This is a genomic window from Planctobacterium sp. AWM4_229 (assembly GCF_056160305.1).
In genome coordinates, this window is record NZ_JBSWWX010000003.1 from 287,577 (window position 1) to 345,247 (window position 57,671).

Consider the following 57,671-nt stretch of genomic DNA (forward strand, 5'->3'; position numbering starts at 1 on the left):
ACATCCTCTCATAACAGGCTTCAAAGTACGGGGAGTTACACCACCAGACGACTGTCGTTGGTGAGTGACCATACGTGATCCGCAATACGCGCAGTTTGTTCTGCCGCATAGCCATTTTCTTGCGCTGTCACCGCCAGTTCTTCGAGATTGTTAGACATTTCCGCCGCTGCAAGTTGCTGCTGTTGAGAAGCTCCCGCTATAGTTTGAATGTCACAGGCTATCTGCGAAGAACGTTGGTTGATATTGTTCAATAGAGATTCAATGTTGCTTGCTTCTGCAACCGTGTCTTCAATTCTTTCGACCACTTGGGTCATACCCTCTGAGAGAACAAATGACTGCTTTTTTACATTCTGAATATGCTCGTTAATTTGATGTGCTGATTGGCTGGTTTTGTCAGCCAGAGTTCTTACTTCACTGGCAACTACCGCAAAGCCTTTGCCGTGCTCTCCCGCGCGGGCAGCTTCAATTGCCGCGTTAAGTGCCAACAGATTCGTTTGTGCTGAAACTTCGCCAATTAAGTCCGTTATTGAAGACACTCCTTGCGTCAGCTCTTCCAAGGTCTTTAATTGCAAAAATGATTGTTTTGACAAGTTGGCTACTTGCTCAATATGAGATCGAACTTCGCTGACGGAATGGACACCAGAATGACTTAACTCGTTAGTGGATTGCACGCTGGAACGAATATCTGCAATGTTGCGACTGACCTCGTTCAAGGTCTGTTCCACTTCAGCAATACCCGCCGCCAGGCTGCTGGTAGCTTGCGATTGCTGTAAAATATTAGTGGCTAATTGAGTTGAGTGATTGTTCAGCTCCTGGGTGGAGTGAGAAATTTCTGAAACCGAATCTTCGCTTACTGAAATTCTTCTTGCAGGAATATTTAATATGGCGAGTAATCTGGATTTAAATTGCTGTTCTGACTGTACATTTACCGTGTCGCTTGGTTTGCTATTAAAAGCCAAATGCAAGAATTCCAAGGTCTCGTGCAGTATCTTCTGGTATCTTGCCAGTAAATATAAATTCACCAATGCTTGTAGCACAATTAGTGCTAATAATCCCGGTGCCCAGTGGATCTGACTCGCCAGTAAAAGTGCCAGTAATACGCAAGTCAGGGTGAAATATAGGTAAAACTTTGAATCTACCCGTGATGTAAGTAGTGATGCGTGATCCCGTTGCATACAAATTCCTCTATATCCTGTAAAAGCCTGATAAATAGCAAAGCCAGTCCAGGTGGCTTCACGTTGAGCGGCTTTTTAACTCCTGTCAGTATCTTCAAAATGGATGCCATAACCGCACATTCGCTAAAAGGCTAATAGATTCATAGTGATAACGAACTTTAACAGGATTAAAAGTGGCCCGTTTGATACCCGAAATTCACTGTTACAGTGCAATTGCCCAAAAAAGCTTCAGGAGCCTGGGGAGGAAGAGTTGTCATTTGAATTGATAAATATTCTCAAGGGGGTTGATAAAAGCGTTGTTAACTGCTGCGTCATCCGCACCTTCACTATACAGAGCAAAGCTTTGTTCAGGCTGCAAAAAATTTACTTTAAACCAATTACAAACTGCGTTTTTTTCCAGTTTGGCAATGGTGCTGTTGAGTTGTTTTTCATGGTTAAAATCTACTTTTTCCCGTCCAATCGCTCCCCAATAACGTTGACACTTCACAGAAAAATTGATGCTTTTTTGCTTAATTTGTCGCTCAAGGTTTCTGCGATATTTATGCCATTGCTGGAGGTCAATCTGACACAACCACTGATAAAACGCCTGTAAGCTGTTTAGGGTTTCCACATATAGCTGCCAGGCACTAGCGTTCGGCGACTGGATGTACAGTACCGTTCCGGGGTGCTCATTAAATGGCATGTAACCCGTTCCCACCTGGTAACCCAATTGTTTTTGGTTGCGCATGCGATCAAAGTAATAACCTGCCAGCATACTTTCCACCAACATCATTTGTGCTCGAGATAAAAGGGACTTATCAGTGGTTTGAAGATACAGCACCAAAGCAGAGTCAGGGTGCTTACAGGGAAAACAGAAGCTTCGTTCATTGATATCATTCAAGTACACCAGTTGTCTTTCTGTTTGGCGAGTCACCTGGCTTTGTGCCATTTCGTCTAGTTGCTCAACAAATCCTTTCAGCTCTGCAGGCGCCCAGTCACCATAAATCAGACTTTCAAGGTAACAACTTTTAAAAAACGCATCATGTCTGGCTTGTATATCACTCAATTCGGTTTCTTCCACCACGCTGGCCAGGTCTTCAGGTAACCAAGAGGCTGGAACAAAAATAGCTTGCAGTGCAGTAAAGAGACGGTTGAGTGGTTTGTTTTGGCTGCTGCTGTGTAAACTATTTAAATATTCAGCCTTGTGCAATTCAAAATCAGGGCAAGGCTGAGGAGTTGCGTAAACCTTTTGCAAAAGCTGCGTTACCAGCGCCAGCTGTTTATCGGCAAAACCGCTGGTATGTAAGCCAATACCGTTTTGATGGGCATAAAAATGAAAATGTAATCCAGCCAATTGCGCTTGATAAAAATTTTGATGAAAATTTGCCTCCAGGGTGCTGGCATATAATTTTCGATGCGCCACCTGCTTAATGTCGTTAACAACAGTGCTTTTGTGCCAGGAAAAAAAGCATTCGCCTTTGTGCTGTGACTCTCGGTTCTCGCTTCCGAACCAGAAATTGTTAAATGCTGTCTCAGCCTTCTGAGGAAGTTCTTCACAGACCTTATCCCGAGCCTTTATTTCGGGAATGTAAGGGTTTTTCTGGGGAAGTTGAATCTGGCTTTGAAATTCCCTTAGTTGCTCAGGCGATGAGACATGTAGAGATAAGGCCTCATTATTGTATGGAACCTTATACCACTTGCTTAAGTGTTCGCCTTTGTGTGAGTTTGAAATAGAAATCACGCGCAATCGCTCTTGACACAGGTTGCCCAAAAACTGATGGAGCTTGCTTTGCTGGAACTCACCTAATAAGTAGTCACCGGTGAGTAACTCCTCGGTGGGGTAGCGATTTAGGTTTTTTACCAGTTGCTGCACTAAATCAAGAGGATTGAGCGCTCCTTTGTGCTCAAATGCCAGCTTGTTTAATTGCACCTTTTCTTCATAGTGGCGCAAGATGTCTGGCGATTCTTTAATGAGTTGTGCATAAAAAAACACACTGTTGATGATATCATTAATGTGGGCAAGGCCAGTGTCAGACAACTCGATATACAAGTTGAAATCACTGAACCCTGAGCCCTTTAATCCCGGACCAGCAATGACTTGTGTCGCCCATTTTTGCGCTTTCCAATAGCGCATTAAGCTGCCTTCACCCTCATAACCAAATAAATGGCTGACGATGGTTTCTACATCGGCAGCCTGCGCTAACTCCGGCGTTTGATGAAATATCAGCATGAGTCGGTTATGGGCACGTTGAGTATGTATTCGTATATCTCTGTTAAGTTGAGTATCGGTATAAAGATGGCGTAGTTCAGCAGCAGGACGATATTGCGTACCCGTTGGAAAACCGTTTAATCGTTCGCTGATATTAGTGATACTCTGTGCTTGCTTTGAGTTGGTCAAAACACAAACTGAGATTTGCTCCGCCACAAAATGCTCTTGCCAGTATGCTTTGAGTCGTTGTGCTATTTCTTCAGTAGTGAAACCGCCAAATATCTCTTTATTACCTACAGCAAAGTGGTGGAAGGGGTGAGCTGGATTACAAGTTTCTTTTTGTACTTCCATGACTCGACGTTGTTCTTCACTAATTTTATTGTGGAACTCGGCGTCAATGGTTTTGATTTCTTTTTCGATTCCGATAGGGCTAAACAATGGAGCCATAAGCATATCGAAAAAGATATCCAAGGCCTGGGCAAAGTATTTGTGGTGGACTTTGAAATAGAAAGTGGTTGTCTCAGAAGAAGTCCAGGCGTTAATTTTGCCTTGATGCTCATCGAGAAAATGCAGCAAATAGTTGTCGGTAGGGTATTTCTCGCTACCTGTAAACAGAACGTGCTCCAGAAGGTGGGCTAACCCCGGACAATCAACAGGATCACAAAAACTGCCAGAGGACACTGAAAATGCCAACGCGCACCATGGTCCATCCTCATCCAAAACATGCAATAACTTTATACCCTTGTCTGTTTTGTGAAGCTGGTATTGAAGTGTATCCGACGGTGATTTAATCAAAGGTGAAGACCATGTGTTCAAACTGCTCTGGAATGGAAATTGTTGCTAAAGCATAGCCATATATTCGTAGAATTACAGTGCTTTTTTGTTATTATGCGTTGCTAAACACACAAAAAATCAATAATTAAATTATGCAGTTATTTTTGATGCGTCACGGCGAAGCAGAAAATAGTTTTAGCAATGATGCACAACGCAGTTTGACTACACAGGGTTTTATTGAGAGTCAAAAAGCCGGTGTGTGGCTCAATGATACTGCTAATCATATTGATTATGCCTTAGTCAGCCCTTTCAAGCGCGCCAGGCAAACTTATGAAATGGTGCAGTCCATTACAACGGTTGCTCATACTGAGTTTTGCGAGGACATTATTCCTTCTGGTAATGTGAACCTTGTTCATGATTACATTCAAGTACTTGCTCAGGAGCAAAACCTGAACTCCCTTTTAGTGGTGAGTCACATGCCTCTTGTTAGCTATTTGGTCGACAGCTTTTGCGGGCAATTGCGCTCAGTTCTGTTTACCACAGCCTCCATTGCCAGGCTCGATTATGACGTCGAAGCGAATAAAGCCGCCTTTGGGGAGTTATATTTACCCGAAAGCTGAGGCTTTTCTGGTATTTTTCTGGTAAAACTGGGATATTGTCGTATATTGCATTTAGCCACAGAAGTTTTTGCAAAAAACACTGTAGAAAAATCGCCAGTCAACCGATATAGAATTCGGGAGGATTGAGGAAATGTCAGGTAATAGTTTACCTGCGCAATTACAGAAGGTGTTACAAAGCCATCTGGCGCAGAAAGATATTGCTTACGACGACGAGTTGCAAGGCATCATTAACAGGCTTTCAGCATTAAATGAGTCTGTTGAAGAAGTGAAAAGTAAGATACTCGAAAATCGTAAAGCAAAACAAACCACTTCTTAAAGCGGGGCTATGCTGCGGAGCTGCCTTTATTGGCAACAAACCGCCTTTGCCTCGGCTTTATAAAACGCTGTGATTCACAGTGCATCAATCTTAGCAATCAGAAGTCGTAGATATTCAGGAGTCGTCTTGTTCCGATGGGGAAATGTAAAACTCTGGCATCACGCGAATGGTTTTAATTTTATTGTCTTCGATGTCAACAATTTCAACCGGGTAACCCGCCAACCTGAAACTCAGGTGAGTTTGTGGTATGTCTTCCAGGTACTCAATAATCAGGCCGTTTAATGTCTTAGGCCCATCAATTGGCAAATTCCAGTCCATTTCACGATTCACATCTCGTATGTTGCTGCTGGCATCCACCAGAAAAGAACCATCTTGTTGTAGACGTGCTTTGTCAGTTTTTTCTTCAATAATACTGGTAGTAAAGTCGCCGACAATCTCTTCCAGAATATCTTCAAGCGTCACCAAACCTTGAATATCCCCATATTCATCTACCACAAGTCCTATGCGCTCTTTGGCTGCCTGGAAATTGTAGAGCAGGGTATGTAGCGGTGTTTTTTCGGGGGTGAAGTGAATTTCTCGAACCGCTCTTAATAATGATGCCTTTGAAAACTCATCCTTGGATAACAAGCGCAACGCATCTCTGACGTGAATAAACCCGACCGCATCATCTATATTGTCTCGAAACAACAATACCCTCGTGTGTTGGGCATGAGTAAGCTGCTTTTGAATGATTTTCCAGTCATTGTTGATGTCGATTCCAAAAATATCATTACGCGGGATCATGATGTCTTCCGCCGTAACTTTTTCAAGATCCAATATTCCCATTAACATGTCCTGGTGCTGTTTGGGGATCATAACGCTGGATTCATGTACAACGGTGCGTAATTCTTCTTTACTTAACGAGTGATTTTCGACTTCATCCGGATTGACCCGAAACAGGCGCAAAATACCATTGGTTATGGTGTTTAGCGCGATAACTAAAGGGTAAAACAGCTTCAACAAGGGAGAGAGGATCACTGAACTTGGAAAGGCAATACGTTCAGGATAGAGTGCCGCCAGGGTTTTTGGCGTTACTTCAGCGAATATTAATAGGACGATGGTTAAACCAATGGTGTTAATCGTGGAGGCGACGGCGAGTCCATAATCTCCAAACCACCGCAAACACAGGATGGCGGCGACAGTTGAGGCGCCGATATTAACCAGATTATTGCCGATGAGTATGAGCCCTATCAGGCGGTCAGGGGTGTCTAATAATCTCTCAACTCTTTTGGCTCCCTTGTGCCCCTCACTATTGAGGTGTTTCAAGCGATATCGGTTAATCGACATCATGCCTGTTTCAGAGCTAGAAAAATATGCAGAGAGAACAATGAGTACGCCTAAGATAATTAACAGCGTACTGGTTGATATATCGTCCAACTAGTCAATCCTATGTAGTGTGACAGATGCAAATTTAGGGGTTAATAAACTCGACTTCAAGTCTTATTGCCGCTTTTTAAGGATAATTGTCACCCAATAAAGAACTCTTTGACGATACGGCTACCGAAATAAGCAAGGGTTAACAGGATTACGCCAGTTGTGGTAAAGCTAATTAGCGTGCTATCTCGAAGCCCTTTTCGTTTGTGTAAAACAATCATACTGACATACATAAACCAGGCAATTGTGGTGAGCAGGGTTTTATGTACCTGTCTTTGTTCGAACATGTCTTCGAGAAAGAAAAAACCGCTTGCCAATGAGAGGGTTAGCAAGACCGTTCCCAAGTTGATCAGTCGAAACAGATTTTGTTCCACTTGCATCAATGGTGGCAATGAAGAGTGTAAAATCGCGCTGTTTTTTTGTTTAAGCTTTTTGTTTATGTAGGACAATTGCAAAGCGTAAAGAAAGGCGATGCTAAGACAGCCATAGGCGAGCAATGCAAGGCTGATGTGGGCGAGCAGTGAAGGATGCAATTCAATGTGCATAATCACAGAGCCGGGAGTAATGGTGGCTAGCAATACCATGATTGCTGAAAAGCTTGTCACCAAAGGTAGTAAAAATGTTTGCTGGTTGCGTAGGGATAGTAGAAGGATAACCGAAGTTATCAGTAACGCAGTGATAGAGCCGACGTTCATAATACTGAGGTTTTGCCCATCGCCAGTCACGACACTGTGCATCAACGCAGCGAAATGCAGTAACACCGCCATGCTGGCCGCACCTAAGGATACCTTCACCATAGGGCCTTCTTTATGGAACCAGCGGGTAGTGACGGATAACGTGGCCACCAGGTAAAGTAAGATACAAATTAGATTGAGGGCTATCAATATTTTAACGTTTCACCATGAGTTATTCTGGCAGTATAAATAACCCGATTGTCTTAAACTAGTCTTTGCTTAATATTACAGTTAAAAAATAACGGGTACTCATTGGCTTAAGCTATGGGTATAATCGGGTCAACTAACATTGAAATAGATGATAAGGCAAAAGCATGTTCGATAATTTGACCGAACGATTAGGTCAGACGCTTAAAAATATTTCTGGAAAAGGCAGACTTACCGAAGACAACATTAAAGACACTATGCGCGAAGTGCGCATGGCGCTGCTTGAGGCAGATGTCGCTCTTCCCGTAGTACGAGAGTTTGTTGCAAAAGTAAAAGAACATGCGCTGGGTGAGGAAGTAGGTAAAAGCCTTAATCCGGGGCAGGCCTTTATCAAGGTAGTGCAAAAGCAGCTTGAGGCTGTTATGGGCGAGGCTAACGAAGAGCTGAACCTTGCCGCCACACCTCCTGCAGTGGTACTTATGGCGGGTTTGCAAGGTGCGGGTAAAACCACAACCGTTGCCAAACTGGCGAAGTATTTAATCGAACGCCAGAAGAAAAAAGTATTAACGGTTAGTGCTGACGTTTATCGACCCGCGGCCATTAAGCAATTGGAAACGCTCTCCAGCGAAGTTAAAGCTGAATTCTTTCCTTCATCTGTAGATCAAAAACCGATTGATATTGTCAACGCGGCGCTGGATCACGCCCGCAAAGCTTTCGTAGACGTGGTATTGGTGGATACCGCAGGTCGACTTGCCGTAGATGAAGATATGATGCTGGAAATTAAGCAACTTCACAGCGCCATCAATCCTGTTGAGACTCTGTTCGTGGTTGACTCAATGACAGGTCAAGATGCAGCTAATACGGCAAAAGCGTTTGATGAAGCTTTACCGCTTACGGGGGTTGTTTTAACTAAAACCGACGGTGATGCCAGAGGTGGTGCAGCACTGTCAGTACGACACATTACAGGTAAGCCGATTAAATTCCTTGGGATCGGTGAAAAAACCGATGCTCTGGAGCCTTTCCACCCGGAACGCGTAGCATCGCGAATTTTGGGCATGGGCGACGTGCTTTCGCTAATTGAGGAAGTTGAACGCAAAGTCGACAAGGACAAGGCCGCTAAACTCGCCAAAAAAGTGCAAAAGGGCAAAGGCTTTGATCTGCAGGACTTCAAAGAGCAGTTGGAACAGATGCGCAATATGGGCGGTATGATGTCGCTTATGGATAAACTACCCGGAATGGGCGGCATGACTGCGCAAATAAAAGATCAGGCTGGCGATAAGCAGTTTAACCAAATGGAAGCGATTATTAATTCCATGACTCCGGGGGAGCGGGCTCGACCTGACATCATCAAAGGTTCACGTAAAAAGCGAATTGCAGCCGGTTCTGGGACACAGATTCAGGATGTGAACCGCTTACTCAAACAATTCACACAAATGCAGAAAATGATGAAGAAGATGTCAGGTGGTGGCATGAAGAAAATGATGCGCAACATGCAGGGCATGATGCCGCCGGGCGGGCCAGGTGGTATGTTCCCGCCCAGATAAGTTAACCAAGGTCATTGCCAGTTACAAAAACTGACAATTTTTTCAGATATTTAAAGTCGGGCTTTGTTAAAGTTTAAGGTAATAAGAATTCTGAGGAACACCAATTGAAAAACAATAAAGAGCACAAAGGGATTTTTTTAGCAATTGGCAGTTTGGGGTTTATCGTTTGCTTGTTTCTTCTAATTGCTTCAGCCCTGTCTATCTTTAAGATAAGCAAAATGATCACGCTCACCTGTGCGCTGATATCATTAGTGATATTTCACGAAGGTTTGGCCGAACAGGTGCAAAAGCGTATTAAACGATTAGCCAAATATGAGTTTCAGCAACTTTGGCGTTCATTAGAGATGGCGCGTCAAAAATGGTGCACCGCTCGAGCTTGATTTCAAAAGTTATAAAAGGCCTCTTGCCAACGAGAGGGCCTTTTTTTTGGAACATTAGACAATCATTGGCATGCTTGATAGAACACTCCTTGCAGCAAGTAAAGGCCTTCCATTGAATGCTTCACCTAAAAGTGCTTCAGTAACTTTGAAAAAGACAGAGACATTGTGTTTTAAGAGTTTTGACCCTGCTTTATGTGGTGAATTACAATCCTGGTTCCATACTCCTGAGCAGATTGTCTTTTGGAGTGGTTTTAAGTTTGTCTTTACAGACGATGCCAATCAATTCAGAGCGCAACTTAAACTGGCGCAAATTCCCGCTTATGCTTTAATCTCCGAGGGTGAAAACCAATTGCTGGGATTTGGCCAAATGATGTTCGACAACGGGCGATGTCATTTTGTTCGTGTGGCAACTAATCCAACCCGGCGAGGGCAGGGCTATGGTAAAAAGTTACTTGCCTGTCTAATGGCACAGGGGCAGCGCAAATTTAGTCCGCAATTTTTTTCCTTGTTTGTGAACAAGTCTAATCAAGTGGCTGTTAACCTATATCAGACAATGGGCTTCAAGCACACCCAATACCCGGGACCCATGCCAAATACTGAGACCTGGTATCTGGAAAAGCCTGCAAGCAAAATATAGAGTTAAACAACAAATTTGGAAAAAATTGTGTAACCAGGAAAATTTGTGCAAGGAATTTGCATAAGTCCTTTGAACACTATTGCGGTGCCATCTTTTTGGCGGGCACCTGGCCTTTATTTCTAAACAATAAAAGAGTAAATACATGGATCTGAAGCATTGGTTATTAGTACCACTGACAGCGTCGCTTATTGCGTGTGGTTCTAGTGATAGCGACGATGAAAATACGGAAACCGTAAGTATTACCGTTTCTGGCGGCGCAACGGTAAATGAGCAAACCGAAGTCACTTTAGGGGGCTCTACCACGCTCAGTGATATCAGTAGTTATAGCTGGTCTGTTAGTGATGCTGATTATACTATCGAGCATGAAGATAGCGCCGCGGTCGCAGCGACATTAACGACACCTGAGGTACGCACAAGCAGTGAACAGGTCACTCTGACATTAACAGTGACTACAGCCGATAATACAACTGCAAGTGGCACTTTCACATTAACAGTGGATCCGGTAAATATTGATCCTGTGGCCGCTGTTAGTATTTCACAAGATAGTCGATTTGATGAAAACACCTACGGCGGTGAATTGTCTGTTACTTTTACAGGCAGCGGAACTGACGAAGATCCCATTGATGCGGACAACCCTATCAGTGGCTATGAGTGGCAGCAAACCGGAGGCACAGATGTGTTAACCGGACTGGATGTGAGCACTAGTACCTTAACTATTACTACACCGGCGCTTACCACATCAGAAACACTGACATTTGAACTTATCGTAACAGACAATGAAGGTGGCACGGATTCCGAGTCGTTTGAAATTGTGGTGCTAGATGTGACTCAGACTCATCCTATTGCAGAAGCGGGTGACCCCATCACAATAATGGAAGGTGAACGTTTCTTGCTTTCAGGTTCAGCTACGTCTTTAAGTGAAGACGCAGAGCCGTTTTTATATGAGTGGACAAATAACTCAAGCGATCTAGCCGAGTTTGCTGATGCTTCAGACGAAACCACTTATGCCGATGCCCCCGCAGTAACCGAAGACACACAAATCACCATTGATTTGAGAGTGGTTGATCAGTTTAACAATGAAGATAATGATCAGGTTGTTGTTACCGTAAGAGAAATGCCAGCTACCTATGTAAATGACACAGGTGTTATCGCTAATGTGTCTAATACCGGATTGATCAATGGCTCCAGCCACGACTTTCCCGGACAAGATGCGGATGTTGGGCGTGACAGAATGCACGAATCTGATGTACTGGAAAAAGCCGGAGCCGGTGATGAGGGCTTCGATTTTACCAAGCTGGATGAATTTGGTGATGAAATTGACGCCACTGAAACCCAATGGAGCTGTGTCCGTGACAATGTGACCGGGTTAATTTGGGAGCTGAAAACCGACGACGCGGGTTTGCATGACGTTGACAATACTTACTCTTGGGTAGAGAGCACTACATCAGACGACGAAGATCAGAATGACGGCGCTTCCTGTACCCTCACTAACTGCAATACGGCAGCTTTTGTAGAAGCGGTTAACGCTGAAGGCTTGTGTGGCTTTTTTGATTGGCGCCTGCCAACTCACAACGAGCTGAAATCTATTCTGCATTTTGGTGAAACCAACAATACTTTTATTGATAGCGATTATTTCCCTTTCAATAATCCCGATACAACAACAGAAACCTGGTACTGGACCCTAATTCAAAACGTGGATGGAGCCAGTGGAGAGGTGCTACAAAATAGTTGGGCCATTGATTTTAGTTCCGGTAACGATAACTTCCTGCTGAAGTCCACTGAAAATCACGTGCGTTTAGTGCGCGCTGGTCGCTAACAAGGAGAGAAAGATGAACTTTAAAAAACTGCTCATAGCCACATTGTTTGCCTTTACCTGTTCGGCGCAGGCACAAACCTGTTTTTCAGGTTTGACGGAAACGGCACCAGAGTCAAATTTTACCGACAATGAAGATGGTACGGTAACCGACAGCTCCACAGGTCTTATGTGGATGCGTTGCAGCATTGGACAAACCTGGAATGAAACTGATGCTACCTGCACAGGCGATGCGACCGCAATGACCTGGCAAGAAGCACTGCAAATGGCCTACGGTTATTCCTATGCTGGACATAATGATTGGCGCTTACCCAATGTGAAGCAGCTCATCAGTATTACAGAAAAAACCTGTGTGCGTCCCTCCATTAATGAGACCATTTTTCCGGAAACTACTTCGGACGATTATTGGAGCAGCACGCCATCCATCAATGATTACACGATGTCTTGGGTGGTGGCTTTCTTTAACAGCAGTAATTCGTTGAAAGAAAAAGACGCGTTTGTATATTCACGTCTGGTACGCATTGCTGACTAAATGAGAGCAAGTGCAATTAAAAAAGGCCCGTTATCGGGCCTTTTTTAGTTTTTGTGAAGCAAACTACATAAGTCCGGTTACTCTTGTTAGAATATCGAGGTCTTGGTTTCTGTTAAAGAGTTTCAGTTTTTGATTTCCAGAACAATTTCGATTTTTTTATGCTTTTTATGGGTTCCTAAGGTCTTCGCTCATGCACCTGATGTGACGGAAAAGCCGGTCGATTTAACTTTTAGTGCTAGCTCTCACGAGGCAATACAGCTAGTCATTGCGCCTTTAGTAGAGGAGATATATGGGAAACTCGGATACTCAATTGAGATACTAACACTTCCCGAAGAGCGTTCGCTAAGATTGCTGCAAAATGGTGATATCGACGGGGATATCGCCAGAATGCTGGAAGTAACCAAGAAAAACCCTGAACTGGTTCCGATATGGGAGTTAGGCCGTGCAGAGCTTGTGATGATCTGTCAACCAGGACTACAGTGTGATAAGAAGGCCTTACAACAAAGCAATAAGATACTTGGAAGTGTTGAAGGTAATACTTATTTTTACAACATTTTAACTGACACAAGGGTTCGGCAAGTTGAATTTAATACCTATCCGCAATTGACCAAAGCCTTCCATTTAAAGCGAGTGGATTATTATTTTGATGTAATTAATAACGCGCTTGGTGAAGGCAGCAAGTTACAGGGGCTAAATAGTGTGCAATTGCAGCAGTTTAGCGGCTTTCATATTTTGAATAAAAAGCATCAGGATAAAATTCCGGAAATCCAACTGGCTTTCGAACAGTTTTGGGATGTAATGTTAGAAAACAAACTAAAGCAAAGGTTAGCCGCCAGTAATAGAATCGGCGACTAAAGAAGTTTAACGCTTCTTCCTACCTTTATTAAAAGGTTGGTCACTGCTAAAGCGGGTTAATGCTTTTTGTGGGCGACCTCTACCTTTTGCATGAGCTTTGTTAACGGATTTGCGTTCATAGTCTTTTTGCGCTTTACCCTTTAACTCACCTTTGCGCTCCAGCGGTACCAGGTGCTTGGGGCCATTACCAATCAGATGCGCTTTGCCCATCTTCTTCAGTGCTTCACGCAGCATCGGCCAATTGGCCGGGTCGTGGTAACGCAAGAAGGCTCTATGCAAGCGACGATGACGCTCACCTTTGGCAATACTGACGCCCTCGCTTTTTTTGGTCACCTTGTGAATAGGGTTCTTTTCCGTGTGGTACATGGTTGTGGCATTCGCCATAGGCGAGGGATAAAAATTTTGTACCTGGTCTAGTTTGAAATTATTTTCTTTCAGCCACAACGCCAGATTCAGCATATCGATATCCCGCGTACCTGGGTGAGCTGAAATAAAGTAGGGAATGAGGTATTGCTCTTTACCGGCCTCTTTGGAGAACTTATCAAATAGTTCTTTAAAGCGGTAATAGGTGCTCATCCCCGGTTTCATCATTTTGCTGAGCGGGCTTTCTTCGGTGTGCTCCGGTGCAATTTTCAGATAACCACCAACGTGATGAGTGACTAACTCTTTTACATAGTTGGGATCTTCAATGGCCAGGTCATAGCGCACGCCTGATGCAATGAGTACTTTTTTGATGCCCTTCACATCGCGAACTTTGCGATACAGCTCAACCGTTGGTGTTTGATCTGTATCCATGTGGCCACAGATATCGGGCCAGACGCAAGATAAGCGGCGACAGGTTTGCTCGGCTTTAGCACTTTTACAGCGCAGTTTATACATATTAGCAGTGGGGCCGCCTAAATCTGAGATTACGCCGGTAAAGCCGGGTACTTTGTCTCGAATTTGCTCCACTTCGCGCACAATGGACTCTTCTGAGCGGCTTTGAATAATTCGCCCTTCATGTTCGGTTATAGAACAAAAGGTGCAGCCACCAAAGCAGCCACGCATGATGTTTACCGAGGTTTTGATCATATCGTAGGCGGGGATTTTTTCCTTGCCATAACTGGGGTGGGGTACACGTGCGTAGGGTAAGTCGAATACCGCATCCATTTCTTCAGTTTCCAGCGGATACGCGGGAGGGTTGATCCAGATACTTCTGTCCCCATGGCGTTGCATTAGCGCTCGTGCGCAACCTGGATTGGTTTCCTGGTGCAAGATACGGGAAGTATGAGCGTAATGGGTTTTTTCGTCCCTTACCACCTCAAAGGCCGGAAGTTTTACGTAGGTTTTATCCCATGGCTTGCGGCGTGTTGCACGGGGATTATAGGGTTGTACGCTAATAGGTTGGGCACTATTTTGCTGGGCATCCGCTTCTTTTTGGGTGCTACAGTTCTCTTCCCATTCCTGATATGGGCTGGGGATGGGATCAATTTTTCCAATTTTATCGACACTAGTGGAATCTACCCCTAGCCAACCGGGCAATGCTTGTTTTACGATTATTGCAGTACCGCGTACATCTTGCATTGCGTTGATATCTTCTCCACTGGCAAGCCGGTGGGCGATTTCTAGCAGTGGTCTCTCAGCGTTACCAAACATCAACATATCGGCTTTGGAGTCAAACAAAACGGAGCGTCTTACCTTGTCAGACCAATAGTCATAATGGGCAATACGGCGCAAACTGGCTTCAATACCACCAATGATGACTGGCTTTTTATAGGCTTCTTTACAGCGCTGAGTATACACTGTCACGGCTCGGTCGGGCCGCTTACCGTGCACGTTGCCCGGTGTGTAAGCATCATCGTGGCGTAACTTTCGGTCGGCTGTATAGTGGTTGATCATGGAGTCCATGTTGCCGGCGGTCACACCAAAAAACAGGTTGGGTTCGCCCAATGCCATAAAGGCATCTTTGGATGTCCAATCGGGCTGGGCGATGATACCGACGCGAAAACCTTGAGCCTCCAATGTGCGGCCGATAACCGCCATACCAAAGCTGGGGTGATCCACATAAGCATCACCGGTTACCAGGATGATGTCGCAACTATCCCAACCCAATTGCTCCATTTCATGCCTTGTCATAGGCAGGAAAGGAGCAGGGTCAAAACAAGACGCCCAGAATTTTGGAAAAGAAAACAAGCCCCGTTCAGCTTTCATGCGCTCAACAGGTTTTTTGACAACCGCCATACATACTCACTTCAATAATAACGGCGGTAGTTTATCAAAATTTTGTGAGGGAATATTCAGGTTTATTCGAGCATCGTTGCCGAAATTTAAAATGGCTGTAAAAATAATAAGTTATCAATATTAACAGTAATCATATTTAAAGGGATTTGTCGTTGAAAAAGCTCCTCACCCTGGTACTTGTGCTGGTAGCACTGCATTTTATTACTCGCTACAGCCTTGGGTTTTCCATTTATCGTTTTGGTGATGCATTGGATGTGTCTGCCAGTTTGGGCGCAAAAATAGCCTGTTCGGCCCGTTATGTTTCCGGGTTTGATGAATCGCTGATAGTAGAAGACCTGGCTTCTTATTCTCCGGCCACTCGATTGTTGGAAATTACTTATGATGATGCGCAAAAGCGCGTTACCGCAGACATGCTGGGACTTGCCAGTTATGCCGCACAATATCGCGATGGCCTTGGTTGTGCGTTAGAAATTGGTGATACGACGCCGCTTGATGCTTTGCAGGTGAAAAAAGTCCATGCTGAAGCCGCTCCCTGGCCGCAAGGCAATCAAGTCAGTTCGATAGAGGATATATATCAGCGCTTAACTGACCAGATTCTGCGCCAGGACAATCACACCGGATTGCAGACCCGCGCCTTATTGGTGGTGAAAGACGGACAGGTGGTGGCAGAGTCTTATGCTGAAGGAGTTGACAACCAGACTCAACTGCTCGGCTGGTCGATGGGGAAAAGCCTGACAGCCATCATGCTAGGTCGCATGCAGGCACTGGGACTGGTGGATTTACAGCAAAAAGCTGGATTTGCACCATGGCAATATGATGCTCGACAGGAAATAACCCTTGAGCAGCTCTTAACCATGTCATCGGGCCTGAAGTTTGACGAAACCTATGCCCCGGGTAGTGACTCTACTCGCATGTTATTCACTGCGCATAGCGCCTCAGATATCGCCTTAACGGCAACACCTGATAAATCACCGGGTAGTCATTTTTCCTACTCTTCGGGTACGACTAATATTTTAATGCGTTGGATGCGAGATGAGCTAGGCGGCAATCAGGCACTAATAGATTTTTTCCACAAGGAGGTCTTACAGCCTTTAACCATGGCGGATACTACCTTCGAAGTGGATCCCAGTGGCTTGTATGTTGGCAGCTCTTATATATTTTCCACAGCGCGAGACTGGGCGAAGCTGGGGCTTTTGATGCTGCAAAACGGGGCCTGGCAAGGACAACAACTTTTGCTAAAAGGTTGGGTGAGTGCGGCTCAGAAGCCGATCGCTGCGGAGAATTATCAAAAATACGGTTATCAGTTTTGGTTGAATCAGGGCGGCGGAGATATTCGCTGGAGTAAGATACCGCCCGATGCTTACATGATGATGGGCAACCGCAAACAAGTGGTGATGATTGTCCCTTCAAAACAACTGGTGCTGGTTCGTTTGGGCTGGACTTCCGGAAGTTATCTCACGGAAGAGAATTTCGCACGCTTAATAGCATTGTAAATCCCCGTTATTTCAATAATTAACTTGCAATCAAGCCCAAAATCCGTACAATTCGCGAGCCTTTTTTCCGGCATTTGCCTGACTCAGGTCCGGTGACTAATGGAACGAAGGTAAAGTTGACGTTAACGTTAGTAGCTTCTGCTTTGCGTTGATAAGGCAGAACTAATAACGATTTTGAGGCAATTATGGTAACTATTCGTTTACAACGTGGTGGCGCTAAAAAAGCCCCCTTTTATCAAGTAGTAGTGGCTGATAGCCGAATGAAGCGCGATGGTCGTTTCATCGAAAACATCGGTTTCTTCAACCCTACTGCACGTGGTCAAGAAGAAAGACTACGTTTAGACCTTGACCGTGTTGAGCACTGGGTAGGTCTGGGCGCTGGTTTATCTGACCGCGTATCTCGTTTGGTTAAAGACGCGCGTAAAGCGACAGCTTAATCTGCGAATAGTGTAGGGCGTTATGGCATCTGAAACGGTTACATTAGGCAAAGTTGGCGCACCTTACGGTGTGAAAGGTTGGTTTAAAGTAACATCCTACACAGAAGAGTTAGATGGAATATTCGATTATTCCCCTTGGTTGTTGTTGCAAGGTGGGGAAGTAAAGGAATACACAGTGGAACACTGGAAGCACCATAACAAAAGTTTGGTGGCTAAACTGGAAGGTGTTGATGACCGGGATGCGGCGGAAGCCATTAAAAATCTGGAAATCAGTGTCGATTCAGCAGTGTTACCGCAATTGGACGAAGACGAATTTTATTGGCGCGAGCTGATTGGCATGACCGTGGTGAACACCAAAGGTTATGACTTCGGCAAAATCGAACAGATGTTCGAAACCGGTGCTAATGATGTCATGGTGGTGAAAGCCAACGTGAAAGATGCTTTTGGCCAGAAACAACGCATGATCCCCTATCTGTATGAACAAGTTGTTCTGGATGTGGATCGTGAGGCAAGAACTGTCACAGTTGACTGGGACCCGGGTTTTTGATGAATGAACAGCATTGGTTTGGATTCGTTACACTGTTTCCAGACATGTTCAACGCATTTTTAACACAAGGGGTTATCGGCAGAGCTGTCAAAAGCGGGCGCATACACGCACAGTGTTTTAACCCGCGCGACTATACGCATGACAAACATCGTACAGTTGACGACAGACCTTACGGTGGCGGACCCGGCATGCTGATGATGGTGCAGCCATTAACAGATGCGATTAACGCTGCGCAAGCAGCAGCAGGAGGCGATGCCAAGGTAATATACCTTTCGCCTCAGGGTAGTACCCTGAATCAGCAAAAAGCGAAGCAGTTAGTGCAGAGCAATAAGCTGATTTTGGTGGCAGGTCGGTATGAAGGTATCGACGAGCGAGTGATTCAGTCCATGGTGGATGAAGAGATCTCTTTAGGTGACTTCGTCTTAAGTGGTGGTGAGATCCCGGCAATGGCCTTAGTGGACAGTGTCGCAAGACTTATCCCGGGTGTGTTAGGGCATGAACTTTCAGCAGAGTGTGATTCATTTGAAGACGGTTTGCTGGATTGTCCCCATTACACCAGACCAGAGGTATTGAATGGCGAGCAGGTGCCAGCGGTACTGCTAAGTGGCAATCATGAAAAGATAAGACGGTGGCGTCTAAAGCAGTCTCTTGGGAGAACCTGGCAAAGACGTCCCGATATGTTTAAAAAACTGGCTCTGACTGAGGAGCAAGGCTCACTCCTTAAGGAGTTCCAACAAGAAGTCTTGCAGCAAGATGACAGTTATACCAGTAAGCGAGGAAAAGATGAGTAAAATCAGTCAAGATATCATCAAGCGCATCGAGCAAGAACAGCTGAAAACAGACGTTCCTGCTTTTGGCCCGGGTGACACAGTTGTTGTTCAGGTTCGCGTAAAAGAAGGTGATAAAGAGCGTCTTCAGGCTTATGAAGGTGTTGTAATTGCTAAGAAAAACCGTGGTTTACATTCTTCATTCACCGTTCGTAAGATCTCTAGCGGTGAAGGTGTTGAGCGTGTATTCCAGACTCACAGTAAGCAAGTTGATAGCATTGAAGTGAAACGCCGTGGTGCGGTTCGTCGTGCTAAGTTGTACTACTTGCGTGGTCGTACTGGTAAGGCTGCTCGTATCAAAGAGAAGCTTAACTAAGCAAACTGTGAATCAGCAGAACCTAACATTTCTGCTTAAACCAATAATGTTATCGTCAACTTCGAAAAAGCCCGCATCCGCGGGCTTTTTTGTATTTGTCTGCCCCTATTTCCTCAGCTTCAAATTATTTTCAGTTAACAAATAGATACATCCGTTAAGATTTCCTTCCACTGCTGGTTACAAATTGTAAATAAATTGCAGCGGTAATTTTTCTAAACTCAATACTGTTTATCTCAAAGAACCGCTAAATCAGCGAGATTGGTGAGATATAAAACTACCAGTGGTCGATTTTTTTGACTCTTTGGGTGTTTAAATTTTCCGCAATATTGCATTTGTTCGAACCCTTTGACAAAAATTGATACCTTTCGCCTTATTTACTTACCGCTTCAGTGTGTTATAAGTTCCATCGCAGCTAACGCTGTGCAATAAAATATCCGCTATTTGCCTCTGAGAAGGCTTACGCGAAAATAAAAAGGAAACAACATGACACACAACAAGAACGTCAAATTAACCTTGGCGGCTGTGGCTGTATCTGCCGCATTCGCTAGCACCGGGGTACAAGCCCAGGAGCAAGACAGCATTGAGAAAATCTCGGTAACGGGTTCTCACATTCGTCGCACAGATATGGAAGGGCCATCACCCGTTGCCAGTATTGATGCCGAGCAAATTGCCAATACCGGTGTAACAGACCTAATCGGACTATTTTCCAAGTTGCCTATTTCCGGCCAGGGCACATTCTCAACACAAGGCAATAGCAGTGACGATACTGCTAACGGTGGCTCCAGTGTTTCCTTGCGTGGTTTGGGCGCCGATTCTACCTTGATCCTGGTTAACGGACGCCGCGTGTCAGTATCACCGTTCGCTAAAGGTATAGATACTGCGTTTGTGGACATCAATAACATTCCACTGGCGGCCATCAAGCGCGTAGATATTCTCAAAGATGGTGCTTCAGCGACTTATGGCTCTGATGCTATTGCTGGGGTAATCAACATCATTTTAAAAGATGATTTTGATGGTTTTGAAATTTCAGCCAAATACGGTGACACTGCCGATGGCGGTGGTGAAGAACAAAACGTCAGTGTCGTATTCGGTACTTCCAGTGACAAAGCCAGTCACACCTTTATTTTAGATTATTTTGATCGCGAAGAAATCATGTATTCTGACCGTGATTATTCCCGCACTGCTAACCAAACTGCATTGCGTCCTAACGACCCCGATGCGGTTGATTTCAGAAGCTCCTCAGGTATTCCTGGTACTATCGCGTTGGCCAGTGATCCTACCAACCGCATGCCTGATACCTTTGGCAATGATGTCTGTGCGCCAGAAGATATCGTAGGGACATTATGTCGTTACGACTATGCTCCTCACATGACCTCTGTGCCAGATTCAGAGCGTTTTAGTTTTAATTACATGGGTAAGTATGAGTTAACTGATACGGTAACTGCATTCGCTGAGCTTAACGGCCAAAACTCCAAATCAATCGTGCGCGGTGCAGCCAGTCCAAGCTTTAACGAGTTGTTCATGTCTGGTGACAACCCCAATCACCCATTTGCCGATGACCCGACACATCCGTTTTTCGGGCAAGACCTGACCATGCGTCGTCGTACCGTAGATATCGGTAATCGTGAAAAACGCGTAGACACCGATTACTATCGCACCATTTTAGGTCTTGAGGGTGAGTTCGGTGACTGGAACTGGGAAGTGGCATACAGCTATATTAAGAGTGAATCCGTAGAACGCGGTGTTGATGGCTTCCCTAACTCTATACGCATCCAGGATGCCATTGATTCTGGCCTGTGGAACCCCTTTGAACCTTCTTCAAATACTCAAGAAGCGCTGGATTATATCGAAACCAATACGACACGTGTGGGTAAGTCCACTAACAAGTCCATTGACGGTGTGATCTCAGGTCCTGTAATGGATTTGGCAGGAAATGATGTGATGTTGGCAGTGGGTGTTGAATATCGCGAAGAGTCGATTTCGGATAACCCGGATGAGCAATTTTTACGCGGTGAAGTCTTCGGTACCGAAGCAACACAAGCCAATGGTGAGCGCGACAGCACCTCTATTTTCGCCGAAGTGGCCTTGCCATTCACTGATACTTTTGAAGCACAAATTGCGGTGCGTCATGAAGATTACAGCGATTTTGGTACCACTACCGATCCTAAAGTATCGTTCTTGTGGTCACCATTAGATAACTTGTCGTTACGTGGTTCTTGGGGAACGGCCTTCCGCGCGCCGTCTCTGCATCAGTTAGGTTTGGGTCGTACCGATGAATCTCCTAACCTGGTAGATACTATCCGTTGTAACGCAGTGGGCCTTTCTTGTGCACCACAAGAATACACCGCAGTATTTGAAGGGAACCCAAATCTGGGGCCAGAAGAATCTACCAGTTATAACCTGGGTTTGATTTATGAGATTTCAGAAGACTTGAGTTTCTCTCTAGATTATTACAGCTATGATATTGAGAACATCATCGACTCTGACACACAGTTTGTATTCTCCAATTTTGGTGATGATCCAAACGTAGTTACCCGTTTGCCTACCGCTGATCCAAATGATCCAGGTGAAGTGGTACAGATCTTTGACTCATTCCAAAACATCGGTGACCTGGAAACCACAGGTTTGGATTTAGACCTGCAGTACTCACTTCAGTCTTCGATGGGTGACTTCCGTTTCGGTTACGTGATGAACTATGTATTGAAGTACGAAGAGTTGCGTCCTGACGCCGATGGCGGTAAGCGCGTTGCCTTGTCAGAAGGACAATTTGAACAACCTGAACTGCGCTGGACGACTTCTGTAGATTGGTCTAAAGATGATTGGAGTGCTGCGTTGGCAGTGAACTACATCGGTGAGTTCGACGGTGACGCCGATTCAGGTTTTGGCGACAAAACTGTAGACTCTATGACTACTGTTGACCTGACGGTAAATTACATGGGCGTTGATAATGCCGTATTTACTTTGGGTAGCACTAACTTGTTCAACGAAGAGCCTCCTTTCAGCCATCATGACTTCTTTGGTTTTGTGAATACCATTCACAGTAGCCAAGGGCGTTTTGTCTACTTGAAAGGCGCTTACAAGTTCTAATTAACACTTAGTGTTTTTTGAATAAAGCCCTCATCAATTTGGTGAGGGCTTTTTTATTGCTTCAGACAACATTGAAACCCCTGGTTTTGTTGTCTAGGATTGCTATCAGTGAATCAACAAAAACGGATACAACTATGTCATTACAAGAAGCATTTGAACAAGCCAGTACTGAGTCGAAACAGCTACCACAGCGTCCCAGCGATGAGGATATGTTGAAAATCTATGCTTTGTTTAAACAGGCAACGGTAGGGGATGTTACGGGAGACAGACCGGGTATCTTTGATTTTGTCGCCGGTGCGAAATACGATGCGTGGGCAGAACAAAAGGGTAAATCATCAGACGACGCCATGCAGGAATACGTTGATTTAATCAATAAACTCAAAGGCTAATCACTTTACAAATCAGGCCGCAACATCGGCCTGATGTTTCACTTTTTATCACTGTTTTAGCTAAGGTATTCCAGCAGGTGTGCGAGTTCCTGATGCCAACCCTGAATGTTCATTTTGCGATGTTGCTTTTGTTTAAAGCCAGATTCAATCAAGACCAGGTGGGTTTTACCGTTGACCGTACTGTTTAATGTCCATTCCACCAGTGTGGCGTCGCACGCTTCAAATGGCACATCAGGATCGTTCATCCACATATACGCGAAATAGTTCATCGGGTTAACTGAAATTACTTTCATGGCGTATTTACCTTCACACATTGTGCGCCACTCAAAATAACCTTCGGCACCTTCTTGCAGTTCGAATGCCGCCGTGTCACCAAACCAGTTCGCGATTTGATCTGGCTGGGTGATCGCATCCCAGACTTTTTCAATTGGCTGGTTAAAGGTCAATTCACGCTTAATAAAATCAATATCACTCATTCTATGTCTCCTTTATTCAGATGCTGTTTTAATCGAATCAGACGTTTGTCCCACTGCTCAGCTATGGGGGCTAACCATTGCCAGGCTTCATCAAATGCATAGTGTTTTAAGTAGTGCCGTTTCTCTTTGCCTTTAAACTCAGCTTTAACTGCACCGGATTTAATCAGAACATTCAGGTGTTTAGTTACAGCTTGCCTGGAAATGCCTGAATCGGCGGTTAACTCTTTGATAGATAATCCCGTTTTTGCTGCCTTATAACTGCTAAGTTGCTTAATTATATTGCGCCGTGTCGGGTCGGCTATTGCTTGAAATATATCCATCGAAAAGAGTTACATTGCCATTCTGTAAACTTATATATGCAACCCGTTGGTTGCATGTCAAGGCTTTCTGTGGAAAAAGTGAATAAATGCGCCGTATAGGTTTTAACAATGGGGCGCTTTGTGCCAAAATTTGCCACGGAACTATTAAAACAATATTGGAACTCCTATGTCTGACACTACTTGGGTGACCCGCGCGCTGGATAAAGTAGAGCGCGTTGGTAACAAACTCCCTGATCCCGCTGTAATCTTTTTAATTAGTCTGGTCATTGTATGGCTGCTTTCAGCTCTACTTTCAGGAATGCAATTTGATGCCATTGATCCACGAACTGGCGAAGCTGTTGTAGTCAACAACTTATTAACGGGGGCGTCGCTCGCTGATTTTCTGTCGCGTATGGTGACAATTTTTACTGGATTTGCCCCTCTTGGCGTAGTCTTGGTGGCTATGTTGGGTGTAGGAGTCGCTGAGCATTCTGGCTACATCAATGCAGGATTGAAACGCATGTTGGATTCAACACCCAAAATGCTTTTGACTCCCTCGGTAATTCTCATTGCCATCGTTAGCCATACGGCAACCGATGCGGGTTACGTGCTGGTTATACCATTAGCGGGTGTTATCTTTTACGCCATGGGCCGACATCCTCTAGCGGGGATTGCTGCTGCTTTTGCTGGTGTGAGTGGCGGCTTCAGCGCCAACTTTATTCCTTCTGCCATTGACCCTTTGTTGCAAAGCTTTACGCAAAGTGCAGCGCACATTATCGATCCATCGGTACAGGTTAATCCGCTAAACAATTGGTTCTTTAATTCAGCTTCCAGTTTGTTGATCATTGGTGTTGGCTGGTACCTGACAGATAAGGTAATCGAGCCTCGCTTGAAAAATACACCCGTAGACGGTGATCCCAACGAAATCCCTAAATTTGAAGAGCTCAACCCGCAGCAGAGTAAAGCCTTGCGTTTCGCCACGTTTACAATGTTGGCCGGCATTGCTTTATTAGTCGCAATCCTCATCCCTGAAAATTCTCCAATGCGAGCACCTGACGGTGAATTGACGTCTTATGCCGCTCCTGTAATGCTTTCGATTGTGCCACTTATCTTTTTGTTGTTTGTCATTCCGGGTGTTGTATACGGTTATATGGCAGGTACCTTTAAAACCACAAAAGATGTGATTGGGGCCATGTCAAAGGCCATGGGGAGTATGTCCTATTATGTGGTGATGGCGTTTTTCTGTGCGTTGTTTATTGACGCATTTGGCAAGTCTAATCTTGGCGCTTTAATGGCTATTGAAGGGGCGCAATTTCTGAAAGCCATGAATTTACCAAGTATGGTGACCATAGTTGGGTTGATTTTCCTGACAGCCTTTGTGAATTTATTCGTCGGCTCATCGTCTGCTAAATGGGCGTTATTAGGGCCAATATTTGTGCCCATGTTAATGCAGTTGAATATTTCACCAGATTTAACTCAGGCAGCTTATCGTCTGGGGGATTCGTCTTCTAATATCATTACGCCGCTGATGCCGTACTTTCCGTTGGTGGTGGTTTATTGTCAACGTTATGTGAAAGATACCGGTATCGGGACACTGCTTTCATTGATGTTACCGTTTTCTGTGACTATTATTTGTATCTGGACGGTATTCTTATTGATTTATTGGGGCTTAGGATTGCCGTTGGGTTTACAGTCGAGTTATGTTTACCCGGCCCCTTGATGATTGAAGCGGGCGCTTAACCGGCGCCAGCTTCCAGCGGAGTAATATGGTAAAGCGACAGATTTTTCACTTTGTAAGTATTTTGTCAGCATTGATTGTTCCGCTTACACACGCCGAAGATGTTGAAGATGTCCCACTAGATAGCTTGATGGAGCTGTCTTTCGACGAACTGTTTGATGTTGAAATCAGTATTGCGAGTATCACACCTCGTTCAATCAATGATGCGCCTTCCACTGTAAGCGTTTTTACTCGTAATCAAATAGACGCTTTGGGATTTCAAAATGTTCACGAAATCCTCAATTTAGTGCCCGGGTTCCAGTTGGCCCGTGGCGATTGGGTTGGTGCGGTGCCTAAAGAACATGCCCGCGGTGTTTATCTGGACAATGGTTATCTGTTGTTTTTAATTGATGGTCAAAGGGTCAACGAATTGTCCTTTGGCAAAGCATCGGTTTACATGCCCTTTATGGCACTGGATCTGGTGGAGCGAATTGAAGTTATTCGCGGTCCAGGATCGGCAATTTACGGCAGCAACGCGTTTATGGGGGTGGTAAATATCATCACTCGAAAAAGTGATAATTGGGCTCAGTTAGCGCTAGGTGAAAACAATGCCACTAAGTTTAACGCTGGTATCAGCTGGCAATCAGACGAAATAAACATCAATTTATTGGCTGATATTCGCAGCAATGATGGTAATTCCTTTAACTCATTGTCTCCTTCAGCTTACAAAGATCCATCTGAACATCAATTCTTAAGCGCTGGCCTGCAATTTAAGGGCTTGCAAGCAAATGTGCGTTGGAATCGTTCGGAGTTAGATGAGTTTATTAATTTGGGTGGGGTACATCCCGATAATAGTCATCGTTCCGAAAACATTGCCTGGTCACTTGCCTGGCAAGGTGAACTGACCGCCAGGACACTATTGTCTGTTAAAGCGCAATACACTGAGCACGAGATTGAATCCGGTGGCAAAGTACTGGATGCCGATAACGTTGACTTTATCGATGACGACTTTTTAACCGGCCCTTTTTGGATAACCGATGATCTACAATTATCACTGGATATCACTCATCAAATTTCAGATGTGTCATTGTTAAATATCGGGCTGGAGACTCGCAGGGCGCGACAAACTCAAGCTGGTACCGTCACGAATTATCTGGATTTTGACAGTAACTTACTGACATTGTCTCCGGAATACTTTTTAGGTAGCCCGCAGTCTTTTGCTACCCAAGGAGTTAATGCGGTATCCCCCTTGATTTCCAAACAAAATACGCGCAGCGTATACCTACAATATAGTTACCAAATAAATGATGCTTTTGATATTTATCTCGGTGGACGCTATGACGATGTTGCTGACATAGATTCAAAACTATCTCCAAGGGCATCATTTAAATACCAGTTCAATGAGCAAAATAGCATTAAGTTGCAATATGGTGCGGCTTTCAGGACGCCTGTGACCAATGAGTTATTCTCTGAAGATTTGGTGACCATAGGCAACCCCAATCTAAAGCCTGAGGAAATTGCCACGTTAGAACTTGTATGGCAGCGTCAAGTTGAGAACAACAGGACAGAATTTGTATTGTTCAACAACGAGTTGGACGCTTTTGTGAATAAAGTTCCGCTGAATAATGCCTTAGGGCAATCTACCTTTCAAAACGTGATTAAAAAGTCTATTTCTGGTGCAGAGTTAGCCCATAAATCCAGGTTTAGTAATGAACTGGAGTGGTTTGTTAATTTAACTTCGCTGTTTGATGAGCCAATTAACCCCAGTTACAAACGTTTTCTCAGTGCCGGTTTGGTTTGGCAAAGCGAGCTCATTCGCATTAGCTCAGAGCTCCTGTGGCGAGAAGAGCTGGTGGTTGAGGATGCGTTCCAGCACGGCAGTTATTCACTTTGGAATGTAAAAGCACATTATCAAATGTCTGCAAAGTGGTCGTTGGCACTTACCGTTAGTAATCTCTCCGACAAAGCATATTGGGTTTATGAGCCGCGCCTCGCAAACAATGCGATGCCCGGCTACGGACGTGAGACCTGGTTAGGCGCAACCTATGCGTTTTGAGCAAACGTTACTCTTAGATGCCCTTAAAGTTATTCTTGCCGATGGCCAATCACGCAAAGAGTTTGAATTACTGCAAGCCTTACAAGAGCCACCTTGGGAAATTTTCGCAAAGAATGCCCTAACCAGCGAATTACAACTTTTTCAAACTCACTTCACCTTGTTTCACTGTCTCTATCAATTGCAAGATATCTGGCTATCAGAGGGTGAGGGCTACCTTAAAATCTCAGCTTTACATATTCAGCTGATGTCTGAAGATTCGGTGAACTTAATCGATGATGGTGAACAAAAGATAAAAGCATACTACAACGATTGGCGGCACTTTACTGAGACGACGGAGCAAGATGTAGAAGCTTTATTGGATAGTTTCTGGTCTGCGTTTGGGAATGTGGCTCATTGGATTGTTCCGGCAGATGAACAAGTCTTACAGGCACTGTCCTTTTTTACTTTAAATGACGATGCAAACTGGACACAAATTAAACGCTGCTATCTTAAATTTCAATTGCATAATCATCCCGACAGAGGGGGAGATGAAGATCTCAGTAAACTGGCTGCACATCACTTTGATGTGTTGAAACGCGCCAATAAAGTCGCTGCGTAACAACATAATTCAAACAGACAAGGGTTAGTTTTCTCACTCAACGTATTTTTTACTTGTTCTTTAGATACTGAGATGTTAAAAAGTCAATAAATAACGCTAATTAATTGTTTTTTAGCTGTAACGATTTAATTACAAATGCTGCAAGTAAAAACATTCACAAACTTTTATTTCAATAGCAAGCTCGGCTATTACCGCACCTATTTCTATTATTATTGCTAATTCTCTATTAGCTGACCCCTTTATCTTTCTTTTTACACTTTAACAACCAGGTACCAGTATGCATAAGGATTCTATAGATAACGTCCATGTTTCAGCAGAAGACGTGTTAGTGACCCCAGAACAATTACAACAGCAAATGCCGGTCAGTGAAAAAGCGCTGGCTAAAATTGGCGAGTCGCGCCAAATCATTAGTGACATTATTCATCGTAAAGATCACCGTTTGCTAGTGATCTGTGGCCCTTGCTCGATACACGATGTTGAGGCTGCTAAAGAATATGCACTAAAGCTTAAACGCGTTCAGGAGTCTTGCATGGATAGCCTATACGTCGTCATGCGGGTGTACTTTGAAAAGCCCAGAACGACGGTAGGCTGGAAAGGCCTGATCAACGATCCACATATTGATGATAGTTTTGATATTGATACGGGATTGCGTAAGGCACGTGAATTATTGATTTGGTTGGCTGAACATGAAATTCCGGTGGCAACTGAAGCACTGGATCCAATTAGCCCGCAATACCTCGCGGAACTCTTTAGTTGGGTGGCAATTGGCGCTCGCACGTCTGAGTCGCAAACTCATCGGGAGATGGCTAGCGGTCTGTCAATGCCAGTTGGCTTCAAGAATGGTACCGATGGTAGCCTGGATATCGCCATCAATGCGTTGCGCTCTGCGGCTTCACCTCATAGCTTCATGGGTATCAACAAGCAAGGGCAGGTAGCGATGATCCGCACTCAGGGTAACCCTGACGGTCACGTGATATTGCGCGGCGGCAAACAACCAAATTATGACTCAGTGTGTGTGGCTGATTGTGAAGAACAACTAAGTAAGGCCAATTTGACAGCTGGCTTAGTGGTGGATTGCAGTCATGCAAATTCCGGAAAAGACTATCGCCGTCAGCCTCCGGTGGCACAAAATGTTGCTAATCAGATTCTGGAAGGAAACGAATCCATTATTGGTATTATGCTGGAAAGCCATTTGAAATCCGGCAACCAGAACAGCTCTGGCAAAACTAAAGACGAATTAGAGTATGGTTTGTCAATTACTGATGCTTGTATCGATTGGGAAACTACGGAAAAGTTACTCAGAGATATCCGTGAAAAACTAATAACTGTGTTACCTTTGCGATTAAACCGTATGAGCAAAGCGAGCTAGGATGGTGGCATGACGCGACAAACTGAAAATGGTCAACAATCAGGCAATAATGAGCAACAGCTAGATTTGGGCGAGTTAAGGCAGCAAATTGATGCCCTGGACAGTGAATTGGTACAAATACTGGCAAAACGCTCCGTGCTGACTCGCAAAGTGGGTGAATTTAAAAGTAAAACTGGCTTACCCATTTATGTGCCTAGTAGAGAGGCGCAATTACTGGACTCCCGAAAAGCCCAGGCTAATGAGGTTGGTTTATCTGAGAGCCTGATTGAAGATGTATTGCGCCGCGTCATGCGCGAGTCCTATCAAACTCAAAATAAACAGTATTTGTGCACCCGTCCTGATATTAAAAATATCGTGATTGTCGGCGGGAGAGGGGCGTTAGGCTCAAAATTTGTCACCCTGTTTGAGCGCAGTGGCTACCGGGTCGACGTGATTGATAAAGAAGACTGGCACGAGGCTGAAGCGCTGTTTAGCACTGCTGGGTTGGTTTTGGTGGCGGTGCCTATTCGGCAAACTGAGCAGGTGATCCGCACCTTAGATAGCTTACCGAAGGATTGTGTGCTGGCTGATATAACCAGTGTTAAAACCGGACCAGTTGAGGCGATGTTAGCTACCCACAAAGGACCTGTAGTAGGACTTCACCCCATGTTTGGACCTGATGTACCGGGGTTGGTGAAGCAAGTCGTTGTGGTATCTCACGGTCGCGAAGCTGTGCAATATGAATGGCTGTTAGAGCAGTTCCGTATCTGGGGAGCGGCGCTCATCGAAAGTGAACCTCAACGGCACGACGAAGCGATGGCCTTCATTCAGGTAATGCGCCACTTCAGTAGCTTTGTGTACGGTGCGCATCTGGCGGCAGAGAATCCCTGCTTGACGGAACTATTGCAACTCAGCTCACCTATCTACCGACTTGAATTGGCTATGGTAGGACGACTGTTTGCCCAAGATCCGGTGTTATACGGCGATATCATATTCTCCAGCGACACGGGTAAGGCCTTACTCAAGCGTTTTCATGGGCGCTTTGACGAGGCCATGGCGTTGCTGGAATCAGGTGACAAGCAGCAGTTCGTCAATCAGTTCAATGACATCGCCCAGTGGTTTGGTGATTACGCCAATCAATGTCTGGCTGACAGTAAAAAGTTACTGTTAAAAGCAGACGATGACAGAACCCTCGAGACCGGGGTTTAGCCAATCTCGAATAGGAAACTGTAAGGCCGCTGCATAGCGGCTTTTTTCTTTAACTGCATTTTTATTTCAATGACTTGGCTTCTCTGTCAAAATTAACCCTTTCCCGATAGCAAAAGATAAATGCCCTATGAGTACGTGCGCCAACTGTCAGCAATCCCTCGCGGATAATGCTAATTATTGCGGGAATTGTGGTCAGAGCACCAAGGAGTTACGGCAGCCGTTCTGGCAGTTTTTACGTGATTCACTACATGAGTTGCTGGATATTGATGGCAGACTCATGCTCACCATAAGAACGCTACTGTTTAGGCCAGGTTTTGCTTCCTTCGAATTTTCTCAGGGGAAAAAGGTCAAATATACACCGCCACTGCGTCTTTATTTAGTGGTGAGTTTATTGTTTTTCCTGGTCTTAGGCTCCTTTAACAATATTCTGCCTGATGGGGAACTGCGCAACCCGAGCACCACTGAAACCTACTCTCGTATTATGTTTGTTTTATTCCCGGTATTTGCAATGTATGTCGGAGTGTTTTTTCGGCAGAGTTATTTTCTTGCAAATTTGGTGTTTTCAATGCACCTGCACACTATCGCTTACCTGGCTCTTTTGCTGATTGGTAGCCTGGAAACAATGGAGCAGCGATCTGCACTCTTTGTTTTTTTACAGGTTTTTCCCGGCGCCTATTTTCTTTGGTACGTGTTAGCCGCGTTTAAAACTATGTTTCAAGAATCAATACTGAATACGGTGATTAAATCTGGCGCTATTTATTTTGTTTATATGGCAACGCTGGGATTGGTGTTTGATGTGATCTTGGGTTGAGCCATTCACTTAATTAATGCTATCAGTCACAAGTAGAAAAGCAGGGAAAGACCAATAGCCAGCGCGAAAGCGCCAGCCAGTATACAGCGACTTTCTGCTTCGTCATCGCGTTTGGGGTATCCACCAAAACTGAATAGTTTCAGAACACCCCGACCACTCCAATAGAGTATGGTTTCCATAAAAGCTTCGATAATTATCCAACGGATTATCGCCATTAAGGGCCTTAAAACTGAACTTGCTAGTTCTTCCATACTGTAAAAATCCAATCCTTATCGCTCTTTATCTTCAACTTCCGTGATGACTTTTTGCACCAGCTTTACTCGTCCATTTTTTACCAGCGCATCACGCAAGACATATTCAATTTGGGCATTCAGACTGCGCAATTCATCATCCGCCCAGCGCTGCATGGCAGCGAGGACGTCTTCATTAATGCGCAGGGGATAGGCTTTTTTAGCCATAACTAATACAAGGTTCCGGTGTTAACTACAGGTTGTGTCGCCTTATCACCACACAACACCACCAACAGGTTACTGACCATAGTCGCTTTGCGTTCCTCATCCAGTTGGATCACGTCCTTTTCAGCTAGTTTTGAAATAGCCATGTCTACCATGCCAACAGCACCTTCAACAATTTTGGCTCTGGCCGCGATAATCGCTTCAGCCTGTTGCCGCTGCAGCATGGCACTGGCAATTTCCTGGGCATAAGCAAGGTGACTGATCCTGGCTTCTTGCACCGTTACTCCGGCGCGCTCTAATCGGTCTTGTACTTCAGACTTAAGTCGTTCGGCGATTTCCACTGGATCACTGCGCAGACCTATTTCATTTTCATCACTGGGATCGTAAGAGTAGATATTGGCCAGGTTGCGAATGGCTGCTTCACTTTGAATACTGACGTAACTTTCGTAGTCGTCTACTTCAAACACCGCCTCAGCGGTATCTGTAACGGCCCAAACAACAATACTGGCAATTTCAATCGGGTTGCCATTTTTATCATTTACCTTAATTTTAGCGCTCTCGAAGTTGCGTATACGCAACGATATGTTTTTGCGGATAAATAGCGGGATGGTCCAGCGCAAGCCGTTTTCTCTTACTGTACCCACATAACTGCCAAACAGCGTCATCACTTTGCCTTGATTGGGTTGCACCATAAAAAAACCTGGTGCAATAGCAACAGCAATAACCACCTTGGCGATAATGCTGACTGGCACAACATGGCTGCTAGCATTAGCAATGCTTAAAACTATCCAGACCACAATTGCCATCAGAACAGCAAAAACTGCGTAACCATTTACAGAAAATCCACGTTTTTCAGTAATCATACATAACCTCTAAGTGATATCAAAGTGATATCACTATGATTCAATTTAGCATTTTGATCAAGCTAATTTCTCTCCAAAAACCTCAAAATTACTCTTGTTCCCTGATTTTTAAGCAAAAAAAAAGCGCTCAATTGAGCGCTAATGTTGAACTGTTACATCTTTATTCTTTTGTGATGGCTTTCACCATAGGCACTTTTGTATGGTCGATATCTTCACTGGGGTAACATCCCAAGACTTTCAGGTTGCGGGTAATATTAGTGAGCTCTTCAATGGTTTTTTCTACAGGTCCGTCTTGAATGTTGCCTTCGACATCGATGTAAAACATTTCCTCCCATGGATTACCAGTAATGGGGCGCGACTCAAGTTTGGTCATATTGATGTTATTGTCTTTCAATACCACCAAGGCTTCTACCAGGGCGCCCGGTTTCTGCACTGTTGACATGACAAAGGTAGTTTTGGCCGGGATTTGCAACGGTACAACCGAGGAATCTTTGGCTATGACAATGAAGCGGCTATGGTTTTCTTGTTGATTGGCGATATTATTTTTGATGGGGAATAAATCATATAGTGCTCCGCCCTCAGCGCTGCCAATCGCAGCTATGTCAAAGCGCTCTGATTCACTGACGAGCTTTAAGGCGTGATAAGTACTGTCGCAGAATTGTCTTTGCACATTGCCCAGTGTGCTCAAAAATTGACTGCATTGTTGAAATACTTGAGGGTGCCCATAGAGCACTTTGACGTTACTCAGATCTTTTTCATCTTTGGTTAAAATCGCGTGGCGCACAGGCTGAGTAAGTTCACCGACAATAGCGATGTCGCTGTGCTGCAGTTGGTCGTAGACTTCATTGATGCTGCCTGAAGAGGTATTTTCAATGGGTAATACCGCATAATCAGCAGTGCCATTTTCAACATGCTGAAATATTTCTACGAAACTTTGACAACCAATCTCTTGCAGTATGCCGGGCCGACGGGTGAAATATTTTTGCGTGGCCAGGTAACTGTAGGAGCCTTTGTCACCCAAGAAAGCGACTCGGTTTATACTGGTTTGACGGTCCGGATTTGCGTGTTGCGTAAGCAACGCTTGTTGATTCAGCACTGAATCTTCAATGATCAGGTGAAACAAGGATTTTACGTATTGCGGGGCCAATCCGAATTCCTGGCCTTTGCTAACCAATTGCATCAATAGGGCTTCTTCACGGTCTGTATCTCGGACATTTTTGCGATTGCGAATTTTGTCTTCCGCCACCGCTTTGGTGAGTTCTTGACGCTTGGCAAGGAGTTGTAACAGCTGCTCGTCGGTTTCGCTGATTTGAGTGCGTAAAGCTTGCAAATCCATGTTGTGTTCCTGGTGGTTATTTTAAATATTTAAGTCAAAAAAAAACCTCCCTGGTGGGAGGTTTCAGTAATTCGTATTCACACGCATACCTCCCGAGTCAGGATGAGGTAAAAAAGAAAAAGAGTGAGTTGCGTGTTTTCATAGTTCGAAAGTAAATCCAGCAGGGGTAAATGTCAACAGCCTGAGACTGCATATTTTGGAATGGCGGCAATGATATTGGAATAACAGAGGCGACCTAAGTCGCCTGATAGTGTGTTATACCAATAAGTTATTCAGTTAACAGTGATACCAGCATCTTCTTAACCATGCTAGGTTCGAAAGGTTTGTCACACAAGGCGTTAACCCCGGTTTGCTGAATGTTAGACATATGCAAACTATCGGCACTCTCAGAGGTCACCATGATGATAGGGATATGCGCAGTTTCAGGATTAAAGCGGATGAACTCCGACAGCTCTCTACCGTCCATTTCTGGCATATTATAATCGGTGACCACGATATCGAATTCATGATCTTTGAGGAAGGTGAGGGCCATAGCGCCATTTTCTGCTTCCACAAAGTTTTTCACCCCCATTTTTTCAAGGGTGCGGCGAATGTGTCCGCGTGCCAGCATGCTGTCGTCTACTAACAGCACCCGAATTTCGGTGATATCAAAGTACTCCAGCTCAATTTCATCTTCGTTAATTAAATCCAATGAGGCGTTCAGTGCTTTGGTTAAATGCACAGGCTTGAAGGGTTTGGGTAATATCGCCGAGATTCCCGCCTGCTTGTATTCTTCAAGCTTGGCAGTTCTGCTCTCGCTGGACACCAGCATAAAAGGGATGGATTGTAGCTCAGAAGATTCTTTGATGAATTTAAGCACGTCTATTGCCGTCCCATCGGCAAAGTACATGGCGCTCACCACCAGATCGGCGCCATGAGACATGAGCGCGGTTTTAGCGCCTGCAACATCTGACACGGCGTCAATTTCTGCCACGTTTTCTTTGATCAACAGCGATGTAATGATTTTACGTTGGGTGTCAGAGGGCTCAATCAGTAGAATATTGAGATCCGAAATCTGTAGTCTTTGCATGATGTACTCTTTAGTTTTTTAGCCGCCAGCTAACTTGACGGTGAAATTCTTTGCTTCCAGAAACGCTTTAATCTTGTCTCGATTGTCGCCCTGTATTTCTATCGTGTGTTCTTTTACCGCACCGCCTGTGCCGCACAGTTTTTTTAAGTCCTTTGCCATGGCTTTTAATTCTGCGTCTTGCAGCAACAGACCGGAAACCGTTGTTACTCCTTTCCCTTTACGTCCTTTGGTTTCCCGGCGGATACGCACGATGCCATCACCTTGCGGTGCTTGCTTTTCTGATTTTGCTTCCTGTATTCGACCAAAGTCGGTACTGTAAACTAGTTGATTTTCTGCCATGATTAGAGTCGTCGAAGATTTATTTTCGATTTTAGTCAAAAATATTTATTGTTTATATGGTTAATTTGGCTTTTTTGTTATTAGCTTAAGGAACAAGCCCAAGCTTACCCATTAATTCAGAACAAACTATACGACCAAAGTATAAAGTAAGGAGTATTTTCATGAGTTTAGAACGAGTTCTTTCCAGTGACGGTAAAACCCTGACAATTGTATTAGACGATAAATTCGACTTTTCCAAAGTGCAAGAGTTTCGAGATACTTACAGTGATGACATTGATGATGTGACAACCGTGGTGGTTGACTTAGGAAATACTGAGTACATGGATAGCTCTGCCTTGGGTATGTTGTTGAATATGCAAAAAACGCTAAAAGAGCAGGTTTCTGAATTCCAAATCGTCAACAGCCGTCCTTCGGTTGCAAAGATTTTGCAGATTTCGCGATTCGATAAGAAGTTCACCATTAAGTAACTTTCTCAAAGGCCGCAAAACATGCGCATTCTTATCGTTGACGATGAGCCGGTAAACCGTTTTCTTTTGAGTCACATGTTAGAAGAGAATGGCTTTACCGACTGCCACGAGGCAGAGGACGGTGAACAAGGTTTGGCTATGGCTGAAGAGTTAGTACCGGATATTGTTTTGCTGGATGTTGTCATGCCGGGAATGAGTGGTCATGAGGTGGCCCCAAAGCTCAAAGCCTTGCAAACGGATATCTATCTCCCCATCATTTTTATTACTGCATTGGATGATGAGGAGAGCCTGGTAAAATGCCTGTCTGTGGGCGGTGACGACTTTGTCGGTAAACCCTTCAATAAAACGATTCTCTCTGCAAAATTAAAGGCCCACGCCAGAATTCGAATGTTGAGTAAACGCGCTCACAAGCAGAATCTTGAATTGCAGTTTCACCAGCAACACATAGAACGTGAACATGCAATAGTAGAGCATATCTTCTCCAATGTGTTGACCCTCAATCAACGCCTCGCAAAATTCATCGATAGTCATCTGGCACCTGCCAGTAATTTCAATGGTGACATGCTGTTGATTGAGCGCTCTCCTGGAGCCGGATTGTATATTTTATTAGGGGATTTTACCGGCCATGGTTTGGCTTCGGCTATTGGGGCACTTCCGGTAACCCGAGCCTTTCAGACCATGGCAGAAAAAGGCATTTCTGTAGGGGAAATGGCTGAAACTCTGAATAAAACACTGCTGGATTTTTTACCGGGAGGGATGTTTTTTGCGGCTGCGATTATCGAGATAAATGAAAACGGTCGAACACTGGATATCTGGAATGGCGGTTTACCCCATCTGATGTTATTTGATGATTTGGGCAAGATCAAAAAGCGCTTCGAGTCAGCACACATGGCTTTGGGTATTTTGGAGCCTGAAGATTTTGAAAATGACGTAGAGCGTTATGAAGCTGACTACGGCGATAAAATCTTGGGATATACCGATGGGGTGATTGAATTAAGTAATGCCGACGGTGTGATGCTCTCTGAAGAGGGATTAGAGCAATGGGTAGAGAGTGTGCCGGGTATATCGACGGCACAATTGATGGAAAAAATTGAACAATACCGCGCTGTAGGGGAACAGGATGATGATATCAGTATGTTCATTTACAAAGCCCAGGAGCTTGGTCTTAAAAAACAAATCGCCACCTTACCAGCGGCGCCTTTCCAGTTAAGTGTATCAGTTGAATACACGCAGTTCGCACACGCCAATCCGGTCTCGGAAGTTATCGATTTACTCTCGGGACAAGCCGCATTTCACGGATTGCGCTCTAACATTTTTACCGTTATCAGCGAATTGTATAACAACGCCCTCGACCACGGTATCTTGAAGCTTGATTCAGAACTTAAAACCTCCCCTGATGGATTCATGGAATATTTTAGTCAACGGGAAGAACGCATCAGTAACCTCACAGAAGGACACATTCAACTATCAGTGGAATACAGCGTAGAGCCTCCGCAATTGCAGTTTACGCTTCGGGACAGCGGTGCAGGATTTGATACTGCCTCCATCGTCTCCACAGTGGATTCTGATGAAAATTATGGTCGCGGCGTAGCCCTGGTCAATGAGTTATGTGATCATTTTGAATACCAGCAAAACGGTACTGTTGCCATCGCTAAATTTCTGATTGATCAAGATTGTTGGTAACTTAAAACAAGTATTGTTGGTCGAATGCTGACAGGATTTTTTTGCTTGTTCCTTCGCCACTTGTATCAGTCTTGACAAAAAATCTAACAACTTTAGTTATTTTATTGAGAATAATTCTCAATTAGAATACTATCCCCATCATTCACAGCTAAGTTAATCAATTTTATGAAAAAAATCATACTTACCGCCTCGTTATTGATCAGCACTTTGTCACCCGTTATCGCTGCCGAAGTTAATGTCTATTCGGCCAGGAAAGAAGAGCTGATCAAGCCACTATTGGACGAGTTTGAGAAGGCCCAAAATGTTAAAGTTAATCTTATTACTGGTAAGGCGGATGCGTTGATTTCCCGTGTGGCTTCTGAGGGCCAATTCAGTCCGGCGGATGTTTTGTTGACTACTGATGTAGGTCGATTGCAACGGGCTAAGGAAATGAGTTTATTGGCCGCTACGGATTCCACTGTGCTGGAAGAGAAGGTTGCCTCAAATTTAAGAGATGAAGAAGGTTTCTGGTTTGCACTTACCAAGCGTGCTCGCCCTATCATGTATCATCCTGAGCGCGTAAACCCAGATGAACTTGGCTCCATATTGAACCTTGCAGACTCAAAATGGAAAGGGCGTGTTTGTATTCGCTCTTCAAACAATATTTATAATCAGTCTATGATTGCCTCGATGATCGCTAAATTTGGTGAGCAACGCGTACAGCAGTGGGCTAACGCTTTTGTTCAAAACTTCGCGCGTAAACCCAAAGGTGGTGATAGAGATCAGATTAAGGCTGTCGTTGCAGGACAATGTGATATTGCGATAGCCAATACTTATTATCTTGCGGGAATGTTGGCGGATACTGACTCAGAAAACCACAAAATCGCAGCACAGTTAAAAGTATTCTGGCCAGATCAACAGGGTAGTGGGGCACACATCAATATCTCCGGTGCCGCAATGCTTAAACATGCGCCCAACAAAGCAAACGCTCTGCGCTTAATGGAATTTTTAGCCAGTGAGTCAAGCCAAAAGTGGTATGCCGATAACAATCACGAATATCCTGTAGTGGAGGGTGTTGCAATGAGCGCATTGCTTGCTGGATTCGGTGAATTCAAAGCAGAAGATGTGCAATTACAACAAGTGGGAGAGCTAAATGCTGCGGCCATTAAGTTGATGGACCGGGCGGGTTGGCAGTAATTCGCGACTTTTTCTGTATTTTTGCCAGCTAAAATAATGACGCTGAAGTTCCAACTGCGCCATCTGGTAATGCTGCTTTCACTATTGATGGCATTACCCGCTTTTGTGGTGCTGGGTTCCTGGTTGTTACCGCAATGGGACAGCTGGGCTCATCTGACGGATACTGTTTTGGCTGGTTACATTCAAAACAGTCTGGTACTTGCTTTAGGGGTAGGGATAACCTCGGGAGTGTTAGGCACCTGGTGTGCATGGTGCGTTAGCCAATATCAGTTTCCACTGGTGAGCTATTTGCGCTGGATGTTATTCCTGCCACTGGCTATCCCGCCTTACATAATGGGTTATCTGTATACTGGCGTACTGGACTTTTCCGGACCGATACAGCAGTTGTTTCGCGATTTAACCGGACTCAACTATGGCGAGTATTGGTTTCCGGATGTGCAATCGATGCCCGGCGCAATCTTTGTCCTTTCTTTAGTGTTGTTTCCCTATGTTTATGGGCTGGCTTATGTGGCTTTCACTTCTCAATCTCGCTCTTTTTTGCAGGTAGCGCAAAATCATGGGCTCAACGAGTGGCAATACTTCAATAAGGTCAGTTTACCATTGGCATTACCCGCGATTATTACCGGTGTGTTATTGGCTATGATGGAGTCTTTAGCTGACTTTGGAACCGTGGAATACCTTGGCATCGCGACTTTTACCACAGGTATTTTCCGAACCTGGTTTGGTATGAACCAACCCTTGGTGGCTGCGCAACTCTCTGCTGGGCTCGTTTGTTTTGTGTTGTTTTTGTTTTGGCTGGAAAAGCGCGTCAGACAGCGTCAGCGTTTTTACCAGACCAATCACCAAAGGGAGCTGCTTAGGAGACCGACATCCAAGGCGAAAGCGTTTTTGCTGGTATCTTCTTTGTTGCTGATCATGACGTTGAGTTTTTTTGTGCCGTTATTGCGCTTAGTTAGCTGGTCCTGGCTGGTGCTAAAACAGTCCACTGAATTTGGCACATTACTGTCGTTGGTGGCCAATAGTGTCCTTGTGGCTGGCAGTGCAGCTGTTGTGATCATGTTTATTGCATTGTTATTTGGTTATGCGCTGCGGGATAAACCCAATAGACCGCTTCGTTTTGTATCAGGCATCGCCATTGCGGGTTATGCGTTTCCCGGGGCAGTGATAGCGGTAGGGACGGTAATGGTATTGGGTAAAGCCGATATGATATTAAACGAAATCTTGGGAGCAATTTTTAATTGGCAGCCCGGATTGATATTCTCGGGTACCTTGGTGGCATTGTTGTTTGCTTACTGTATTCGATATCTTACGGTGGGATTCCAGCATGTTCAAAATGGTTTAAATCGCATCTCACCTTCATTGGATCAGGCCGCTAAAACCTTGGGTGAACGCGATTATGGTGTATTGCGCAAGATTCATTTTCCAATCCTCAAGTCGTCCTTATTAGTGGGCGGATTGATGGTATTTGTGGACGTATTGAAAGAGCTACCCGCCACCTTAATTTTGCGCCCTTTTAATTTTGATACACTGGCGGTAAAAACTTATGAGCTGGCCTCTGATGAACGCTTAACCGACGCATCATTGCCCGCATTATTAATTGTAGTGGCAGGTATGCTTCCTGTCTGGATTATACAAAGGAACATCAAGTCACAATAAATTATGTTGCAGCTAGACAAGGTAAGTATTCAATACGAAAGTAAAACTGTTGTACAACAAGTTTCCTGGCATTTAGAGGCCGGAGAAATCGGCTGTTTATTGGGTAACTCCGGCTCTGGTAAAACCTCCATACTCAAAGCCATCGCTGGCTTTAAAAGTGTTTCTGAAGGGCGGGTTGTTATTCGAGAAAATACGGTGAGCTCGGTGCAACAATTATTGGCGCCAGAGCAACGAAATATTGGCATGATGTTCCAGGATTTGGCCCTGTTCCCTCATCTTAATGTTGGACAAAACATTACCTTTGGATTGCAGAAGCAGGACAAAGCCAGTCAGGGCCAACGGATGTATGAGCTGCTGGAGTTAGTGGGCTTACAGGGTCGGGAAAACGATATGATCCATCAATTGTCTGGCGGACAACAGCAGCGTGTTGCACTAGCGAGAGCATTGGCCCCAAGACCCGATTTACTGTTATTAGATGAACCCTTCTCTAGTCTCGACAAAGACTTACGGGAGCATTTGGGGCAACAAGTCCGAAACATTTTAAAACAAGAAAACACCACGGCTTTGTTGGTAACTCATGATCATGCCGAAGCTTTTACCATGGCGGACAAAATTGCTGTGTTAAGTCATGGGCAATTGAAACAAACAGGCAGTCCCTATCAAGTTTACCATCAGCCTAACAGTCGCGAGATAGCCGACTTTCTGGGGGTTGCGGATTATTTACCTGTGAACCTTGTTGAGCAGCGATTGATTACGCCTATTGCAGAGTTTTCCCAATCGATTTTGACTTGCGATTGGCAAGAGGGGACAGAAGCGCAATTGCTGGTGCGCCCCGATGACGTTATTCACGATGATCAAAGTCAATTACAAGCAAAAGTTGTCAGGCGCTATTTCAAAGGCGCACAATTTTTATTTGAACTGGATTGTCGCGGATATCGATTGCATTGTTACGCCTCGGCTCATCACAATCATTTGCCAGGTGATAACATTGGTATTCGCTTTGATATGCAACATTGTATTTTGTTTCCTCAGGTGTAGTTATTGGCTCGTTGCTGGGTAAATTCTTATATTGCTAAATTCCCGTAAGTTGAACTTCTGTTACAAATGCAACCTTTAAAAAAACTAATTCGATGCCATGCTTATTATCTGGAAATAGATAACCGCAATATTTATGTTTAAAGCTTTATTTGAGTGGCTGGATTTAGATAGTGGTGCCTCGTCTGAGCAAGCCTCCGAGCAACTAACGGTGCCGCTGGCTACGGCCGTGTTGTATTACGAAGTGGTGCGCGCTGATGAACACTTTAGCGCTGATGAACTGGAATTGTACGAGCAAAAGGTATTTGTAGAGTTTGAATTAACTCAGGAGCAGCTAAGGCCATTTCTCAAAAAAGTTGAGGCTAAAGCTCATCACGCTGTTGATTACATGCAGTTTACCCGATTAATTCACGAAAACTGCACTGTTGAGCAAAAGCGCAACATTCTTATATCGCTATGGCATCTGGCGATGTCTGACGGCAACGTTGATCCTCATGAAGAGCACTTGATCCGCAAGATGTCAGATCTGATGTATCTTTCCCACTCAGATTTTATTCAAACCAGGATATTAGCCCGTGATTCACTGGCTGCCAGGAAATAACCTCGCAATACATTGATTTCTGCCGGCGTTTTTTGCCTCGTAAAGGCAACCATCGGAAAAGGACAAAGCATCAGATAGTTCGATGTTGCTGGCCGGAACAAGTGCTGTAACACCCATACTCAGCGTTACGATATTAAACTCGCCATTGTTTTCGTGGACAATGGCTTCTGTTTCAATCGCTTCCATCAATTGCAGTGCAAACTGCTGTGCACCCGCTAATTCAGTATTGGGCAATACGGCAGCAAACTCTTCACCGCCATACCTGGCCAATATATCGGTTTCTCTTTTGAAACTGTTTTGTAAGACAGTGGCCACATGCTTCAAGCACTCATCGCCCTTGAGATGACCATAAAGGTCGTTGTACCTCTTAAAATTATCAATATCGATCATTAAAATGCTAAGGGGTTCTTCTTCTCTCAAAGCTCGTCGCCACTCTTTATGTAATAAATCATCAAAGCGGCGACGATTGGCAATACCCGTAAGACCGTCGGTAGTGGACAACATATTGAGTCTTTTTCTATGGCGCACCAGTTCTAAATGATTGCGCACCCGCATTTTTACTATAGGAGGATGAAAAGGTTTCGCAATGTAATCAATTGCCCCCATTTCCAGTCCTTTTTCCTCGTCCTCAATACTATCAAGGGCAGTAATAAATATAACTGGAATATCCGTTGTTGCCGGATTTTGCTTCAGGTGTTGACAAACTTCATAGCCGTCCATATCAGGCATTACCACATCGAGCAGAATCAAATCCGGAGTCAATTTTAATGCCTGGCTCAACGCGTTTTTGCCATTGGTGGCAAAACTGATATCGCAATCTTCACGAAGGATCTCACCTAACATCTTAATATTGCTGATGGCATCGTCTACAACTAAGACTGTTTGTTTTTCACTACTTGCCTGTTCAGACATGTTAACTGGCTCCATCGTGCAAGTTCAGCTGGCTACGGATTTGATTGAGGTGGCGAACTGCCAATTCATAGTCAAGGTGATGAATCGCAGCATCAAGATTATTTAATATGTCTGGATCCACTTGTCCAGCCAGAGCAGTATTGATTTGCTCCGATAGCTCCAATGCATCCAGTGATTGTTTCTCTAGTAACTTAGCCATGTTGTCTGTCAGCGTTTGTACTTCAGCTAATCGTTCAACTGATAATAAACGGGGTTGTTCAAGCGCTGTTTCTTGCTTAGCAGGCTCACTTTTTTGAGTGAAATAGTGATTCAGTGTCTTTTCCATTGAGGAAACGTCTTCCAGCAAGAGTGTTAACAGGTTGTGGTCAAGACTGTCTTTCTTTTTGAAGTTTAACTCTAATGCCACCGTCTTCTGGTGAATATCATTGGCGGCAATATTGCCCGCTTCACCTTTCATGCGGTGCAGAATTTGTCCTGTTTTATCTTGGTCTTGTTCATCAATGGCGTGATTGAGGGTTTGTGAGAACGAACTACAGCTTTGCTGAAACTCATAGAGGATTTCATCAAGCAAACTGGCTTTATTTCCTATTCGTTTAAATAGGGTGTTGATTTCAATACCGTCGATATCTGGCAGCGAGAGCTCAGTTTTTGCCTTTTCAGAAGTGGTCTTTGCTTTTAATTCTGAGGTGGGTAACCACCTGGCAAGCGTCTCATAGAATTCTTTCACGTCAATGGGTTTGGTTATGTAGTCGTTCATACCAGCCTGACGACTTTTCTCTCTATCTTCTTCCAGTGCATGTGCCGTCATGGCCAAAATGGGAGTTTGTATTTTGAGATCATTGCGGATCAGTTTTGCTGCTGTTAAGCCATCCATAACAGGCATCTGAATATCCATTAATACCAAGTCAAAGCTTTGTTCATTTAGCTTGTAGATTGCTTCCTGGCCGTTGTTGGCAATGGTTGTTGTGGCATTAATGTCGTCAAGTAACGCTATTGCGACTTCTTGATTAATCTTATTGTCTTCCACCAACAGAATCTGTTTAGTACTAAAATCTGGAAGGGCCTGTGCTTTTGAACTTTCAGTATGCCTATCTCGCTTGTCCGAACTGCGCAGCACTTGTGTCAGGCTATCGAATGTCTCTCTTGCTACCAAGGGTTTGTACATTACGCTGTGAAACAGTTGATCAATATTTTCCTGATGCTTTTCTTCAGCCCCCATTGTGGTCATTAGTACCAGCTTTGTATTGCCAATAAGCCCCTTTTTCAACAGCATCTCTGCAGTTTCAAGACCATCAATGTCAGGCATGTTGTGATCGATGATTATCGCATCGCAATCCATCTTTCCTTCTTGTTTTGACAGGGCTTTTAACAGTTGACTGGCGGAGTGGTAAATGTGAGCTGACACGCCAAACTGCTGCAGCAATTTACTGGCGATAGTGGCAGAGACATCACTGTCGTCAACAATGATGACATAGGGATTATGGCTAGATTCAAAGTGCGGGTAGGGCACCACTGCTGAATTTGCTTCGGTCTCCAACCAAACGTCAAAATAAAAGGTACTGCCTTTGCCATACTGGCTTTTAACAGCAATAGAACCTTCCATCATCTCCACCAGGTGTTGACAAATAGCCAGGCCAAGTCCCGTACCGCCAAAACGACGTGTCATGCTGTTGTCCACTTGATTAAAGGACTTGAATAGCAGATCCTGCTTATCATCATCGATGCCAATACCGTCATCTTTTACCGAGAAATAGAGATTTAAGCGCGAGCCCTTTTGCTCTTTGACAGAAACGGTGACCACTATTTCACCTTGTTCGGTGAATTTGATGGCATTATTGACCAGATTTAAAAGTACCTGACCAAGACGCAGCGGATCACCTTTTATGGGTTGGGGAATATCCGGTGCCATATCAAATAGAATGTCCAGGGACTTCATTTGTGCCTGGCTTATCAGGACGTTAGACAGGTTGGTTAACAATTCATCAATGTTAAAGGGGATGGTTTCCAGTTCCATTTTGCCCGCTTCAATCTTTGATATATCCAATACATCGTTAACCAGACCCAAAAGCACATGAGCGGATGAGTCAATGCGATTGACATATTGTTGCTGCTTGCCATCAAGCGCGGTTTTTTTGATTAAATAAGTATTGCCAATGATGGCGTTCATAGGGGTGCGAATTTCATGACTCATATTGGCCAGGAATTGTCCTTTGGCCTTGCTGGCTACTTCGGCATTTTCTTTGGCCTGAATGAGGTCAGCTTCAATTTGTTTTTGCCTGGTTATGTCTCGTGCTAAACCTTCAACACTGATAAGTTGGCCCTGTTCATCAAAAAGGTTTACCTCTGAAAACAATATCCAGCGGCGGTTGCCATTAGCGTCAGTGATCTCACCTTCAAACTCGGTTTGTGGTAGGTCTGGATTTATCTGGCTCAAGTAGCGTTTAGCCACATGGTTTATGGGGCTGTCAGTAAACAGTTTACCGATATCCTTAAATTCCGTTGTGGCATGACCATAAAGCTGCGTTGCACCTTCACTGATCCATTTAATGGAGCCATCAATGTCACGCGTGTAGACAAAGTATTGGTTCAAGCTACTCACCAGGCGGTGATACTTGCGCTGGTTTTCTGTCAGCGCCATTTCTGACGCTTTACGTCTTTCTATTTCTTTGTTTAGAGAGCGAAAGAGATATATTGACGTACCCCATGCAATAAGTAATAAGAATAGTGCGATGGCACCCTGGATAACCAATTGGTTGCGAATATCGCGCGCTAACAGACGGAAAAACTCATCAGAAACTTTAAAGTGGGCTATGCCAATAATCGCGAAGGTATCGGGTGAATAAAGGGGCACCTCTACATCAAAGCAAGTGCCACAACTTGCTTCTCCACGGACGATATTGGGTAGTTGAGGAAATTGCTCTATGTCGAGTTCCAACATGATTTGTTTGAAGAACGGCTCTCCAAGATTGGGCTCTTGATAAAGCATTAAACTACTAATGGTGCGTTCCAATTCATCGCTGTTGCCAATTTCTTCATAGGATTGCAAGGCGGAAATCAATTGCAAACTTTGCGACTCTGCCAGGAGTTTGGCGTCTGCGGCTGATTCTGTGCGCAGTTTAGGTTGTAATACCTCAGTCCAATAAAGTGCCAACGATAGTTGCAGAGATATTGCCAGCATAACAAATATAGCTGATATCGCTCTCGGGGTGCGTTTCAGGTACTTTCTATCGTGTTGGCTCATAAAGGGTCGCTACTCTGAGAAAGAAAGATTTGATCCTGATGCCGGATTTGTCCATTGCTGCTGCATTGATAAAAGGTTTAGGGCTGGTATCAATGGTTAATCCGCTGAAAATGCCCTTTTCAACATCACCGGGAAAAGGTGAGTAGGTTACAATATTGCTATTCTGACCGTAGCTGGCCACCGCCTTAATTTGTTGGGTATTGAGGCGATCTAATACAAAAACGCCAGCGGGAGAAATGTTTTGTGCGGAAATTTGCGACAGGTCTGTCATCAGATGAACCAGTACTGGCATATCCCTGATGCGGCCTTTTTTGTCACCGCGCCCCATGCGCAAAAATGAGCGTGCTAACTTTTCAGCTTGTTTGACGTCTCGGCTGTAAAGAAAAACGATGTCCAAGGCATTGTCTGCATTATTTTTATCTCTAATGTCTTGATCTGCCTGGAGTATAGATTTGAACATCTTTAAACCGTTCAGGACGCGAAAGTCATCCTCAGCAGTTACATTAAAACTGCAGCTTAAAAACAATAGAAGGCACAGCCAGTAAGGCATAAATGTACCTGATAATCTCCAGGAGATGTTTACCATCAGTGAGATTTATCCATTTCGTTGCTTTTTATCCGTTGTGCAAAAGTCGTTTATCGACGGTCGATGCCTAAGTATAGCCATAGTTTTCAATTACTTGTACCGTCCTCTAAATTGCCAGCCTTTTTTAACCGATCTCTTTCGTGTAAGTGTTCTTGCCAGCGTTTCTGGCCAATGTGCCCCTTCACCAACTCCAGTATTTCCACAATCAGATTGAGGAACTCAGTGTTAACTTGTTTTTCTTCATTGGTGAGGTGATTGAAGCCTTTTTCAAAGACATCCGATACCGTAGCGTTATCCATATCCTCTAGCATGTTGGTTATAGACTGAATAACCACATTGGATACGGTGTTTTCAAGGCGCTTTTCAAGACCACCACCTAAAACGGGCACAAGATTCAGCATAGCGATTTGTTTGTCCTGACGCACGGCTTTTTCAACACTTTTGATAATATGTTGCCGAATTACTTCGCCTTGTTCCGGGTGACTGATGGATTGCCCTAAATGTTGCATCAGTGAAGAAACCCACTGCGTCACAACCGCTTTGCGTGGTGCAATAATTTGATCGGCAATGTCATCAAGTAGGCCGGAACTTTTAGCGATTTCTTCCTGCGCGTCGGTAATTACTTTAGCGACGATACGATCACTGAGCTCTTCGATCAAAACATTGTAATAAAACGTAAAAAAACGGAAAAATGCCCAGTTCCTGAAATCGATTATCTGGTATTTGTGCAAGCGATAGATGACGGAAATAATGCGTAAAAACCGAAAAATTCGGGCGGATTCCACGGGAATACAACCAACAAGATCATACCAATGAACAAAGGGGAAAAAATACCAGCGCATATATTCCTTATTTTTTACTGCCACTATCCAGCGCACAACGAATTCACTGAGAAAGATGGCAATAAAACATAAATCGACAAATAAAAAGTTGTCGTGTATCGGCTGATAAAAAGTAATGACACCGGGAGCATATTCGGTGAGAAAGTCAAACAGCGCTGCCGTAGAGTACAGCGCATCGAAAATAAGCAGAATTAAGTTAATGATCAACAGGCCCATCATAAACAGGTCAACGACGAACCAGAATCCCTGCTTACTTTCGCGTAATTTCTCGTAATTCATTACCGCTCTCCACGTCGTTATTTAGATCGCGCTTTTTCGGCGGTTGATCTGCGTTAATACTTCCAAAACAGTTGCTTAAAATCAACTGCAAAAGTGTTTATGTGGATGTTTCTGGGCTGATTTGGGCTTTGCGTTGTGCCATTGCAGAGTACAACAGGATAACTAACGCAAATATCCACAAAGGCAGGTCTCCCCAATAACGGTAAGGGGTCATACCCTCCACTTTGGGCAACTGAGCTTCAAGGGTCGCCTCGGCAAACTGTGGTGCTTGTGCAATGACTTTTCCGGTGTGATCAACAAATGCGGTTAAACCATTATTCGTGGCACGCAACAAAGGCAAACCAAACTCAGCGGCTCTAACTCGGGCTATTTCCAGATGTTGTGCCGGGCCATGGGAGGCACCAAACCAAGCATCGTTGCTTACAGTAACGATAAAGTCAGTGTGTTTTCGCAGATTCGCTGCAATCTGACGTGGAAAGGCAATTTCAAAGCATATAGCTGACAAAAAATGGTAACCGTTGACTTCTAAATTCGCCTGTTCATAGTTCCCTCTGGAAAATGACGACATGGGCAAGTCGAATATTGGGGCGAGTCCTCGCAGCCAATCTTCCATGGGAATAAATTCTCCAATCGGAAGTAAATGGTGTTTTGCGTAGCGATTGTGATGTAGGTATTGGTATTCAGGTGCATCAGCTTCAGCATTGCGTTTACCCAATACTATCAGGTTATTAAAGGCTTCTGAGGTTTCGAAGTTGTAATTGACGATACCGGTAATAAGTCCTGTATCACTATTAAAGGCTTGTTTGTCCAACTCAGTTAAATAGTCTTGAGCCAATGGCTCCAGTTTCGGGATGGCTGCTTCGGGCCAAAGCACGATATCGTTGTGCCATAGGGACTCACTAAGCCCGAGGTACTTTTGCATGGTGGGCTGGTCTTGTTCAGGCACCCAGCGCAGTTCCTGTTTAATATTGCCTTGCGCCATCGCCATGTTTACCACATCGTCACGCACTTTAACAAAAGAGAAATTGTTCAATATTAATGTAATAACAGCCAAGGCGAGTGAGGCGACAACAGCCGATTTATTTGGAATCGGAGCGCCACTTGCTTTACTGGCAAGTTGGCTGGCAATGAAGCTACAAAATAAAATCAGCACACAACTTACGCCTGTTTCGCCGATGAGGGGATACCAGGCAGCCAGTGGGCCTTGAGATTGAGAATAGCCTATCGATAACCAGGGAAAACCGGTTAAAAACCAGCTACGCAGCCACTCAATCAAAAACCAAAGCGCGGTGAAAATAAGGGGTTGAATGCCTTGGTTTTTAAACTTGTTGCAGAGCCATATAACAATGCCAGGGAATAAAGCCAGGTAGCCCACCAGTAATGCCATGAGTGCCAGCGAACCTATCAAGGGTAAACCACCAAAATTGGCGATGCTTACATGCACCCAGCTGACACCTGCGCCAAACCAGCCAACACCAAATACAAAACCGCTTTTAAAACCACTAAGCTGAGGATTGATAAGTAGCAAGTAGAAAAACAGCGAAAGGCTGATAAAAGGGATAAACCAAATAGAGAAGGGGGCATAAGCAAATGTCATTGCTATGCCCGCCAGAAGGATTAATAAATAGTGGCTATAAGGTTTTTTAAGCACTGGCAAGGTTTTTGGCAGGTACTCTAGGTAACGTCACTTTCAATTGTATGAGGCGCCTGCCATCAGCGTTATTCACCTTAAACTCAATTTCATTGATCACAATGGTTTCATCTTTGGAGGGCATATGACCAAAACTATTAAGCACAATGCCACCTATGGTATCAGCTTGTTCTTCATCAAAGTCGGTATTGAAGTAGCGGTTAAAATCATCTACCGCAGTCAGCGCTTTTACGGAGTAGGTGTAGGTGTTAAGTGCTTTGATATCTTCTGTTTCTTCATCATCGGCATCGTGTTCATCTTCGATTTCACCCACAATGAGTTCCAGGATATCTTCAATGGTGACAAGTCCAGATACGCCGCCGTATTCATCAATAACGATAGCCATGTGATAGCGGTGTTGACGAAACTCTCTGAGTAATACGTCAACTCTTTTACTCTCGGGTACGATAACCACCGGACGTAAAATGTCTTTCAGCTCAAATTGCTCCATTTCACCAAAAGCGTACTTGAGCAGGTCTTTGGCTAATAAAATGCCTTCGACGTGATCCTTGTTTTCGGATACAACAGGGAAGCGAGAATGTGCCGTCTCCAGGACTAAAGGGAGAAACTCAGCAACCGATTGATTGATATCAATGGTCACCATCTGTGCTCGCGGGATCATAATGTCTCTTACCCGCATTTCGGCAACTTCCAGTACGCCGTGGATCATTTCGCGAGTACCGGGATCGATTACTTCTTGTAGTTCAGCCTCGTTGATAACCTCAACCAGCTCTTCTCTACTCTTGGGCTCTCCTGTGAAGGTTTGAATGATTTTTTCTAACCAACTCTTACCAGAAGAACCGTTGGTAGAGTGTGGGTTGTCGTCGTTACTCATGACTGTGACATAATTCCTTTGTTGGCTGGCGCCCTATAATTCATGATCTTGATAGGGGTCGTCAATACCTAAACTGTTTAAAATATGAACTTCAAGGCGTTCCATTTCTTCCGCCTCTTGGTCGTTTATATGGTCATAACCTAATAAATGCAAGGTACCATGCACTAACATGTGTGCCCAATGGGCTGAGATGTCTTTTTTCTGCTGCTTTGCTTCTTGTGCAACAACCGATTGGCAGACAACCAGATCACCTAACAAAGGTAAATTTAAACCTGGAGGTTGCTCAAAAGGAAATGACAATACATTAGTGGGTTTGTCTTTGCCGCGGTAAGTGTCATTTAAAGACTGACTCTCTTGTTCATCCACAATGCGAACCGTCAGCTCCAGAGGCTCATTTTGAGGATACTTAGCCAGCAAAGATTTTTGCACGTTAATTAGTGTTCTGTTTATCCATTCGCTAAAGGATGCCACTAAGGCTTCCTCTGGAGGGTGTTCTACCGCCAGCTGGATATCCACATTGGCAATAAGACGATTTTCATCAGTTTGTTGCATCGTCATTATTGCTCTTTTTCTCCACTGCCGGTTGCGTTTAGCTTTTCAATACGTGCTTGCTCTTTTTTCTCTTTTTGTAAACGCGCTTCTTCTTGTTCAAACTTGTCATAAGCTTGAACGATACGAGCTACCACAGGATGACGTACAACGTCATTTGCGGTAAAGAAGTTGAGGGAAATATCATCCACGTCTTTTAAAACTTCAATGGTATGACGCAGTCCGGAGCGGACTCCTCGAGGCAAGTCTATCTGAGTGATATCACCTGTAATGACTGCCTTGGAATTGAAACCGATACGCGTGAGGAACATTTTCATCTGTTCTACTGTGGTATTTTGACTCTCATCCAGAATAATAAACGCATCATTGAGAGTGCGCCCACGCATGTAGGCAAGTGGCGCCACTTCGATAACATTGCGCTCAATAAGTTTCTCTACTTTTTCAAAGCCCAACATCTCAAATAAAGCGTCGTACAGTGGGCGCAGGTAAGGATCCACCTTTTGTGATAAATCGCCAGGCAAGAAGCCCAGTTTTTCGCCCGCTTCCACGGCCGGGCGGGTGAGCAATATACGGCGTATCTCTTGACGTTCCAGCGCTTCGACGGCACAAGCTACAGCGAGGTAAGTCTTACCAGTACCTGCCGGACCAATACCGAAGGTGATATCGTGCTGCACCACGTTCATCAGGTATTGCGATTGATTGGGGTTGCGTGGCTTAATAACGCCGCGTTTGGTTTTAATGTGGACTTCTTTGCCCCAACTTTCGCTGCGATTTTGCTCCAGCACGCTGCTGGCCTGGATTGCCAGGTGCACTTGTTCTGGTTCCAGTTCGGGAAACTCACTTTTTACAGGTTGGGTTTCCACATACAAGTCTTTCAACAGTTGCAAAACACCATCCACCTGAGATGCTTTACCGGTAACTTTGAAACTGGTGCTGTTATAACTTATTTCGACACCAAGCCGTTTCTCGATTTGCTTGATATTATCGTCAAATGGTCCACAAAGGCTGGACAGGCGACGGTTGTCGATTGGTTCAAGGGTAATGTCTTTAGTTGTTAGTAAACTACTCAATGGCTTATCTTTTTAATTGGGTTGAAACTGAGTAACGCCAAGGCTGTCGGTTTTATCCTGACGCGTTTCAAGAATGCTTTCTGGGGTTGTGGCAATTCTCAAATCCATTTGCTCCTCGGTACGCACTACATTGCCTCGCAAAGAGTTTGCGAATACATCGGTGATTTCGATATCCACAAATTTGCCCACCATATCAGGTGTGCCTTCGAAGTTTACAACGCGATTATTCTCTGTGCGGCCAGACAATTCCATGATGTTCTTTTTAGAAGGACCTTCCACCAAAACCCGCTGAGTCGTACCTACCATATTGCGAGCTATGCGTTGTGCTTGCTGGCTAATGCGCTGTTGCAACAGGTGTAATCGTTGTTTTTTCACTTCTTCGCTGACATCGTCAGGTACATCGGCCGCAGGCGTACCTGGTCTGGCGCTGTAGATAAAGCTGAAACTCAGGTCAAAATCCACGGCCTGGATCAGGTTCATTGTGTCTTCGAAGTCTTGATCGCTTTCGCCTGGAAATCCGATAATGAAGTCTGAAGACATGCTCAAATTCGGACGAACTTTTTTCAGACGTCGAATTTTAGACTTGTATTCAATAGCAGTGTGACCGCGCTTCATCATTGCCAGGATATGGTCTGAACCACTTTGTACTGGTAAATGTAAATGATCTACCAATTCAGGGATGGTTTCGTAGGCATCGATGATGTCGTCTGTGAATTCCACCGGGTGAGAAGTGGTATAGCGAATCCGATCTATGCCATCAATAGCTGCAACCAGATGCAGTAACTCAGCGAATCGACAAATACTGCCGTCGTAGTTTTCACCGCGATAGGCGTTCACGTTTTGACCCAGTAGATTGACTTCTCGTACGCCTTGCTCTGCTAACTGAGCAATTTCAAAAATGACATCGTCCACCGGGCGAGACACTTCTTCGCCACGAGTGTAGGGAACAACGCAGAAACTACAATACTTAGAGCAACCTTCCATGATAGACACAAACGCGGTCGGTCCTTCAGCACGAGGTTCGGGAAGGCGATCAAACTTCTCTATTTCCGGAAAGCTGATGTCTACTACCGCTTGCTCACCAGCCTGCACTTGAGAGATCATTTCGGGTAAGCGGTGTAATGTTTGCGGACCAAAGACAATATCTACAAAGGGTGCCCGTTGGCGTATGGCATCACCTTCTTGAGAGGCGACACAGCCACCGACACCAATCACCAGCTCCGGTTTTTGGTTCTTCAGATTTTTCCAGCGACCCAGCTGATGAAATACTTTTTCTTGAGCCTTTTCGCGAATGGAACAGGTGTTGAGCAGAATGACATCTGCGTCTTCCGCTTCTTCTGCAAGGGAATAACCATGGGTGCTATCCAGCAAATCCGCCATTTTTTCCGAATCGTATTCGTTCATTTGGCAGCCCCATGTTTTGATAAACAGCTTCTTACTCATGTCCACTCACTCAGCTCTTAAATATTACACATTTTACCCGTTTGATTTGAGATTGTACTCAAAAAAAGGGCGCGTATTTTATAAGCTATTGCCGCCAGATGCCAGTTATTTAGTGAGAATCATTTTCTCGATAGAAGCCCTTATTTTTATAGGGATTTATTCATTGGCACAGGGGGCCATTTTTATTTCTTTGAACATTGTCGGTTCAGGGCGGTATTTTTACCCTCAATTCATTCGTTTAACCATGGAAACAAGCCAGCAAAAACTAGTATCGGGTATGTTTTTTCATACAAGGATATAAATATTGTGAAGTGATTCCCAAAACCACCAGTAAATTCTAAATATGAAGTTGAATTGTGCGATTTCTGTTCTAGAGTTGAAACAAAACATGGCGCAAATTTATCAATGTCTTCTGCCTTCCCAGGTGGTTTGATTGCGCTAAAAAGAGGTGATGGAAAATCTCTAATTCTCATGGAAATAGCGTGACTTACCCTAAAGAACCTGTCTCAGGAGCAGAATGTTATGACAGATGACAAAGGTCCGAAAAAACAAAAAGTCGAATCCTCAATCGAAAAACTTGAAGATCGCATTGCCCCCGGTGGTATAGGCGGTTTGGTTGGCGATCTCGGTATTGAATCAAATGATGCCCCCACTGCAGATAATGATGGCGATCCACCTCCGGGAGGAGACGACCACCCTCCAGGAGATGAAGGTGGCGATCCTCCTCCTGGCGGAGAGGGTGAAACGTCCGATGGTAGTAACACTGTTACTCATCCAGATGGTACCGTAGAAACCTATAACGAAGATGGTTCTGGTAGCATCGTTTATCCCGATGGCTCGACGGAGACATGGGATGGTCAAGGCGGTGGTACCTGGGACGATGGGCAAGGCAATACAGCTCAATGGAGTGCCGATGGCTCGGGTTCCTGGACCTCATCAGATGGCAGTAGTGGTTACCACAATGCCGATGGTTCAGGTGGTTATAACAACGCCGATGGTAGTCACGGTAGTTATAACGCAGATGGTTCTTATAGTCATACCGAAGCTGACGGTACCATTTATCAGGGCAATGCCGATGGCTCAGGCTCGATTACTTATCCCGATGGCACCAGTGAAGCTTGGGATGCGCAGGGTAATCCAGTCGGTGGTGATTCTGGTGGCGACCCGGGGGACACTGGCGGTGAACCGCCGGCAGGTGATAGCGGCGAAGAAGGATCCGAAACAGGCACAACCACCCATCCCGATGGCACTGTAGAAACCTGGAACGAAGATGGCTCTGGTTCAGTGGAATATCCAGATGGTTCTTCTGAAACCTGGGATGGTCAAGGTGGTGGTTCTTGGGATGATGGACAAGGTAATTCCAGCACCTGGAGTGCCGATGGCTCTGGAACCTGGAACAATGCTGACGGCAGCAGTGGTTACTACAATGCTGATGGCTCTGGCGGTTACAGTAATGCCGACGGCAGTCACGGCGAATATAATGCCGACGGTTCTGGTTCGCATACTGAAGCTGATGGCACGGTTTACAACTGGAATGCAGATGGTTCCGGGGGCGTTGAGTATGCTGATGGCTCAACGGAAACTTGGGATGGACAAGGCGGTGGCACCTGGGATGATGGCCAAGGTAATTCCAGTACATGGAATGCCGATGGTTCGGGCTCCTGGACATCAGCCGACGGCAGCAGTGGTTATCACAATGCCGATGGCTCTGGTGGCTACTCCAACGCCGATGGAAGTCATGGCTCTTACAACGCTGATGGTTCTTATACTCACACAGAAGCAGACGGCACAACTTATCAACAGAATGCCGATGGCTCAGGCTCGATAACCTATGCTGACGGTACAGTCGAAGAGTGGGATTCGCAGGGTAATCCAATAGGCGATCCCCAAGGTGGTGATACAGGCACTTCTGAAGGTGCGGAAGAACAACCGGAGTCGGGCACGACAACACACCCAGATGGTACAGTTGAAACCTGGAATGAAGATGGCTCCGGCTCTATGGTCTATCCGGATGGCTCTACAGAGACATGGGATGGTCAAGGAGGCGGTACCTGGGATGACGGTCAGGGCAATACCGCACAGTGGAATGCTGACGGTTCTGGTAGTTGGACGGCGTCAGATGGCAGTAGCGGTTACCACAATGCCGATGGCTCTGGCGGTTACACTAACTCTGATGGCAGTTATGGCTACTGGAATGCCGATGGCTCTGGCTCACACACTGAGGCTGATGGCACAGTTTACCAGTTCAATGCTGACGGTTCGGGCTCAGTGACATATCCTGATGGCACCACTGAGACATGGGATTCTTCAGGCAACCCTGAAGGCGGTACTCACGACGGTACAGCTGGGGAGCAAGGTGATGATGGCACCGCAGGTGAACACGGTGATGATGGTGGCTATCCTGAGCCTGAAATTGTGGATGAGTATGTTAATGATGCTGGTGCAACGGTCATTACTTATTCTGATGGTGCGGTTGAAACCCTTAATCCTGATGGTTCCGGCAGCATTACTTTCGCCGATGGGGCAACGGAAACTTGGGATGGCTTAGGAGGTGGTACCTGGGATGATGGTCAAGGAAATACCTATACCTGGAATGCCGATGGCTCTGGCTCCTGGACTTCCTCCGATGGCAGTAGTGGCTATCACAATGCCGATGGCTCGGGTGGCTATGCCAACAGTGATGGCAGCCACGGTACCTATAATAGTGATGGTTCTTACACTCATACTGATCCGGACGGAACCGTTTATCAGCAAAATGCAGATGGTTCTGGTTCGATAACCTATCCTGATGGCACGGTAGACACTTGGGATGCGGATGGAAATTGGACTGGTGACGGCCCAGGAGATGAAGGTCCGGAAGGCGAAGGCCCCGACGATGAGTGGATGGAACCTGGCAGTGAAATGGATGATCACGGTGACATCGTTGATGAACAAATTAACGAAGATGGTTCCGGTACAGTCACTTATGCTGATGGCACGGTAGAAACCTGGAATGCCGATGGTTCAGGCAGCATTAGTTATGCCGATGGTGCAACTGAAACCTGGGATGGCCAGGGCGGCGGTACATGGGATGATGGTCAAGGTAATTCCTGTAGCTGGAACGCGGATGGTTCAGGAGAATGGAGCTCTGATGATGGCAGTTTCGGTACCTATAATGCCGATGGCTCTGGGACATATACCAATGCCGATGGCAGTTATGGTAGTTGGAATGCCGATGGTTCAGGCACACACACTGACCCTGATGGTACTACCTGGGTGATGAATTCAGACGGTTCGGGCAGCGTAACCTACCCAGATGGTACGGTGGATACCTGGGATGCGGGCGAAGCACCGTTTGACGGTGATGGTTCTGAGCCTGGCGATGGCGAACCATCAGATGGCGGAGTGCATGGTACGACGCCACCGGATCCCAACGGTTATGTCAATGAGTTCATTTTGCCCTTGTTTGAAGGAGGCTCTGATCCTGCCGAGTGGGGACTCGATTACGATGAAGATGGCCCCACCAGTTGGACCTTACCCATCGACATGAGCGACGTTGATTTAGGTAGTAGCACCTTTGTCATATCTGGCGATATGGTGGGTGAATGGGAAGGTGGTATTCCACCAGAAGCAACCGGCCCTGATGCCGATGGTAATTATACCATCCAGAGTTGGCCTGTTGCGGAAGTAATCGATAATGGTGATGGCACCGTCACCTTAGTGTTTGATGAAATGCCTTAATTGGCTGAATGTTTTAATTAACGGAGAATATATTATGGCTAAAGTAACAAAAGCTGATCGTGTTAAACAAAGAGCATTAGCAGCAGTGGCTGGCGCGAAGGTTAACGGTTATAAGTTGGCTGCCAGAGCGCAGACAGCGAAAGCCCGAGCCAATGCCCAGTAAAGATTAACAGGCTCTAATAATCAGGCGGGTTAATTACCCGCCTTTTTATTGCCTTGATAAAAATGGCAATTATGTCAGATAAAACCCCTTACTTTGATTTAAAGCCACTATACTTAATTTGCATATCTAACAAGCGTGGGGTAACAGGGTTTTAGCATGGCAAGCAGAACGAGAGGGCAGAGCTCGAATAATACCAGTAAAGAGATTAGTGAGTTAAACCGCAAAATAAAAATACTGTCCACCTCCCGAAAATTAACCCACGAGTTCATCGGTCAAGCCTATGACGTAAAACACCTAATGCAAATTGTCTTTGACCGTATTTTAAATGCGCTTGACGCAGAGGCTGGCTCTTTTTGGATTACAGATAATAAAACTAAACAGAATATTTGTTTACTCGCTGAAGGACCGGTTAAAAATGGCGTAATCGGGTTAAAGCTGGACTTTGGAGTCGGCATTGTTGGTACCGTCATCGAAACCCAAAAATCAAAAATTATTCTTAATTGCGCCCGCAGCAAAGAGTTCTCTCAAACGGTAGATAAAAAAACCGGTTTTGTTACGCATTCCATGATTTGTGTTCCCTTGATTATTGATGGTGAGTCCTATGGTGCTATCCAAATCGTCAACAAAAAACACGGTGTCGATGGACAGTTTGATACCAATGACTGTGAACTGGTGAAAGACCTGGCGGTAAGCGCTGCAATAT

At 44.9% G+C, this 57,671-nt stretch carries 52 protein-coding genes (1 of these 52 only partly in view); 30 read left to right on the plus strand and 22 right to left on the minus strand.

Features of this window, described 5'->3' with window-relative positions; genetic code table 11:
* Positions 1 to 35: 35 nt before the first annotated feature.
* Together ACXAGP_RS07610 and ACXAGP_RS07615 are read right to left on the minus strand one after the other, a co-directional pair.
* Entirely contained in the window at positions 36 to 1,175 is a 1,140-nt protein-coding gene (locus ACXAGP_RS07610) for a methyl-accepting chemotaxis protein (protein WP_475260563.1), read from the minus strand.
* 253 nt (positions 1,176 to 1,428) lie between these two features.
* Positions 1,429 to 4,158 (minus strand): insulinase family protein, encoded by a 2,730-nt coding sequence (locus ACXAGP_RS07615; RefSeq protein ID WP_475260564.1) that lies wholly within the window; start codon positions 4,156 to 4,158, stop codon positions 1,429 to 1,431.
* Between the two features lie 131 nt (positions 4,159 to 4,289).
* On the opposite strand from ACXAGP_RS07615, the gene sixA reads away from it, so the two are divergent.
* On the plus strand, positions 4,290 to 4,757 hold the full coding sequence (gene sixA, locus ACXAGP_RS07620) for a phosphohistidine phosphatase SixA (RefSeq protein WP_475260565.1): 468 nt from the start codon (positions 4,290 to 4,292) through the stop codon (positions 4,755 to 4,757).
* A gap of 130 nt (positions 4,758 to 4,887) precedes the next feature.
* On the plus strand, positions 4,888 to 5,073 hold the full coding sequence (locus tag ACXAGP_RS07625; protein WP_338292249.1) for a hypothetical protein: 186 nt from the start codon (positions 4,888 to 4,890) through the stop codon (positions 5,071 to 5,073).
* A gap of 114 nt (positions 5,074 to 5,187) precedes the next feature.
* On the opposite strand, the gene ACXAGP_RS07630 is transcribed toward ACXAGP_RS07625, so the two are convergent.
* Both ACXAGP_RS07630 and ACXAGP_RS07635 read right to left on the minus strand, forming a co-directional pair.
* Entirely contained in the window at positions 5,188 to 6,489 is a 1,302-nt protein-coding gene (locus tag ACXAGP_RS07630) for an HlyC/CorC family transporter (RefSeq protein ID WP_475260566.1), read from the minus strand.
* Between the two features lie 89 nt (positions 6,490 to 6,578).
* Positions 6,579 to 7,370 carry a cytochrome C assembly family protein gene (locus ACXAGP_RS07635; RefSeq protein ID WP_475260567.1) on the minus strand — a complete coding sequence of 264 codons (792 nt, stop codon included), beginning with the start codon at positions 7,368 to 7,370 and terminating at the stop codon, positions 6,579 to 6,581.
* A gap of 164 nt (positions 7,371 to 7,534) precedes the next feature.
* Between ACXAGP_RS07635 and ffh the strand changes: the two genes are divergently transcribed.
* The 6 genes from ffh (at position 7,535) to ACXAGP_RS07665 (ending at position 13,128) form a co-directional block, all read left to right on the plus strand.
* Positions 7,535 to 8,911, plus strand: a complete 1,377-nt coding sequence (gene ffh, locus ACXAGP_RS07640) for a signal recognition particle protein (protein ID WP_475260568.1) — start codon at positions 7,535 to 7,537, stop codon at positions 8,909 to 8,911.
* A 104-nt stretch (positions 8,912 to 9,015) separates the two neighbouring features.
* Positions 9,016 to 9,291 (plus strand): hypothetical protein, encoded by a 276-nt coding sequence (locus ACXAGP_RS07645; RefSeq protein WP_475260569.1) that lies wholly within the window; start codon positions 9,016 to 9,018, stop codon positions 9,289 to 9,291.
* Positions 9,292 to 9,361: 70 nt separating this feature from the next.
* Complete coding sequence (locus ACXAGP_RS07650) at positions 9,362 to 9,928, plus strand: GNAT family N-acetyltransferase (protein WP_475260570.1); 567 nt, start codon at positions 9,362 to 9,364, stop codon at positions 9,926 to 9,928.
* A 142-nt stretch (positions 9,929 to 10,070) separates the two neighbouring features.
* On the plus strand, positions 10,071 to 11,744 hold the full coding sequence (locus ACXAGP_RS07655; protein ID WP_475260571.1) for an Lcl C-terminal domain-containing protein: 1,674 nt from the start codon (positions 10,071 to 10,073) through the stop codon (positions 11,742 to 11,744).
* Positions 11,745 to 11,757: 13 nt separating this feature from the next.
* Positions 11,758 to 12,273, plus strand: a complete 516-nt coding sequence (locus ACXAGP_RS07660) for an Lcl C-terminal domain-containing protein (RefSeq protein WP_475260572.1) — start codon at positions 11,758 to 11,760, stop codon at positions 12,271 to 12,273.
* Positions 12,274 to 12,474: 201 nt separating this feature from the next.
* Complete coding sequence (locus ACXAGP_RS07665) at positions 12,475 to 13,128, plus strand: hypothetical protein (protein WP_475260573.1); 654 nt, start codon at positions 12,475 to 12,477, stop codon at positions 13,126 to 13,128.
* A gap of 6 nt (positions 13,129 to 13,134) precedes the next feature.
* On the opposite strand, the gene ACXAGP_RS07670 is transcribed toward ACXAGP_RS07665, so the two are convergent.
* Positions 13,135 to 15,348 carry a YgiQ family radical SAM protein gene (locus tag ACXAGP_RS07670; protein WP_475260575.1) on the minus strand — a complete coding sequence of 738 codons (2,214 nt, stop codon included), beginning with the start codon at positions 15,346 to 15,348 and terminating at the stop codon, positions 13,135 to 13,137.
* 152 nt (positions 15,349 to 15,500) lie between these two features.
* Between ACXAGP_RS07670 and ACXAGP_RS07675 the strand changes: the two genes are divergently transcribed.
* The 7 genes from ACXAGP_RS07675 (at position 15,501) to ACXAGP_RS07705 (ending at position 22,444) form a co-directional block, all read left to right on the plus strand.
* Positions 15,501 to 16,841, plus strand: coding sequence for a serine hydrolase domain-containing protein (locus tag ACXAGP_RS07675; protein ID WP_475260576.1), 1,341 nt, complete (start codon positions 15,501 to 15,503; stop codon positions 16,839 to 16,841).
* Between the two features lie 185 nt (positions 16,842 to 17,026).
* A complete protein-coding gene (gene rpsP, locus ACXAGP_RS07680; RefSeq protein WP_338292259.1) occupies positions 17,027 to 17,278 on the plus strand; it encodes a 30S ribosomal protein S16 in 252 nt (83 codons plus the stop codon).
* A 22-nt stretch (positions 17,279 to 17,300) separates the two neighbouring features.
* Positions 17,301 to 17,825 (plus strand): ribosome maturation factor RimM, encoded by a 525-nt coding sequence (rimM, locus tag ACXAGP_RS07685; RefSeq protein ID WP_475260578.1) that lies wholly within the window; start codon positions 17,301 to 17,303, stop codon positions 17,823 to 17,825.
* The gene (gene trmD, locus ACXAGP_RS07690) at positions 17,825 to 18,616 is read left to right on the plus strand and encodes a tRNA (guanosine(37)-N1)-methyltransferase TrmD (RefSeq protein ID WP_475260580.1); all 792 of its coding nucleotides are present in this window, start codon (positions 17,825 to 17,827) and stop codon (positions 18,614 to 18,616) included. The genes rimM and trmD overlap by 1 nt, the downstream gene beginning before the upstream one ends.
* A complete protein-coding gene (rplS, locus tag ACXAGP_RS07695) occupies positions 18,609 to 18,968 on the plus strand; it encodes a 50S ribosomal protein L19 (protein ID WP_475260581.1) in 360 nt (119 codons plus the stop codon). The genes trmD and rplS overlap by 8 nt, the downstream gene beginning before the upstream one ends.
* 483 nt (positions 18,969 to 19,451) lie before the next feature.
* Entirely contained in the window at positions 19,452 to 22,055 is a 2,604-nt protein-coding gene (locus ACXAGP_RS07700) for a TonB-dependent receptor plug domain-containing protein (RefSeq protein WP_475260582.1), read from the plus strand.
* Positions 22,056 to 22,189: 134 nt separating this feature from the next.
* A complete protein-coding gene (locus ACXAGP_RS07705) occupies positions 22,190 to 22,444 on the plus strand; it encodes an acyl-CoA-binding protein (protein ID WP_475260583.1) in 255 nt (84 codons plus the stop codon).
* Positions 22,445 to 22,500: 56 nt separating this feature from the next.
* On the opposite strand, the gene ACXAGP_RS07710 is transcribed toward ACXAGP_RS07705, so the two are convergent.
* A complete protein-coding gene (locus tag ACXAGP_RS07710; protein ID WP_475260584.1) occupies positions 22,501 to 22,920 on the minus strand; it encodes an SRPBCC domain-containing protein in 420 nt (139 codons plus the stop codon).
* Positions 22,917 to 23,240: an ArsR/SmtB family transcription factor gene (locus ACXAGP_RS07715; RefSeq protein ID WP_475260585.1), complete on the minus strand. Its 324-nt coding sequence runs from the start codon at positions 23,238 to 23,240 to the stop codon at positions 22,917 to 22,919. Before ACXAGP_RS07715 ends, ACXAGP_RS07710 begins: the two co-directional genes overlap by 4 nt.
* 166 nt (positions 23,241 to 23,406) lie before the next feature.
* Here ACXAGP_RS07715 and ACXAGP_RS07720 point away from each other — a divergent pair, with 166 nt between their 5' ends.
* From ACXAGP_RS07720 to ACXAGP_RS07745, 6 genes are all read left to right on the plus strand, one after another.
* Positions 23,407 to 24,939 (plus strand): AbgT family transporter, encoded by a 1,533-nt coding sequence (locus ACXAGP_RS07720; RefSeq protein WP_475260586.1) that lies wholly within the window; start codon positions 23,407 to 23,409, stop codon positions 24,937 to 24,939.
* 46 nt (positions 24,940 to 24,985) lie between these two features.
* Positions 24,986 to 26,992 (plus strand): TonB-dependent receptor plug domain-containing protein, encoded by a 2,007-nt coding sequence (locus ACXAGP_RS07725; protein WP_475260587.1) that lies wholly within the window; start codon positions 24,986 to 24,988, stop codon positions 26,990 to 26,992.
* On the plus strand, positions 26,982 to 27,590 hold the full coding sequence (locus ACXAGP_RS07730) for a DNA-J related domain-containing protein (protein ID WP_475260588.1): 609 nt from the start codon (positions 26,982 to 26,984) through the stop codon (positions 27,588 to 27,590). Before ACXAGP_RS07725 ends, ACXAGP_RS07730 begins: the two co-directional genes overlap by 11 nt.
* A 277-nt stretch (positions 27,591 to 27,867) precedes the next feature.
* Positions 27,868 to 28,959 (plus strand): 3-deoxy-7-phosphoheptulonate synthase, encoded by a 1,092-nt coding sequence (locus ACXAGP_RS07735; RefSeq protein ID WP_475260589.1) that lies wholly within the window; start codon positions 27,868 to 27,870, stop codon positions 28,957 to 28,959.
* A 9-nt stretch (positions 28,960 to 28,968) separates the two neighbouring features.
* Positions 28,969 to 30,147, plus strand: a complete 1,179-nt coding sequence (gene tyrA / locus ACXAGP_RS07740; RefSeq protein ID WP_475260590.1) for a bifunctional chorismate mutase/prephenate dehydrogenase — start codon at positions 28,969 to 28,971, stop codon at positions 30,145 to 30,147.
* Positions 30,148 to 30,274: 127 nt separating this feature from the next.
* On the plus strand, positions 30,275 to 30,958 hold the full coding sequence (locus ACXAGP_RS07745) for a DUF3667 domain-containing protein (protein ID WP_475260591.1): 684 nt from the start codon (positions 30,275 to 30,277) through the stop codon (positions 30,956 to 30,958).
* A 26-nt stretch (positions 30,959 to 30,984) separates the two neighbouring features.
* On the opposite strand, the gene ACXAGP_RS07750 is transcribed toward ACXAGP_RS07745, so the two are convergent.
* From ACXAGP_RS07750 to yciH, 6 genes are all read right to left on the minus strand, one after another.
* A complete protein-coding gene (locus ACXAGP_RS07750) occupies positions 30,985 to 31,209 on the minus strand; it encodes a hypothetical protein (RefSeq protein ID WP_475260592.1) in 225 nt (74 codons plus the stop codon).
* An 18-nt stretch (positions 31,210 to 31,227) separates the two neighbouring features.
* Positions 31,228 to 31,416 carry a type II toxin-antitoxin system antitoxin gene (locus tag ACXAGP_RS07755; protein ID WP_475260593.1) on the minus strand — a complete coding sequence of 63 codons (189 nt, stop codon included), beginning with the start codon at positions 31,414 to 31,416 and terminating at the stop codon, positions 31,228 to 31,230.
* A gap of 2 nt (positions 31,417 to 31,418) precedes the next feature.
* On the minus strand, positions 31,419 to 32,276 hold the full coding sequence (locus ACXAGP_RS07760; protein WP_475260594.1) for an SPFH domain-containing protein: 858 nt from the start codon (positions 32,274 to 32,276) through the stop codon (positions 31,419 to 31,421).
* Between the two features lie 160 nt (positions 32,277 to 32,436).
* On the minus strand, positions 32,437 to 33,612 hold the full coding sequence (pheA, locus tag ACXAGP_RS07765) for a prephenate dehydratase (RefSeq protein ID WP_475260595.1): 1,176 nt from the start codon (positions 33,610 to 33,612) through the stop codon (positions 32,437 to 32,439).
* Between the two features lie 268 nt (positions 33,613 to 33,880).
* Complete coding sequence (locus ACXAGP_RS07770) at positions 33,881 to 34,681, minus strand: response regulator (RefSeq protein ID WP_475260596.1); 801 nt, start codon at positions 34,679 to 34,681, stop codon at positions 33,881 to 33,883.
* An 18-nt stretch (positions 34,682 to 34,699) separates the two neighbouring features.
* Positions 34,700 to 35,020, minus strand: coding sequence for a stress response translation initiation inhibitor YciH (yciH, locus tag ACXAGP_RS07775; protein WP_475260597.1), 321 nt, complete (start codon positions 35,018 to 35,020; stop codon positions 34,700 to 34,702).
* A gap of 161 nt (positions 35,021 to 35,181) precedes the next feature.
* On the opposite strand from yciH, the gene ACXAGP_RS07780 reads away from it, so the two are divergent.
* The 6 genes from ACXAGP_RS07780 (at position 35,182) to ACXAGP_RS07805 (ending at position 41,638) form a co-directional block, all read left to right on the plus strand.
* The gene (locus ACXAGP_RS07780) at positions 35,182 to 35,487 is read left to right on the plus strand and encodes an STAS domain-containing protein (RefSeq protein WP_475260598.1); all 306 of its coding nucleotides are present in this window, start codon (positions 35,182 to 35,184) and stop codon (positions 35,485 to 35,487) included.
* Between the two features lie 21 nt (positions 35,488 to 35,508).
* A complete protein-coding gene (locus ACXAGP_RS07785) occupies positions 35,509 to 37,170 on the plus strand; it encodes an ATP-binding SpoIIE family protein phosphatase (protein WP_475260599.1) in 1,662 nt (553 codons plus the stop codon).
* A 165-nt stretch (positions 37,171 to 37,335) separates the two neighbouring features.
* Positions 37,336 to 38,346, plus strand: coding sequence for a Fe(3+) ABC transporter substrate-binding protein (locus tag ACXAGP_RS07790; RefSeq protein WP_475260600.1), 1,011 nt, complete (start codon positions 37,336 to 37,338; stop codon positions 38,344 to 38,346).
* A gap of 36 nt (positions 38,347 to 38,382) precedes the next feature.
* Positions 38,383 to 40,002: an ABC transporter permease gene (locus tag ACXAGP_RS07795; protein WP_475260601.1), complete on the plus strand. Its 1,620-nt coding sequence runs from the start codon at positions 38,383 to 38,385 to the stop codon at positions 40,000 to 40,002.
* Between the two features lie 3 nt (positions 40,003 to 40,005).
* Positions 40,006 to 41,040 (plus strand): ABC transporter ATP-binding protein, encoded by a 1,035-nt coding sequence (locus tag ACXAGP_RS07800; RefSeq protein WP_475260602.1) that lies wholly within the window; start codon positions 40,006 to 40,008, stop codon positions 41,038 to 41,040.
* A 133-nt stretch (positions 41,041 to 41,173) separates the two neighbouring features.
* Positions 41,174 to 41,638 carry a tellurite resistance TerB family protein gene (locus ACXAGP_RS07805; RefSeq protein WP_475260603.1) on the plus strand — a complete coding sequence of 155 codons (465 nt, stop codon included), beginning with the start codon at positions 41,174 to 41,176 and terminating at the stop codon, positions 41,636 to 41,638.
* Here ACXAGP_RS07805 and ACXAGP_RS07810 read toward each other — a convergent pair.
* The 9 genes from ACXAGP_RS07810 to miaB form a co-directional block, all read right to left on the minus strand.
* The gene (locus ACXAGP_RS07810) at positions 41,618 to 42,550 is read right to left on the minus strand and encodes a diguanylate cyclase (RefSeq protein WP_475260604.1); all 933 of its coding nucleotides are present in this window, start codon (positions 42,548 to 42,550) and stop codon (positions 41,618 to 41,620) included. The genes ACXAGP_RS07805 and ACXAGP_RS07810 overlap by 21 nt on opposite strands.
* A gap of 1 nt (position 42,551) precedes the next feature.
* Positions 42,552 to 45,791: a response regulator gene (locus ACXAGP_RS07815; protein ID WP_475260605.1), complete on the minus strand. Its 3,240-nt coding sequence runs from the start codon at positions 45,789 to 45,791 to the stop codon at positions 42,552 to 42,554.
* Positions 45,775 to 46,251 (minus strand): hypothetical protein, encoded by a 477-nt coding sequence (locus tag ACXAGP_RS07820; RefSeq protein ID WP_475260606.1) that lies wholly within the window; start codon positions 46,249 to 46,251, stop codon positions 45,775 to 45,777. Before ACXAGP_RS07820 ends, ACXAGP_RS07815 begins: the two co-directional genes overlap by 17 nt.
* Positions 46,252 to 46,463: 212 nt before the next feature.
* On the minus strand, positions 46,464 to 47,498 hold the full coding sequence (locus tag ACXAGP_RS07825) for an ion transporter (RefSeq protein WP_475260607.1): 1,035 nt from the start codon (positions 47,496 to 47,498) through the stop codon (positions 46,464 to 46,466).
* A 97-nt stretch (positions 47,499 to 47,595) separates the two neighbouring features.
* Positions 47,596 to 49,095, minus strand: coding sequence for an apolipoprotein N-acyltransferase (gene lnt, locus ACXAGP_RS07830; protein WP_475260608.1), 1,500 nt, complete (start codon positions 49,093 to 49,095; stop codon positions 47,596 to 47,598).
* Positions 49,096 to 49,141: 46 nt separating this feature from the next.
* On the minus strand, positions 49,142 to 50,023 hold the full coding sequence (locus ACXAGP_RS07835) for an HlyC/CorC family transporter (RefSeq protein WP_475260610.1): 882 nt from the start codon (positions 50,021 to 50,023) through the stop codon (positions 49,142 to 49,144).
* A 33-nt stretch (positions 50,024 to 50,056) separates the two neighbouring features.
* Positions 50,057 to 50,581, minus strand: coding sequence for an rRNA maturation RNase YbeY (gene ybeY / locus ACXAGP_RS07840; RefSeq protein ID WP_475260611.1), 525 nt, complete (start codon positions 50,579 to 50,581; stop codon positions 50,057 to 50,059).
* Positions 50,581 to 51,642: a PhoH family protein gene (locus tag ACXAGP_RS07845; RefSeq protein WP_475260612.1), complete on the minus strand. Its 1,062-nt coding sequence runs from the start codon at positions 51,640 to 51,642 to the stop codon at positions 50,581 to 50,583. Before ACXAGP_RS07845 ends, ybeY begins: the two co-directional genes overlap by 1 nt.
* A 12-nt stretch (positions 51,643 to 51,654) precedes the next feature.
* Positions 51,655 to 53,085, minus strand: coding sequence for a tRNA (N6-isopentenyl adenosine(37)-C2)-methylthiotransferase MiaB (gene miaB / locus ACXAGP_RS07850; protein ID WP_475260613.1), 1,431 nt, complete (start codon positions 53,083 to 53,085; stop codon positions 51,655 to 51,657).
* A 522-nt stretch (positions 53,086 to 53,607) separates the two neighbouring features.
* On the opposite strand from miaB, the gene ACXAGP_RS07855 reads away from it, so the two are divergent.
* The 3 genes from ACXAGP_RS07855 to ACXAGP_RS07865 form a co-directional block, all read left to right on the plus strand.
* On the plus strand, positions 53,608 to 56,805 hold the full coding sequence (locus tag ACXAGP_RS07855) for a beta strand repeat-containing protein (protein WP_475260615.1): 3,198 nt from the start codon (positions 53,608 to 53,610) through the stop codon (positions 56,803 to 56,805).
* A 34-nt stretch (positions 56,806 to 56,839) separates the two neighbouring features.
* Positions 56,840 to 56,968 (plus strand): hypothetical protein, encoded by a 129-nt coding sequence (locus ACXAGP_RS07860; RefSeq protein WP_475260616.1) that lies wholly within the window; start codon positions 56,840 to 56,842, stop codon positions 56,966 to 56,968.
* Between the two features lie 156 nt (positions 56,969 to 57,124).
* A protein-coding gene (locus ACXAGP_RS07865) for a GAF domain-containing protein (protein WP_475260618.1) crosses the window boundary here: on the plus strand, positions 57,125 to 57,671 show its 5' portion. Its footprint extends 1,448 nt past the window's final position; only the first 547 of its 1,995 coding nucleotides appear in the window; its start codon is at positions 57,125 to 57,127; its stop codon lies off the right edge, out of view.

What these genes read in the sequence shown, in the direction of transcription:
- ACXAGP_RS07610 (WP_475260563.1), bottom strand. Translation starts at nt 1,175, where the DNA reads ATGCAACGGGATCACGCATCACTACTTACATCACGGGTAGATTCAAAG.
- sixA (WP_475260565.1), top strand. Translation starts at nt 4,290, where the DNA reads ATGCAGTTATTTTTGATGCGTCACGGCGAAGCAGAAAATAGTTTTAGC.
- ACXAGP_RS07625 (WP_338292249.1), top strand. Translation starts at nt 4,888, where the DNA reads ATGTCAGGTAATAGTTTACCTGCGCAATTACAGAAGGTGTTACAAAGC.
- ffh (WP_475260568.1), top strand. Translation starts at nt 7,535, where the DNA reads ATGTTCGATAATTTGACCGAACGATTAGGTCAGACGCTTAAAAATATT.
- ACXAGP_RS07650 (WP_475260570.1), top strand. Translation starts at nt 9,362, where the DNA reads ATGCTTGATAGAACACTCCTTGCAGCAAGTAAAGGCCTTCCATTGAAT.
- ACXAGP_RS07655 (WP_475260571.1), top strand. Translation starts at nt 10,071, where the DNA reads ATGGATCTGAAGCATTGGTTATTAGTACCACTGACAGCGTCGCTTATT.
- ACXAGP_RS07660 (WP_475260572.1), top strand. Translation starts at nt 11,758, where the DNA reads ATGAACTTTAAAAAACTGCTCATAGCCACATTGTTTGCCTTTACCTGT.
- ACXAGP_RS07670 (WP_475260575.1), bottom strand. Translation starts at nt 15,348, where the DNA reads ATGGCGGTTGTCAAAAAACCTGTTGAGCGCATGAAAGCTGAACGGGGC.
- rpsP (WP_338292259.1), top strand. Translation starts at nt 17,027, where the DNA reads ATGGTAACTATTCGTTTACAACGTGGTGGCGCTAAAAAAGCCCCCTTT.
- rimM (WP_475260578.1), top strand. Translation starts at nt 17,301, where the DNA reads ATGGCATCTGAAACGGTTACATTAGGCAAAGTTGGCGCACCTTACGGT.
- trmD (WP_475260580.1), top strand. Translation starts at nt 17,825, where the DNA reads ATGAATGAACAGCATTGGTTTGGATTCGTTACACTGTTTCCAGACATG.
- rplS (WP_475260581.1), top strand. Translation starts at nt 18,609, where the DNA reads ATGAGTAAAATCAGTCAAGATATCATCAAGCGCATCGAGCAAGAACAG.
- ACXAGP_RS07700 (WP_475260582.1), top strand. Translation starts at nt 19,452, where the DNA reads ATGACACACAACAAGAACGTCAAATTAACCTTGGCGGCTGTGGCTGTA.
- ACXAGP_RS07705 (WP_475260583.1), top strand. Translation starts at nt 22,190, where the DNA reads ATGTCATTACAAGAAGCATTTGAACAAGCCAGTACTGAGTCGAAACAG.
- ACXAGP_RS07710 (WP_475260584.1), bottom strand. Translation starts at nt 22,920, where the DNA reads ATGAGTGATATTGATTTTATTAAGCGTGAATTGACCTTTAACCAGCCA.
- ACXAGP_RS07715 (WP_475260585.1), bottom strand. Translation starts at nt 23,240, where the DNA reads ATGGATATATTTCAAGCAATAGCCGACCCGACACGGCGCAATATAATT.
- ACXAGP_RS07720 (WP_475260586.1), top strand. Translation starts at nt 23,407, where the DNA reads ATGTCTGACACTACTTGGGTGACCCGCGCGCTGGATAAAGTAGAGCGC.
- ACXAGP_RS07725 (WP_475260587.1), top strand. Translation starts at nt 24,986, where the DNA reads ATGGTAAAGCGACAGATTTTTCACTTTGTAAGTATTTTGTCAGCATTG.
- ACXAGP_RS07730 (WP_475260588.1), top strand. Translation starts at nt 26,982, where the DNA reads ATGCGTTTTGAGCAAACGTTACTCTTAGATGCCCTTAAAGTTATTCTT.
- ACXAGP_RS07735 (WP_475260589.1), top strand. Translation starts at nt 27,868, where the DNA reads ATGCATAAGGATTCTATAGATAACGTCCATGTTTCAGCAGAAGACGTG.
- tyrA (WP_475260590.1), top strand. Translation starts at nt 28,969, where the DNA reads ATGACGCGACAAACTGAAAATGGTCAACAATCAGGCAATAATGAGCAA.
- ACXAGP_RS07745 (WP_475260591.1), top strand. Translation starts at nt 30,275, where the DNA reads ATGAGTACGTGCGCCAACTGTCAGCAATCCCTCGCGGATAATGCTAAT.
- ACXAGP_RS07750 (WP_475260592.1), bottom strand. Translation starts at nt 31,209, where the DNA reads ATGGAAGAACTAGCAAGTTCAGTTTTAAGGCCCTTAATGGCGATAATC.
- ACXAGP_RS07755 (WP_475260593.1), bottom strand. Translation starts at nt 31,416, where the DNA reads ATGGCTAAAAAAGCCTATCCCCTGCGCATTAATGAAGACGTCCTCGCT.
- ACXAGP_RS07760 (WP_475260594.1), bottom strand. Translation starts at nt 32,276, where the DNA reads ATGATTACTGAAAAACGTGGATTTTCTGTAAATGGTTACGCAGTTTTT.
- pheA (WP_475260595.1), bottom strand. Translation starts at nt 33,612, where the DNA reads ATGGATTTGCAAGCTTTACGCACTCAAATCAGCGAAACCGACGAGCAG.
- ACXAGP_RS07770 (WP_475260596.1), bottom strand. Translation starts at nt 34,681, where the DNA reads ATGCAAAGACTACAGATTTCGGATCTCAATATTCTACTGATTGAGCCC.
- yciH (WP_475260597.1), bottom strand. Translation starts at nt 35,020, where the DNA reads ATGGCAGAAAATCAACTAGTTTACAGTACCGACTTTGGTCGAATACAG.
- ACXAGP_RS07780 (WP_475260598.1), top strand. Translation starts at nt 35,182, where the DNA reads ATGAGTTTAGAACGAGTTCTTTCCAGTGACGGTAAAACCCTGACAATT.
- ACXAGP_RS07785 (WP_475260599.1), top strand. Translation starts at nt 35,509, where the DNA reads ATGCGCATTCTTATCGTTGACGATGAGCCGGTAAACCGTTTTCTTTTG.
- ACXAGP_RS07790 (WP_475260600.1), top strand. Translation starts at nt 37,336, where the DNA reads ATGAAAAAAATCATACTTACCGCCTCGTTATTGATCAGCACTTTGTCA.
- ACXAGP_RS07795 (WP_475260601.1), top strand. Translation starts at nt 38,383, where the DNA reads ATGACGCTGAAGTTCCAACTGCGCCATCTGGTAATGCTGCTTTCACTA.
- ACXAGP_RS07800 (WP_475260602.1), top strand. Translation starts at nt 40,006, where the DNA reads ATGTTGCAGCTAGACAAGGTAAGTATTCAATACGAAAGTAAAACTGTT.
- ACXAGP_RS07805 (WP_475260603.1), top strand. Translation starts at nt 41,174, where the DNA reads ATGTTTAAAGCTTTATTTGAGTGGCTGGATTTAGATAGTGGTGCCTCG.
- ACXAGP_RS07810 (WP_475260604.1), bottom strand. Translation starts at nt 42,550, where the DNA reads ATGTCTGAACAGGCAAGTAGTGAAAAACAAACAGTCTTAGTTGTAGAC.
- ACXAGP_RS07815 (WP_475260605.1), bottom strand. Translation starts at nt 45,791, where the DNA reads ATGAGCCAACACGATAGAAAGTACCTGAAACGCACCCCGAGAGCGATA.
- ACXAGP_RS07820 (WP_475260606.1), bottom strand. Translation starts at nt 46,251, where the DNA reads ATGTTCAAATCTATACTCCAGGCAGATCAAGACATTAGAGATAAAAAT.
- ACXAGP_RS07825 (WP_475260607.1), bottom strand. Translation starts at nt 47,498, where the DNA reads ATGAATTACGAGAAATTACGCGAAAGTAAGCAGGGATTCTGGTTCGTC.
- lnt (WP_475260608.1), bottom strand. Translation starts at nt 49,095, where the DNA reads ATGACATTTGCTTATGCCCCCTTCTCTATTTGGTTTATCCCTTTTATC.
- ACXAGP_RS07835 (WP_475260610.1), bottom strand. Translation starts at nt 50,023, where the DNA reads ATGAGTAACGACGACAACCCACACTCTACCAACGGTTCTTCTGGTAAG.
- ybeY (WP_475260611.1), bottom strand. Translation starts at nt 50,581, where the DNA reads ATGACGATGCAACAAACTGATGAAAATCGTCTTATTGCCAATGTGGAT.
- miaB (WP_475260613.1), bottom strand. Translation starts at nt 53,085, where the DNA reads ATGAGTAAGAAGCTGTTTATCAAAACATGGGGCTGCCAAATGAACGAA.
- ACXAGP_RS07855 (WP_475260615.1), top strand. Translation starts at nt 53,608, where the DNA reads ATGACAGATGACAAAGGTCCGAAAAAACAAAAAGTCGAATCCTCAATC.
- ACXAGP_RS07860 (WP_475260616.1), top strand. Translation starts at nt 56,840, where the DNA reads ATGGCTAAAGTAACAAAAGCTGATCGTGTTAAACAAAGAGCATTAGCA.